The sequence below is a fragment of the Agromyces sp. NPDC004153 genome, from assembly GCF_053603635.1.
In genome coordinates, this window is sequence record NZ_JBSGFY010000001.1 from 2,134,710 (window position 1) to 2,189,557 (window position 54,848).

At 72.7% G+C, this 54,848-nt stretch carries 56 protein-coding genes and 1 pseudogene (2 of these 57 cut by a window edge); 29 read left to right on the top strand and 28 right to left on the bottom strand.

Annotated features, from left to right (window positions below):
- Nucleotides 1–709: the 5' portion of a phosphoribosylamine--glycine ligase gene (purD, locus tag ACWEOH_RS10045; RefSeq protein ID WP_452030524.1), read on the bottom strand. 605 nt of this gene lie to the left of the window's left edge; only the first 709 of its 1,314 coding nucleotides appear in the window; the start codon lies at nt 707–709; its stop codon lies off the left edge, out of view.
- Nucleotides 710–822: 113 nt separating this feature from the next.
- On the opposite strand from purD, the gene ACWEOH_RS10050 reads away from it, so the two are divergent.
- The 3 genes from ACWEOH_RS10050 to ACWEOH_RS10060 all read left to right on the top strand — a co-directional run bounded on the left by ACWEOH_RS10050 (nt 823) and on the right by ACWEOH_RS10060 (nt 2,986).
- Entirely contained in the window at nt 823–1,227 is a 405-nt protein-coding gene (locus tag ACWEOH_RS10050) for a sterol carrier family protein (RefSeq protein WP_452030526.1), read from the top strand.
- A 99-nt stretch (nt 1,228–1,326) separates the two neighbouring features.
- Nucleotides 1,327–2,574: a DUF222 domain-containing protein gene (locus tag ACWEOH_RS10055; RefSeq protein WP_452030528.1), complete on the top strand. Its 1,248-nt coding sequence runs from the start codon at nt 1,327–1,329 to the stop codon at nt 2,572–2,574.
- A gap of 46 nt (nt 2,575–2,620) precedes the next feature.
- Nucleotides 2,621–2,986: a potassium transporter Trk gene (locus tag ACWEOH_RS10060; RefSeq protein ID WP_452030530.1), complete on the top strand. Its 366-nt coding sequence runs from the start codon at nt 2,621–2,623 to the stop codon at nt 2,984–2,986.
- Nucleotides 2,987–2,995: 9 nt separating this feature from the next.
- On the opposite strand, the gene purF is transcribed toward ACWEOH_RS10060, so the two are convergent.
- Nucleotides 2,996–4,453 (bottom strand): amidophosphoribosyltransferase, encoded by a 1,458-nt coding sequence (gene purF / locus ACWEOH_RS10065; RefSeq protein ID WP_452030532.1) that lies wholly within the window; start codon nt 4,451–4,453, stop codon nt 2,996–2,998.
- Nucleotides 4,454–4,833: 380 nt separating this feature from the next.
- Between purF and ACWEOH_RS10070 the strand changes: the two genes are divergently transcribed.
- A complete protein-coding gene (locus ACWEOH_RS10070) occupies nt 4,834–5,784 on the top strand; it encodes a trypsin-like serine peptidase (RefSeq protein ID WP_452030534.1) in 951 nt (316 codons plus the stop codon).
- A 99-nt stretch (nt 5,785–5,883) separates the two neighbouring features.
- Here ACWEOH_RS10070 and ACWEOH_RS10075 read toward each other — a convergent pair whose 3' ends face one another.
- On the bottom strand, nt 5,884–6,426 hold the full coding sequence (locus ACWEOH_RS10075; protein WP_452030535.1) for a carboxymuconolactone decarboxylase family protein: 543 nt from the start codon (nt 6,424–6,426) through the stop codon (nt 5,884–5,886).
- 46 nt (nt 6,427–6,472) lie between these two features.
- Here ACWEOH_RS10075 and pdxR point away from each other — a divergent pair, with 46 nt between their 5' ends.
- A complete protein-coding gene (gene pdxR / locus ACWEOH_RS10080) occupies nt 6,473–7,888 on the top strand; it encodes a MocR-like pyridoxine biosynthesis transcription factor PdxR (RefSeq protein ID WP_452030537.1) in 1,416 nt (471 codons plus the stop codon).
- Between the two features lie 3 nt (nt 7,889–7,891).
- Here the strand turns inward: pdxR and ACWEOH_RS10085 are convergent, their stop codons facing one another.
- Together ACWEOH_RS10085 and ACWEOH_RS10090 are read right to left on the bottom strand one after the other, a co-directional pair.
- Nucleotides 7,892–8,623 carry a glutamine amidotransferase gene (locus tag ACWEOH_RS10085; RefSeq protein ID WP_452030539.1) on the bottom strand — a complete coding sequence of 244 codons (732 nt, stop codon included), beginning with the start codon at nt 8,621–8,623 and terminating at the stop codon, nt 7,892–7,894.
- Between the two features lie 75 nt (nt 8,624–8,698).
- Nucleotides 8,699–9,133, bottom strand: a complete 435-nt coding sequence (locus ACWEOH_RS10090) for a PaaI family thioesterase (RefSeq protein ID WP_452030541.1) — start codon at nt 9,131–9,133, stop codon at nt 8,699–8,701.
- Nucleotides 9,134–9,182: 49 nt separating this feature from the next.
- Between ACWEOH_RS10090 and ACWEOH_RS10095 the strand changes: the two genes are divergently transcribed.
- Nucleotides 9,183–10,481, top strand: a complete 1,299-nt coding sequence (locus tag ACWEOH_RS10095) for an acyltransferase family protein (RefSeq protein WP_452030543.1) — start codon at nt 9,183–9,185, stop codon at nt 10,479–10,481.
- 1 nt (nt 10,482) lies between these two features.
- Here the strand turns inward: ACWEOH_RS10095 and ACWEOH_RS10100 are convergent, their stop codons facing one another.
- Nucleotides 10,483–11,094 (bottom strand): zinc-binding alcohol dehydrogenase, encoded by a 612-nt coding sequence (locus ACWEOH_RS10100; RefSeq protein WP_148733343.1) that lies wholly within the window; start codon nt 11,092–11,094, stop codon nt 10,483–10,485.
- 48 nt (nt 11,095–11,142) lie between these two features.
- Here ACWEOH_RS10100 and purM point away from each other — a divergent pair, with 48 nt between their 5' ends.
- Both purM and ACWEOH_RS10110 read left to right on the top strand, forming a co-directional pair.
- The gene (gene purM / locus ACWEOH_RS10105) at nt 11,143–12,252 is read left to right on the top strand and encodes a phosphoribosylformylglycinamidine cyclo-ligase (protein WP_452030545.1); all 1,110 of its coding nucleotides are present in this window, start codon (nt 11,143–11,145) and stop codon (nt 12,250–12,252) included.
- A 3-nt stretch (nt 12,253–12,255) separates the two neighbouring features.
- The gene (locus ACWEOH_RS10110) at nt 12,256–13,014 is read left to right on the top strand and encodes an LLM class flavin-dependent oxidoreductase (protein WP_452030547.1); all 759 of its coding nucleotides are present in this window, start codon (nt 12,256–12,258) and stop codon (nt 13,012–13,014) included.
- A gap of 114 nt (nt 13,015–13,128) precedes the next feature.
- Here the strand turns inward: ACWEOH_RS10110 and ACWEOH_RS10115 are convergent, their stop codons facing one another.
- Entirely contained in the window at nt 13,129–13,329 is a 201-nt protein-coding gene (locus ACWEOH_RS10115) for a DUF3073 domain-containing protein (protein WP_148733346.1), read from the bottom strand.
- A 196-nt stretch (nt 13,330–13,525) separates the two neighbouring features.
- Between ACWEOH_RS10115 and ACWEOH_RS10120 the strand changes: the two genes are divergently transcribed.
- Nucleotides 13,526–14,692 (top strand): NAD(P)-binding domain-containing protein, encoded by a 1,167-nt coding sequence (locus tag ACWEOH_RS10120; protein ID WP_452030549.1) that lies wholly within the window; start codon nt 13,526–13,528, stop codon nt 14,690–14,692.
- Here ACWEOH_RS10120 and ACWEOH_RS10125 read toward each other — a convergent pair.
- From ACWEOH_RS10125 to ACWEOH_RS10155, 7 genes are all read right to left on the bottom strand, one after another.
- The gene (locus ACWEOH_RS10125; protein WP_452030551.1) at nt 14,689–15,114 is read right to left on the bottom strand and encodes a DUF1801 domain-containing protein; all 426 of its coding nucleotides are present in this window, start codon (nt 15,112–15,114) and stop codon (nt 14,689–14,691) included. The two genes, ACWEOH_RS10120 and ACWEOH_RS10125, sit on opposite strands and share 4 nt — an antisense overlap.
- Before the next feature lie 9 nt (nt 15,115–15,123).
- The gene (locus tag ACWEOH_RS10130) at nt 15,124–17,178 is read right to left on the bottom strand and encodes an APC family permease (protein WP_452031906.1); all 2,055 of its coding nucleotides are present in this window, start codon (nt 17,176–17,178) and stop codon (nt 15,124–15,126) included.
- A 171-nt stretch (nt 17,179–17,349) separates the two neighbouring features.
- The gene (gene crcB / locus ACWEOH_RS10135) at nt 17,350–17,730 is read right to left on the bottom strand and encodes a fluoride efflux transporter CrcB (RefSeq protein ID WP_452030553.1); all 381 of its coding nucleotides are present in this window, start codon (nt 17,728–17,730) and stop codon (nt 17,350–17,352) included.
- Nucleotides 17,727–18,146, bottom strand: a complete 420-nt coding sequence (locus tag ACWEOH_RS10140) for a fluoride efflux transporter FluC (protein WP_452030555.1) — start codon at nt 18,144–18,146, stop codon at nt 17,727–17,729. The genes crcB and ACWEOH_RS10140 overlap by 4 nt, the downstream gene beginning before the upstream one ends.
- A 9-nt stretch (nt 18,147–18,155) precedes the next feature.
- Nucleotides 18,156–18,668, bottom strand: coding sequence for a GNAT family N-acetyltransferase (locus ACWEOH_RS10145; RefSeq protein ID WP_452030557.1), 513 nt, complete (start codon nt 18,666–18,668; stop codon nt 18,156–18,158).
- Nucleotides 18,669–18,722: 54 nt separating this feature from the next.
- The gene (locus tag ACWEOH_RS10150; protein WP_148733351.1) at nt 18,723–19,349 is read right to left on the bottom strand and encodes a PadR family transcriptional regulator; all 627 of its coding nucleotides are present in this window, start codon (nt 19,347–19,349) and stop codon (nt 18,723–18,725) included.
- Nucleotides 19,346–20,218, bottom strand: coding sequence for a DUF4097 family beta strand repeat-containing protein (locus ACWEOH_RS10155; protein WP_452030559.1), 873 nt, complete (start codon nt 20,216–20,218; stop codon nt 19,346–19,348). The genes ACWEOH_RS10150 and ACWEOH_RS10155 overlap by 4 nt, the downstream gene beginning before the upstream one ends.
- 132 nt (nt 20,219–20,350) lie before the next feature.
- Between ACWEOH_RS10155 and ACWEOH_RS10160 the strand changes: the two genes are divergently transcribed.
- The gene (locus ACWEOH_RS10160) at nt 20,351–21,130 is read left to right on the top strand and encodes a MerR family transcriptional regulator (protein WP_452030561.1); all 780 of its coding nucleotides are present in this window, start codon (nt 20,351–20,353) and stop codon (nt 21,128–21,130) included.
- A gap of 121 nt (nt 21,131–21,251) precedes the next feature.
- On the opposite strand, the gene yczE is transcribed toward ACWEOH_RS10160, so the two are convergent.
- A complete protein-coding gene (gene yczE / locus ACWEOH_RS10165; RefSeq protein ID WP_452030563.1) occupies nt 21,252–21,947 on the bottom strand; it encodes a membrane protein YczE in 696 nt (231 codons plus the stop codon).
- A 61-nt stretch (nt 21,948–22,008) separates the two neighbouring features.
- Here yczE and yczR point away from each other — a divergent pair, with 61 nt between their 5' ends.
- Complete coding sequence (gene yczR / locus ACWEOH_RS10170; RefSeq protein WP_452030564.1) at nt 22,009–23,454, top strand: MocR-like transcription factor YczR; 1,446 nt, start codon at nt 22,009–22,011, stop codon at nt 23,452–23,454.
- A gap of 391 nt (nt 23,455–23,845) precedes the next feature.
- On the opposite strand, the gene ACWEOH_RS10175 is transcribed toward yczR, so the two are convergent.
- On the bottom strand, nt 23,846–25,117 hold the full coding sequence (locus ACWEOH_RS10175; protein WP_452030566.1) for a hypothetical protein: 1,272 nt from the start codon (nt 25,115–25,117) through the stop codon (nt 23,846–23,848).
- A gap of 116 nt (nt 25,118–25,233) precedes the next feature.
- Between ACWEOH_RS10175 and ACWEOH_RS10180 the strand changes: the two genes are divergently transcribed.
- Nucleotides 25,234–28,422 (top strand): efflux RND transporter permease subunit, encoded by a 3,189-nt coding sequence (locus tag ACWEOH_RS10180; RefSeq protein ID WP_452030568.1) that lies wholly within the window; start codon nt 25,234–25,236, stop codon nt 28,420–28,422.
- A gap of 2 nt (nt 28,423–28,424) precedes the next feature.
- On the opposite strand, the gene ACWEOH_RS10185 is transcribed toward ACWEOH_RS10180, so the two are convergent.
- Entirely contained in the window at nt 28,425–29,738 is a 1,314-nt protein-coding gene (locus ACWEOH_RS10185; RefSeq protein WP_452030570.1) for an RNA polymerase sigma factor, read from the bottom strand.
- The gene (locus tag ACWEOH_RS10190; protein ID WP_452030572.1) at nt 29,739–30,170 is read right to left on the bottom strand and encodes a YciI family protein; all 432 of its coding nucleotides are present in this window, start codon (nt 30,168–30,170) and stop codon (nt 29,739–29,741) included. It lies immediately after the preceding gene.
- Between the two features lie 232 nt (nt 30,171–30,402).
- On the opposite strand from ACWEOH_RS10190, the gene ACWEOH_RS10195 reads away from it, so the two are divergent.
- Entirely contained in the window at nt 30,403–31,647 is a 1,245-nt protein-coding gene (locus ACWEOH_RS10195; RefSeq protein ID WP_452030573.1) for a hypothetical protein, read from the top strand.
- Between the two features lie 10 nt (nt 31,648–31,657).
- Nucleotides 31,658–32,089: a hypothetical protein gene (locus tag ACWEOH_RS10200; protein ID WP_452030575.1), complete on the top strand. Its 432-nt coding sequence runs from the start codon at nt 31,658–31,660 to the stop codon at nt 32,087–32,089.
- A gap of 22 nt (nt 32,090–32,111) precedes the next feature.
- Here ACWEOH_RS10200 and ACWEOH_RS10205 read toward each other — a convergent pair whose 3' ends face one another.
- Together ACWEOH_RS10205 and fdhD are read right to left on the bottom strand one after the other, a co-directional pair.
- The gene (locus ACWEOH_RS10205) at nt 32,112–34,406 is read right to left on the bottom strand and encodes an FdhF/YdeP family oxidoreductase (protein WP_452030577.1); all 2,295 of its coding nucleotides are present in this window, start codon (nt 34,404–34,406) and stop codon (nt 32,112–32,114) included.
- Complete coding sequence (gene fdhD / locus ACWEOH_RS10210) at nt 34,403–35,254, bottom strand: formate dehydrogenase accessory sulfurtransferase FdhD (protein WP_452030579.1); 852 nt, start codon at nt 35,252–35,254, stop codon at nt 34,403–34,405. The genes ACWEOH_RS10205 and fdhD overlap by 4 nt, the downstream gene beginning before the upstream one ends.
- 93 nt (nt 35,255–35,347) lie before the next feature.
- Here fdhD and ACWEOH_RS10215 point away from each other — a divergent pair, with 93 nt between their 5' ends.
- The 3 genes from ACWEOH_RS10215 to ACWEOH_RS10225 are packed head-to-tail and all read left to right on the top strand — an operon-like array spanning nt 35,348 to nt 37,364.
- On the top strand, nt 35,348–35,950 hold the full coding sequence (locus ACWEOH_RS10215) for an NTP transferase domain-containing protein (protein WP_452030581.1): 603 nt from the start codon (nt 35,348–35,350) through the stop codon (nt 35,948–35,950).
- The gene (locus tag ACWEOH_RS10220; RefSeq protein WP_452030583.1) at nt 35,947–36,216 is read left to right on the top strand and encodes a DUF6457 domain-containing protein; all 270 of its coding nucleotides are present in this window, start codon (nt 35,947–35,949) and stop codon (nt 36,214–36,216) included. Before ACWEOH_RS10215 ends, ACWEOH_RS10220 begins: the two co-directional genes overlap by 4 nt.
- Complete coding sequence (locus tag ACWEOH_RS10225) at nt 36,213–37,364, top strand: molybdopterin molybdotransferase MoeA (protein WP_452030585.1); 1,152 nt, start codon at nt 36,213–36,215, stop codon at nt 37,362–37,364. Before ACWEOH_RS10220 ends, ACWEOH_RS10225 begins: the two co-directional genes overlap by 4 nt.
- 33 nt (nt 37,365–37,397) lie before the next feature.
- Here the strand turns inward: ACWEOH_RS10225 and ACWEOH_RS10230 are convergent, their stop codons facing one another.
- Nucleotides 37,398–39,476 carry a heavy metal translocating P-type ATPase gene (locus tag ACWEOH_RS10230; RefSeq protein ID WP_452030587.1) on the bottom strand — a complete coding sequence of 693 codons (2,079 nt, stop codon included), beginning with the start codon at nt 39,474–39,476 and terminating at the stop codon, nt 37,398–37,400.
- Between ACWEOH_RS10230 and ACWEOH_RS10235 the strand changes: the two genes are divergently transcribed.
- The 6 genes from ACWEOH_RS10235 (at nt 39,453) to ACWEOH_RS10260 (ending at nt 44,354) form a co-directional block, all read left to right on the top strand.
- The gene (locus ACWEOH_RS10235; protein ID WP_452030589.1) at nt 39,453–39,950 is read left to right on the top strand and encodes a hypothetical protein; all 498 of its coding nucleotides are present in this window, start codon (nt 39,453–39,455) and stop codon (nt 39,948–39,950) included. The two genes, ACWEOH_RS10230 and ACWEOH_RS10235, sit on opposite strands and share 24 nt — an antisense overlap.
- Before the next feature lie 7 nt (nt 39,951–39,957).
- Nucleotides 39,958–40,944, top strand: a complete 987-nt coding sequence (locus ACWEOH_RS10240; protein ID WP_452030591.1) for an NAD-dependent epimerase/dehydratase family protein — start codon at nt 39,958–39,960, stop codon at nt 40,942–40,944.
- Nucleotides 40,945–41,062: 118 nt separating this feature from the next.
- On the top strand, nt 41,063–41,332 hold the full coding sequence (locus tag ACWEOH_RS10245) for an SHOCT domain-containing protein (RefSeq protein WP_452030592.1): 270 nt from the start codon (nt 41,063–41,065) through the stop codon (nt 41,330–41,332).
- Between the two features lie 100 nt (nt 41,333–41,432).
- Nucleotides 41,433–42,398, top strand: a complete 966-nt coding sequence (locus tag ACWEOH_RS10250; RefSeq protein ID WP_452030594.1) for an arginase family protein — start codon at nt 41,433–41,435, stop codon at nt 42,396–42,398.
- A gap of 56 nt (nt 42,399–42,454) precedes the next feature.
- Nucleotides 42,455–42,940 (top strand): SixA phosphatase family protein, encoded by a 486-nt coding sequence (locus ACWEOH_RS10255; RefSeq protein ID WP_452030596.1) that lies wholly within the window; start codon nt 42,455–42,457, stop codon nt 42,938–42,940.
- Nucleotides 42,941–43,052: 112 nt separating this feature from the next.
- Nucleotides 43,053–44,354: a DUF222 domain-containing protein gene (locus tag ACWEOH_RS10260; RefSeq protein WP_452030598.1), complete on the top strand. Its 1,302-nt coding sequence runs from the start codon at nt 43,053–43,055 to the stop codon at nt 44,352–44,354.
- Nucleotides 44,355–44,630: 276 nt separating this feature from the next.
- Here ACWEOH_RS10260 and ACWEOH_RS10265 read toward each other — a convergent pair.
- The 4 genes and pseudogenes from ACWEOH_RS10265 to ACWEOH_RS10280 form a co-directional block, all read right to left on the bottom strand.
- A pseudogene (locus tag ACWEOH_RS10265) lies at nt 44,631–45,264 on the bottom strand (ATP-binding cassette domain-containing protein); the annotation flags it as partial.
- Nucleotides 45,261–46,025: a molybdate ABC transporter permease subunit gene (modB, locus tag ACWEOH_RS10270; RefSeq protein WP_452030600.1), complete on the bottom strand. Its 765-nt coding sequence runs from the start codon at nt 46,023–46,025 to the stop codon at nt 45,261–45,263. The gene modB and the pseudogene ACWEOH_RS10265, both read right to left, overlap by 4 nt.
- Before the next feature lie 134 nt (nt 46,026–46,159).
- Complete coding sequence (modA, locus tag ACWEOH_RS10275) at nt 46,160–47,011, bottom strand: molybdate ABC transporter substrate-binding protein (RefSeq protein WP_452030602.1); 852 nt, start codon at nt 47,009–47,011, stop codon at nt 46,160–46,162.
- Complete coding sequence (locus ACWEOH_RS10280; RefSeq protein WP_452030603.1) at nt 47,008–47,424, bottom strand: TOBE domain-containing protein; 417 nt, start codon at nt 47,422–47,424, stop codon at nt 47,008–47,010. The genes modA and ACWEOH_RS10280 overlap by 4 nt, the downstream gene beginning before the upstream one ends.
- Nucleotides 47,425–47,525: 101 nt before the next feature.
- Between ACWEOH_RS10280 and ACWEOH_RS10285 the strand changes: the two genes are divergently transcribed.
- Genes ACWEOH_RS10285 through ACWEOH_RS10300 form a run of 4 tightly spaced genes read left to right on the top strand, consistent with a single transcriptional unit; the run spans nt 47,526 to nt 51,320 of the window.
- Nucleotides 47,526–48,620 carry a ThiF family adenylyltransferase gene (locus tag ACWEOH_RS10285; protein ID WP_452030605.1) on the top strand — a complete coding sequence of 365 codons (1,095 nt, stop codon included), beginning with the start codon at nt 47,526–47,528 and terminating at the stop codon, nt 48,618–48,620.
- A 15-nt stretch (nt 48,621–48,635) separates the two neighbouring features.
- Entirely contained in the window at nt 48,636–49,832 is a 1,197-nt protein-coding gene (locus ACWEOH_RS10290) for a molybdopterin molybdotransferase MoeA (RefSeq protein WP_452030607.1), read from the top strand.
- A complete protein-coding gene (gene moaCB / locus ACWEOH_RS10295; RefSeq protein ID WP_452030608.1) occupies nt 49,829–50,863 on the top strand; it encodes a bifunctional molybdenum cofactor biosynthesis protein MoaC/MoaB in 1,035 nt (344 codons plus the stop codon). Before ACWEOH_RS10290 ends, moaCB begins: the two co-directional genes overlap by 4 nt.
- A complete protein-coding gene (locus ACWEOH_RS10300; RefSeq protein WP_452030610.1) occupies nt 50,856–51,320 on the top strand; it encodes a molybdenum cofactor biosynthesis protein MoaE in 465 nt (154 codons plus the stop codon). The genes moaCB and ACWEOH_RS10300 overlap by 8 nt, the downstream gene beginning before the upstream one ends.
- Nucleotides 51,321–51,353: 33 nt before the next feature.
- Here ACWEOH_RS10300 and ACWEOH_RS10305 read toward each other — a convergent pair whose 3' ends face one another.
- The 3 genes from ACWEOH_RS10305 to moaA form a co-directional block, all read right to left on the bottom strand.
- On the bottom strand, nt 51,354–51,962 hold the full coding sequence (locus ACWEOH_RS10305) for a dihydrofolate reductase family protein (protein ID WP_452030612.1): 609 nt from the start codon (nt 51,960–51,962) through the stop codon (nt 51,354–51,356).
- Between the two features lie 65 nt (nt 51,963–52,027).
- Nucleotides 52,028–52,279, bottom strand: coding sequence for a MoaD/ThiS family protein (locus tag ACWEOH_RS10310; RefSeq protein ID WP_452030614.1), 252 nt, complete (start codon nt 52,277–52,279; stop codon nt 52,028–52,030).
- 1 nt (nt 52,280) lies between these two features.
- On the bottom strand, nt 52,281–53,348 hold the full coding sequence (gene moaA, locus ACWEOH_RS10315; RefSeq protein WP_452030615.1) for a GTP 3',8-cyclase MoaA: 1,068 nt from the start codon (nt 53,346–53,348) through the stop codon (nt 52,281–52,283).
- 129 nt (nt 53,349–53,477) lie between these two features.
- Here moaA and ACWEOH_RS10320 point away from each other — a divergent pair, with 129 nt between their 5' ends.
- Nucleotides 53,478–54,068 carry a sulfite oxidase-like oxidoreductase gene (locus ACWEOH_RS10320; protein ID WP_452030617.1) on the top strand — a complete coding sequence of 197 codons (591 nt, stop codon included), beginning with the start codon at nt 53,478–53,480 and terminating at the stop codon, nt 54,066–54,068.
- On the top strand, nt 54,065–54,848 hold the 5' portion of the coding sequence (locus ACWEOH_RS10325) for an FAD-binding oxidoreductase (protein WP_452030619.1). The gene runs 11 nt beyond the window's last position; only the first 784 of its 795 coding nucleotides appear in the window; its start codon is at nt 54,065–54,067; the stop codon falls past the right edge of the window. The genes ACWEOH_RS10320 and ACWEOH_RS10325 overlap by 4 nt, the downstream gene beginning before the upstream one ends.

Here is a 54,848-nt window from a genome sequence, read left to right on the forward strand (position 1 = left end):
ACGGCAGCGGCGAGTACGCGCCCATGCCGCCGGTGTTCGGGCCGGCGTCGGCGTCCTGCAGGCGCTTGTAGTCCTGCGCCGGCGAGAGCGGCAGCACGTTGGTGCCGTCGGAGAGGAGGAAGAGCGAGACCTCCTGGCCGTCGAGGAACTCCTCGACGAGCACGGGGCCCTGCTGCAGGTAGTGCGTGGCGTGCGCGAGCGCAGCATCGCGGTCGTGGGTCACGAGGACGCCCTTGCCGGCGGCGAGGCCGTCGGCCTTCACGACGTAGGGGTCGCCGAACTCGTCGAGCGTCGCCTCGACCTCGGCGAGCGTCTCGGCCAGCGTCGCACGACCGGTCGGCACGCCCGCGGCCTCCATGATGCGCTTCGCGAACGTCTTCGAGCCTTCGAGCGCCGCGGCCGCCTTGCCCGGGCCGAACACCGCGATGCCGCGGGTGCGCAGCGCGTCCGCGACGCCGGCGACGAGGGGTGCCTCGGGCCCGATCACGACGAGCTCGATGTCGTTGTCGATCGCGTAGTCGGCGACGATCACCGGGTCGGTCGGGTCGAGGGCGATCGTGGTCACGGTGCCGCGGGCCGCAGAGGTCGCGGATGCCGCGATTCCGGCGTTCCCGGGCGCTGCGATGATCTCATGGCCGGCCTCCTCGTCGAGGAGCGCGAGGATGATGGCGTGCTCGCGCGCGCCCGAGCCGAGGACGAGGATTCTCACCGGATCAGGCTACCGGATCGGGGTGTGCGCACCTGGGGGCGGGACCCCATGCGACGAGGCCGTCGTGGGGCCTGTGCGGGCCGTGCGTCGCAGGCGTGCGGGAGGATGGAGGCATGGCACGGGCACGCATCGACGACGAACTCGGACGCGCGGCGTTCGCCACCGTGCGGGCGATCGCGGCGGGGCACGCGGCATCCGGCGATGGACTGCGGCTCGCGGCATCCGTCGACCGCACGACCCTCGCGCTCGCCGTGCGCTACTCGCTGCAGCTGCTCGCCGAGCAGGCCCCGGGCGGCACCGTCGAGGTGCGGGTGCCGCCGTATGCCGCGGTGCAGTGCGTCGAGGGGCCGAGGCACACGCGCGGCACGCCCCCGAACGTCATCGAGACGGATGCCGAGACCTGGATCGCGCTCGCCGGCGGCGACCTGACGTGGGACGACGCGCGTGCCGCCGGCCGCGTGCACGCGTCGGGACAGCGGGCGGATCTCGCGGGGTACCTTCCGGTGATCGCGGGCTGACCCGTCCTCCACAGGTCGCGTCACTGGCTGGTTCTCCACAAGGAAAAGCGCCGGTCAGCGCGGTATTCCGATGTCGGAGGGTCGTGGTCGGATGGATCCATGGAGCCCACCGCACGACTCGAAGCGGCGCTCGAGCACATCACTCGGCTCGAGCGTGCGATCCGCGCCGCGCAGGCCGAGCAGCTGCACTGGGTGCACGAGCTGCGCGTCGCGATGGGCGAGGTCGAGCAGCACCCGGCGCGCACCGACCGCGAGAACCGGGAGTGGGCCGATCGCGCGTGCTCGTCCGAGCTCGCCACGGCCCTCCGTGTGCACGAGCGCACGGCCGTGCGCCAGATGCACGACGCCGTCGCCCTCGCGACACGACTGACGTCGGCGGCATCCGCGCTCGCCGAGGGCGACGTGTCGCTGCAGCAGGTGCGCGACCTCGTCGACTCGGTGGCCCTCATACCGCCGGAGCGCGTCGAGGAGTTCGAGCACGAGGCGCTCGAGAGGGCGCGCCGTATGACGCCGGTCGCGTTCCGCAAGGCGCTCCGCCGGCTCGAGCACCGGTACTCGACCACGGCCGCCGTCGAGCGCCGGCGACGTGCCCTCGATGACCGGCGGCTCGTCATCGAGGCCGCGCCCGACGGCATGGCCTGGGTGAACCTGTTCTGCGCCGCTGAGGAGGCGGTGGCGATCCGGGCGCGCGTCGCTGCGTGCGTCGCGACGCGCGCTGCAGACGACCGGCGCACGAAGCCGCAGCGAGAGGCCGACGCGGCCGTCGCCCTGCTCCTCGGTCGGGTCGATGCGAGCGCCGCGCCGCAGGTCGGCGACCTCGGCGCGGTCCGCGCGACGGTGCACCTCACGATCCCGGCGCTGTCGCTGCTCGGCCACGGTGAGCTGCCGGCGTCGCTCGACGGGCACGGTCCCATCGACGTCGAGACCGCTCGTCTCATCGCCTCGCACGTGCCCTCGATCCGACCCATCCTCACCGACCCCGTCACGGGGGTAGTGCTCCGGTTCGGCCGCACGCGTCGACGCGTCCCGGCAGAGCTCGCGGAATGGCTGCGACTGCGCGACGGCGGCTGCCGGTTCCCGGGCTGCGAGAAGCGGGCGATCGCCTGCGACCTCGACCACACCACCGCGTTCGAGCACCGCGGCTGCACCGATCACGACAACCTCGCTCACCTCTGCCGACATCACCACCGGCTCAAGCACCACACCGGTTGGCGCATGTGGCAGGGCGCCGACGGAGTGGTGCGCTGGCGGAGTCCCGCCGGCCGCTGGTTCGAGCTGCCGCCCGACGTGCGCGCCGTCCCAGACGGGCCGGGTTCCGAGAGTGGGTCGACCGCGCGAGCGGGGTGATCGCAGGCGGGCACCAGCACCCAGCAGCTGATGGGACAATGGAGCGGTGAGCAACACCGATGACTTCCCCCGCCCCGATGGCGACAGCGGCGAGCCGCTCGAGACCGACGTGACGGACGACGTCGTCACCGTGCGTCGCGCGCCCCGCTACGGCCGGTTCATCACGCTCGGCGCGCTCGTGGGCGCGGTCGTCGCGCTGATCCTCACGTTCGCGTTCTCGGGTGAGCCGGCCCAGCCCGAGCTCGAGCCCGGCTTCGACAAGGGCCAGGTCTTCGGGTTCCTGCTGCTGCTCTGCGGCGTGATCGGCGCCACGCTCGGCGCTGTTGTCGCGCTCCTCATCGACCGCGCCTCGGCCAAGCGCGCACGGGCAGTCGAGGTCGTCCACGAGTCGACGCACCGCGTCGACGAGTAGTGGCGCTGCTCAACTGAGCTGCGTCTTCTCCACCCACTCGAGGTACTCCTCGGTGACGGTGCCGGTGACGTAGTCCCCGGTGAAGCACGACAGGTCGAGCCGGTCGATCGACGTGCCCTGCGTGATCGCCGCCTGCAGGTCCTCGACCTCCTGGTAGATCATGTGGTCGGCGCCGAGCTCCCGCGCGATCTCGGGGATCTTGCGCCCGTGGGCGATGAGCTCCTGCCGGCTCGGCATGTTGATGCCGTAGACGTGGGGGAACCGCACCGGGGGAGCGGCCGACGTGAACGTGACCTTGTTGGCGCCGGCGGCGCGGGCCATCTCGACGATCTGCTGCGACGTGGTGCCGCGCACGATCGAGTCGTCGACGATGAGCACGTTCTTGCCCTTGAACTCGGTGCCCATGGCGTTGAGCTTCTGGCGCACCGAGCGCTTGCGCTGCGCCTGCCCGGGCATGATGAACGTGCGGCCGACGTAGCGGTTCTTGTAGAAGCCCTCGCGGTACTCGATGCCGAGCTTCTGCGCCACCTGCATGGCCGCGGGGCGAGACGAATCGGGGATGGGCATGACGACGTCGACGTCGCCCTTGTCCATGTGCGTGGCGATGGTGTCGGCGAGCCGGTCGCCCATACGCAGGCGCGCTTCGTACACCGAGATGCCGTTCATCACGGAGTCGGGACGGGCGAGGTACACGTACTCGAACGAGCACGGCACGAGCCGCGGATCGCGGGCGCACTGTCGCGAGATCATCTGCCCGTCGAGCGTGATGAAGATCGCCTCGCCGGGCTCCACGTCGCGAACGACCTCGTAGTCGCCGTTCTCGAGCACGAGCGACTCGGACGCCACGATCCACTCGGTCTCGCCGGCATCCGACACCCGCTTGCCGAGGATGAGCGGACGGATGCCGAACGGGTCGCGGAAGGCGAGCAGCCCGTGGCCGGCGATCAGCGCGATGACCGCGTAGGAGCCCTCGACGCGCTCGTGCACCTGCGACACGGCCTGGAACACCTGGTCGGGGTCGAGCTCGAGGCCCGTGATCTGCCCCTGCAGCTCGGTGGCGAGCACGTTGAGCAGCATCTCGGTGTCGCTCGTGGAGTTCACGTGCCGACGGTCGATGGAGAACAGGTCGTTCGAGAGCTCGCGCGTGTTCGTGAGGTTGCCGTTGTGCACGAGGATGATGCCGTACGGCGCGTTCACGTAGAACGGCTGGGCCTCCTCCTCGCGCTCGGCGGCGCCCTTGGTGGTGTAGCGCACGTGGCCGAGGCCGATGTTGCCGAGCAGCGAGCGCATGTCGCGGGTGCGGAACGCCTCGCGCACCTGCCCGCGCGCCTTCGTCATGTGGAAGACGGGGCCGTCGGCGGTCGCGATGCCGGTGGAGTCCTGGCCGCGGTGCTGCAGGAGGAGGAGGCTGTCGTAGATCTGCTGGTTGACGGGCTCGGTGGAGACGATGCCGACGATGCCGCACATGCGAGCGATGGCTCCTCGGGGGTGGAGGTGAAGCGTCCGAGCTGGACATTCCATCCTCCCACACCCGCGCGTGTGAGCCGGCTGAGCGGATGCCGCTGCTCACCTGAGCACGGGCGAGCGAATCGGATGCCGCGGCTCACCTGAGCGCGAGCTGGAGCCCTGCGCTCGCGGCGGCCGATCAACCTAGCCCGTCCGCGGCATCCGTGGGTCGGATTCTTCGGTTCCGCGCCGATCTTCGTGGATCTCCACGAACTCGCTCTGCACCTCTCCCCCCGAACGAGGCACGTGTGACACGCTCTCGGGCATTCCGTTCACCGCGGCCCCGGTGCACCGGAACATGGGGGATCGGGCCGCTCCGCATCAGAGAGGATGCATCGTTCATGAGACTCACCTCACTCCGCGCCGGCATCGCCGGCGCCGCGCTCGTCGCCTGCGGCCTGCTCGCGACGCCGACCGCGGCGCTCGCCGCGCCGCCCACCTCGTCGCCGGGCGTCGACCACGTCACCGTGCCGTCGAGCGAGGCGGCGGTGGCCGCCGAGTACTGGACGCCCGACCGCATGCGGTCCGCGACGCCGGCCGACGTGCTCGTGGCCGACAGGGTCGCGTCGACGCCGGCTGCGGACGTCGCGAAGGGCGCGCCGGTCACGTACGGCAAGCCCGTTGCCGGCGAAAGCGTGGAGCTGCAGGCGACGGCCGAGGCGCCCGTGTCGAACATCGGCAAGGTGTTCTTCACGTTGAGCGGACGCAACTACGTGTGCTCCGCGAACTCCGTGAGCGCGACCAATGGCAGCGTCGTCTCGACCGCGGGCCACTGCGTCCACAGCGGCAAGGGCAAGTACGCCAGCAAGTGGATCTTCGTGCCCGCCTACGAGAACGGCGCGGCGCCGTACGGCCAGTGGGCGGCCACCTCGTTCTCGGCGCCGACCCAGTGGACGAAGGGCGGCGACCTCACCTACGACACGGCCTTCGTGAAGGTCGGCACGCTGAACGGGCGCACGCTCGCCCAGACCGTCGGCGCCTCGCCGGTCGCGTTCAACCAGGCGCGCGGTCTCGCATACGACGCGTTCGGCTACCCCGCCGCCGCGCCGTTCGACGGGCAGACGTTGCAGTCGTGCTCCGGCACCGCGAGCGCCGACCCCTACGGCCAGACGCAGTCGCAGGGCATCCCCTGCGACATGACCGGCGGCTCGTCGGGCGGCCCCTGGTTCCTGTCGTCGGGCGCGCAGAACTCGCTCAACAGCTTCGGGTACAACAACATCCCGAACGTGATGTTCGGGCCGTACTACGGCTCGGTCGCGCAGTCCGCGTACGCCGCGGCAGCGGCTTCGTAGTCGCCGACCCGACCCGACCCGGCGCCCCCGTGACTCCTTCCGGCACGGGGGCGTCGTCGTGTGCAGCGGATGCCGCAGCTCACGTGAGCGCGAGCGGGGTCACTTCCGGAGCCGCGGTCGCCATCCGCGCGTCGACACCGCGAGCTCGTTCCACGCGTTCACCGACACGATCAGCGCCAGGATGGCCGCGAGCTCGTCGGGCGACCAGTGCTCGGCGGCCGCGGCCCAGACCGCTTCGGGCACGTGGGTCTCCGAGAGGCGCGTCACCGAGTCGACGAGCCCGAGCGCGGCGCGCTCGCGTGCGGTGAAGAAGTTCGACTCCGGCCAGACCGCGATGGCGTGGACGCGCTGCTCGGGCTCGCCGGCCGCGCGGGCGTCCCGGGAGTGCAGGTCGACGCAGTAGGAGCATCCGTTCAGCTGTGATGCGCGCAGTCGCACGAGCTCGCGGATGCCGGCGCCGAGCCCCGCGCGATCGGCCTCCGCCTCGGCGGCGTCGTCGAGCGCGCTCACGGCGCGGGCGAACGCGGGTGCGACCCCGTCGAAGTCGAGGCGGCGGACCGGGACGACGTAGGCGTCGGGCGCAGCGTCGGCGGTGGGCGTGGGGGTGGTGGCGGGCGTGGTGGCGGCATCGGTGATGGTCATGTCTCGACGCTACGGATCGGCCCTGCTGCTGGTACCGTCCAATCCCATGGCGATCGATTGGGCCGATTCCGGATTGGACCTGCACCTCGTCGTCGACCGCACCCGCAAGGTCGCGTCGCTCGAAGACGGCCTCCGTGACGCGATCGCCTCCGGACGGCTCGCGCCGGGGACGCGCCTGCCCCCGAGCCGCACGCTCGCCACCGACCTCGGCATCGCACGCAACAGCGTCGCCGAGGTCTACGGACGGCTCGTCGGCGAGGGACGTCTGGAGGCGCGCGTCGGCGCCGGCACCTGGGTCGCCGACCGACCGACGTCGAGGCCGGCGGCGACGATCGCTCCCGTCCACCGGTCGACGAGGTTCGACCTCGACCTGCGCGGTGGACTCCCCGACGGATCCGCCTTCCCGCGCACCGCATGGGCCGCGGCGACTCACCGCGCGCTGTCGGCGGCGTCGACGGCGGCGCTCGGCTACGCCCCGACGGAGGGCGTGGAGCCGCTCCGCACCGCCCTGGCGGGGTACCTCGCGCGCACGCGCGGGGTCGACGCCGCGCCCGACGCCGTGGTCGTCACCCACGGATTCGGAGAGCTCATCGGCCTCGTCGCGCGCGCCGTCGCGGGTCGAGGCGGCACGCGGATCGCGATCGAGGGATACGGGCACGCGTCCCACCGCGACGTGCTCGTCGCGGCCGGTCTCGAGCTCGTGCCCGTGCCCGTCGACGTCGACGGCCTCGTGATCGAAGGACTCGGCGCGGCATCCGTGGACGCCGTGCTGCTGACGCCGGCACACCAGTTCCCGACCGGGGTGCCGCTCTCGGCCTCACGGCGTGCCGACCTCGTGCGCTGGGCGGAGCGCAGCGGCGGGCTCGTGATCGAGGACGACTACGACGGCGAGTACCGATTCGACCGGCGGGCCATCGGCGCCCTCCAGGCCCTCGCCCCCGAGCACGTCGTCTACGGCGGCACCGCGAGCAAGTCCCTCTCGCCCGCCCTCGGCATCGGCTGGGGCGTCATCCCGCCGACGTGGCTCGACGACGTGCTCGCGGAACGGCGATGGTCGGGCACTGCGACCGACGCGATCACGCAGCTGACACTCGCGGCGTTCCTCGAGGCCGGCGAGTACGACCGCACCGTGCGCACGCTCCGGCTGTCGTACCGCGCGCGGCGCGAGCGGTTCGAGGAGGTCGTGGCGGCCGGGGTACCCGATGCACGCGTGCGCGGACTCGCCGCCGGCCTGCACTGCCTGCTCGAGCTCCCCGCCGGGATCGCGGAGGCGGACGTCTCCGCCGCGGCGGCGGCCCGCGGCCTGCGGGTCGACGGACTCGCGGCATACGCCGCGGATCCGACGCTGGCCGGAGGTCGGCCGCCGAGCATGGTGGTCGGGTTCGGCGCCCCGCCCCCGCACCGGTTCGAGGAGGCGCTGGCCGAGGTGGTGCGGGCGATCGAGGTGGCGCGCGTCGGCTGAGCCCTACCGCGCGTACCGCTCGACGAAGTTGCGCAGCATCCGCCGCGGATGCTCGACCGGCGCCCGGCTCGACGCGGCGATGGTCGCATCGACCTCGTCGTCGGCGAAGTAGCCGTAGCCGCCATAGGCGTGGATTCGCAGGATGATGCCCTCGAGGTCGAGCTCGGGGTGGAACTGCGTCGCGTACACGTTGCGGCCGACCCGGAACATCTGCACCGGGCACGTCGGCGACGAGGCGAGCAGCGCCGCCGTCGACGGCAGCTGCCGGATCGCCTCCTTGTGCCCGACGAAGGCGTTGAACAGGCGGGGCATGCCGGCCAGGATCGGGTCGGATGCCCCGGCATCCGTCAGCGTCACCGGGACGACGCCGATCGGCTCGGAGTACCTGCGATCGAGCGAGCCGCCCTGGTGCAGGCCGAGCGGGCCGACGCCGTAGCAGGCGCCGAGGAACGGGAAGTCCCGGGCCACGACCTCGTCGAGCAGGGCGGCGAACTCCGCCTCGACGCGGTGCTGCGCCGCCGACTTCCGTTCGGGCGGGTCGGACGCGTTGAACGGCCCACCGCCGACGAAGATGCCCGACAGCGCATCGAGGTCGAGGTGCGGCATCGGCTCCGCCTCGAGCCGCACCCGGATGAGGTCGCGCTCGTCGAGCCCGGAGTAGCGCAGGAACAGCGCGTACTCCGCGTCGGCGGGCAGGTCCTCCGCGCGCGTGGCGAGGAGGACGAATGGCTTCACGGGGACCACGATATTCTCGCGGCCCCGCCGCTGTCAGTACTCGGCTGTCAGTACTCGGCCGTCAGTACTCCGCTGTCAGTACTCCGACGGCCGCGGGAGCACCGCCATGGTGCAGCGCGAGACGCAGACGAGGCGTCCCCGCTCGTCGGTGATGCGGATGTCCCACACCTGCGTCGTCCGCCCGCGGGAGATCTGCCGCGCCTCCCCGAGGACCCACCCCTCGGCGACCGGACGCACGTGGTTCGCGTTGATCTCCATGCCCACGCAGTAGTACGAGTCGGGGTCGACCGTGAACGTCGAGCCCCAGCTGGCAAGGGTCTCGGCGAAGGCGACGGATGCCCCGCCGTGCAGCACCCCGCCCGGCTGGCGCGTCCGCCCGTCGACGGGCATCCTGCCCTTCAGCGCGTCCTCGGTCAGCTCCGTCAGCTCGATGCCGAGGGTGTCGAGGAGGGTGCCCTCGCGACGGGAGGTCGCCCAGTCGAGTGAGGGTTCGCCGAACCAGATGCTCATGCGGTCGAGTCTTGCAGACCAGCGCCTGCCAGGCTGCATGATGGTCTCCATGCCTGACCCGAAGGGTGCCGTCGGCGTCGACGGCAATGCCCGCGCCGCGCTCCTCGCCCGGCGCGACCTCGTCGTCGACCTCGCACGCGTGGCGTGCATCCTCCTCGTCGTCGTCATCCACCTGCTGATGATCGGCGTCGGCCTCGACGAGTCGGGCGCGATCGTGGTCTCCCGGCCGCTCGAGGCGCAGCCGTGGTTCGACGCCGCGACGTGGGTCGGGCAGGTCATGCCGCTGTTCTTCGCGCTCGGCGGGTTCACCGCGCTCACGTCGTGGCGCAGCATGCAGCGACGCGGCGGCTCGGCCGCCGACTTCGTGCGGGCCCGCACCATGCGGCTCGCCACGCCGGCGCTCGTGCTGTTCGCGTTCTTCGCCGTCGTGCTCGGCGCGGCGACCCTGGCCGGTGTCGACCCGGCCCTGCTCGAGACGGTCGCCGCGGGCGTCGGGACGCCGCTCTGGTTCCTCGCGGCGTTCCTGCTCGTACAGTGCCTCGTGCCGCTCCTGGCGGGGCTGCACGCCCGTGCTCCGAAGCGCACGCTCGCGCTCCTCGCGCTCACGGCGTTCGCCGTCGACGGCGCGCGCGTCGCGACCGGCATCGACGAGATCGGGCTGCTCAACCTCGTCTTCGCCTGGGGCTTCGTGCAGCAGCTGGGCTTCTGGTACGCCGACGGGTGGTTCCGCCGGAACACCGTCCCGCGCCTGGTCGCCCTCGCCGCGCTCGCGTACCTGCTCATCTGGGCCGGCGTCTCGGCCGGCTGGTACTCGCCCGACATGCTCACGAACCTGAACCCGCCGACCGTGCCGCTGATGCTGCTCGGCGTCGCGCAGGTCTCGCTCCTCACGGTGATGCATGCGCCGCTCGCGCGACTCATGGAGACGAGGGCCGCGCAGGCGGTCGTCTTCGCCGTCGGCGGCCGCGCCATGACGGTCTACCTCTGGCACCTCCCGGTGATCGTCGCGCTCGCTGGGCTGTCGCTCCTCGTCCCGGGCGCGGCGCCCGAGCCGGGCAGCGCGGCGTGGTGGGCCAGTCGTCCTGTCGTCCTCGTCGCCGTGCTGGCGGTCGTGTGGGCGGTCTCGCTCCCACTGGGCCGGTTCGAGCGGGTCTCGACGGCGATCCCCGACGGCTTCCGCCGTCCGGCGACCTGGGCGATCGCGGCCGCGGTCGTGCTCGCGTTCATCCCGCCGTTCACGGTGATGCAGTGGTTCCTCGACCTGCAGCTCGCCCTGGTCGGCACCGTGCTGCTCGCGGCATCCGTGGTGCTGGTGCGCCCGCGCCGCCGAGCCCCGTCGCCGACCTGAGCTACGCGAGCTCGGCGATGATCGGGTGGATCGCGTCGTCGAACGCCGAGGCATCCGATCGCAGCGTGTCGGTGACCGCGACGGTCATCGCACCGATCCACCACACGCCCTGCGTGGCGAGTGGCACGACCTCGACGTTGAGCTCGAACGAGTGCGCCCGGCGGCCCACCTCGCGCTCGTGCTCGGCGATGGTGCCGGCGTACGCGCGGTAGGAGTCGCCGCGCCGGGACGCCGACGCCGTGCGGTAGTTCTGGTGCGCCCAGTCGGCCCAGGCCCGCGCGGCCTCGGCGTGGGGCACGATCGCGGCGGCGAGGATCTCGGCGTCCGAGACCGGCAGCGCCACCTCGGTGCCGTAGGCGTCCACGAGCTCGAGCGGCACGGGCGACGGATGCACCTCGGGCTCGACCGTCATGGCCCACCACGCACGCCACTGGCGCTCGAGCAGGTCGTGGTCGTCCATCTCGAGTCTCGCTCCGACGGGGCCGACATCACGCAGTCGCGGAAGCTCGACGGGCGAGGCGATGCCGAGCACCTCGCGCAGGTAGAGGGCGAGCAGGACCGAGCGAGATGCGTTCTCGCGAATCACCCACGATGGCGTGCCCCCCGCGCTCATGGGGGCATTGTACGCCGGGCACCTCCGGCCGGCGGGTAGCCTTGACGGGTGACCGACGCGAATTCCTCCTATGCCGCCGCCGGTGTCGACACCCGGGCCGGCGACCTGGCCGTCGAACTCATGAAGGAGGCCGTCGCCGCGACCCACGGACCCGGCGTCCTCGGCGGGGTCGGCGGCTTCGCCGGCCTCTACGACCTCTCGTTCGCGAAGGACTACGCGCGGCCGCTGCTCGCGACCTCGACCGACGGCGTCGGCACGAAGATCGCGATCGCGCAGGCCCTCGACCGGCACGACACGATCGGCCAGGACCTCGTCGGCATGGTCGTCGACGACATCGTCGTGGTGGGTGCGAAGCCCCTCTTCATGACCGACTACATCGCCTGCGGCAAGGTCGTGCCCGAGCGGATCGCCGCGATCGTCACGGGCATCGCGCGCGCCTGCGCCGAGACTGGCACCGCGCTCGTCGGCGGCGAGACGGCCGAACATCCCGGCCTCATGGGCGTCGACGACTACGACGTGGCCGGCGCCGCGGTCGGCGTCGTCGAGGCCGACCGCCTGCTCGGTGCCGAGCGCGTGCGCGACGGCGACGTCGTCATCGCGATCGCCTCGAGCGGCCTGCACTCCAACGGCTTCTCGCTCGTGCGGCACATCCTCGCGAACGCCGGCCTGACCTACACGGATGCCGCGCCAGAACTGGGCACCACGTGGGGCGAGGCGCTGCTCGAGCCGACGCGGCTCTACACGGGCCCGCTCGTGCGCCTCCTCGAGGACGAGCGGCTCGGGGCATCCGTGCACTCGCTCTCGCACGTGACCGGCGGCGGCATCGCGGCGAACCTCGCGCGCGTGCTGCCGCGCGGCTCGTGGGTCGAGCTCGACCGGTCGACGTGGTCGCCCGCCCCGGTCTTCCGTGTGCTGAACGACCTCGCGGGCACCACGCTCGAGTCGACCGAGGGCACCTGGAACCTCGGCATCGGCTTCTTCGCGGTCGTGGCAGCGGATGCCGCGTCCGACGTCGTGGCCGCCCTCGATGCGCTCGGGCTGCCCGCGTGGCCGGCCGGCACCGTCACCATCGGCGACCGCGACCTCGACGGGTTCGAGCAGGGCGCCAAGGGCGTCGACGGCGGCGCCGTGCGACTCGTGGGCACCTACGCGGACTGACCGATGCGTGCGGCGGTCTCGATCGGCATCACCGGGCGCACGGATGCCGCGACGGTCCGCACGCTCGCGGCCCTGATCGAGCGGCTGGGGTTCCACGCCCTGTGGATCAACGACATCCCCGGCGGCGACTCGCTCGCCGGACTCCGCGTCGCGGCGGACGCGACCACGACGCTCGGCCTCGCGACCGGCGTGATCCCGCTCGATCGTCGCCCGGTCGACACGCTCGACCTCGGCGGACTTCCGGCCGACCGCACGGTGCTCGGCATCGGGTCGGGCGGGGCGCGGCATCCGCTCGCCCTCGTACGCGACGGCATCGCCGCGCTGCGGCAGGCGACGGATGCAGCGGTCGTCGTCGGCGCGCTCGGACCCCGCATGCGTCGGCTCGCCGCCGAGGAGGCCGACGGCGTGCTGCTCAATTGGCTCACGCCCGACGTAGCGGCGGAGGCGACCGCCGAGCTGCGGCGCGACGCGGGCGATCGGACGGCGCGCAGCATCCTGTACGTGCGCACCGTCGCCGAGGAGGCGGCGCGGCCAGCGCTCGAGTCGGAGGCCCGGCGCTACGAGACGGTGCCGTCGTACGCCGCGAACTTCGAGCGGGCCGGGATCCGCGCGATCGACGCGACGGTCGACGACGCGGCTCGCCTCGGCGCGTTCGACGTCGTCGACGAGGTCGTGCTGCGCGCGATCACGGCCACCGGGTCGGTCGCCGAACTCGAGCGGTTCGCCGAGACGACGGCGCGCTGGCGCGACAACGTGACGTGACGGGTCGACACGACCCGAGGGTGCACGAACAGCCCGCGGAAGACGCCTCAGGAGACGAGTCGCCGACTCAGCGGCGGGAGGTGATCCGCGGGGATGCTGCGACGTCGCTCGCGCTCAGGCGCGTTGCTCGTCGCCCGTGACGTAGGTGTCGTCGTCGTCGGCGTACTCCGACCATTTCGACATCTCGTCATCGTGCTCGTCATGGTGCGAGTTGGTGAGCTCGCGCTCAAGCGCCGAATAGTCGGTGTTCGGGCTGAAGTACTTCAGCTCCCGAGCGACCTTGGTGTGCTTGGCTTTCTGACGGCCGCGCCCCATGCGTGACCCCCTTACGACGTCTGGCCGGGTGGGATGGTCGTCACCCGGCGCTCTCTGATAGATGAAATTCGTCCGACTGCCAGTTTAGCACCGCGGATCGGGCTCGGTCGGCGGTGGTGCACAACGTCGTGACCGCCCGTCAGGACGGGGGATCGACGTGCACGAGCACACAGGATCACGTGCTGAGATGGTCTCCGTGATGTCGGACCCTGAACGCGTGAAGGTCGTGGTGATCGGCGCCGGGCAGGCCGGCCTCTCCGTCGCCTACTACCTGCGTCGGTTCCAGCTCGTCGCCGACGAGGACTTCGTCATGCTCGACCGTGCGCCGGGGCCCGGCGGGGCGTGGCAGCACCGCTGGTCCTCGCTGCGACTCGGCACCGCGCACCGCGTCAACGACCTGCCCGGCCTGGCCGAGCTCGGCCTGAGCTTCGACACGGCCGATCGCACGCTGCCCGCGAAGGAGGTCGTCGCCGACTACTACGGTCGGTTCGAGCAGCACTTCGACCTGCGCGTGCGGCGTCCGATGAACGTCCGCTCGGTCGTCAACGACGGCGCCGACCTGCTCGTGAGCTACGAGGATCTCTCTCCCCAGCCGATCGAGGAGCTGAAGGCGCGCGGCTTCTTCGGGCGCCGCCGACGCACGTACGAGGAGCCCGAGACGCCGCGCCATGGGATCGCCACGCAGTTCCTCGTGAACGCGACCGGCACCTGGGGCGCGCCGTTCGTGCCGTACTACCCCGGCATGTCCGACTTCGCCGGGCGGCACGTGCACACGTCCGACTACGTCGACGCCGAGGACTTCCGCGACCAGCACGTGGTCGTGGTGGGAGGCGGCACGTCGGCCATCGGCTTCATGCTCGAGCTCGAGGAGGTCGCGGCTGGGCTCACCTGGGTCTCACGACGGCCGATCGACTGGCTCGACCGCCAGGAGCTCGACCTCGAGGGGGCGTCCGCCGCGGTCGCCCGGCAGGACGAGGCCGCGCGATCGGGCCGCGCCCTGCCCTCGGTCGTGAGTGGCACGGGCGTGCCGAAGAGCCGCCGCATCGCCGCGGGCATCGACCGCGGGCTCCTCGTCGCCCGCCCGATGTTCCACCGCATCGAGCCCGACCGCGTCGTCTGGGACGGTGACGCGGGCGGCATGGCGCGCGCCGACGCGATCATCTGGGCGACGGGCTTCCGCCCCGAGCTGCGCCACCTCGCGGCGCTGCGACTGCGCGAGAAGGCCGGCGGCGTCACGGTCGGACAGGGCGCGTCGTGGAACGACCCGCGCATCTTCCTCGCGGGCTACGGGCCGCAGGCGTCGACGATCGGCGCGAACCGCGCGGGCCGCATGATCGCGCGCCAGATCATGGCGATGCTCTAGTCGCCCTCGCGGGCACGCCGGCCGAACGTGCCCGCCGTCAGCGTCTCGTACGACGAGCGCACGACCCGCTCGAGCACGTCGAGGTCGACCTGCTCGAGGTCCTTGATGTAGAGGCATCCGACGCCCGTGGTGTGCGGGCCGAGCTGCCCGAGCTCGTCGGCGTGCGCGGCGATGCCGTCGTTGAGGTAGATCGTGGTCGAGGGCTTGCGCGGTGCGAATCCGGCGCCGGGCGCGTCGCCCTGGCGGCCGCTGTCGTAGTGGTAGTGGTAGGTGCCGAACCCGATGATGCCCGAGTAGGCGATCCGCGCGGGCTGTCGGGTGGCGCGCGACATGAGCTCGACGAGCGTCTCGGCGTCGCGCCGCCGCACCGGGTTCTGGACGGACTCGATGAGCGCTCGGACCTCGGGGTCGACGTCGGCCATGCGCGGAGTCTACCGGCGCCCAGCCCCGGTCGGCTTCTCGTTCGCGGGCGCGCGGCGGGGGACCGGGCGCACGGGCTCGCCGCGGCGGTCCTGGCCGGGCAGCGGGCGCGAGCGGCGTCCGTAGATCAGGTCCGACGAGTCGAGCAGCCACGGCACCAGTGCGACCGTCACGCCGTGCACGAGCATGAGCTTCTGGCGGATGCGGCGGGCCTTGTGGTTGTGCAGCAGGTTCTCCCACCAGTGGCCCACGATGTACTGCGGCATGTAGACCGTGATCACCTCGGAGCCGTGCTCGGCGCGGTGCTGCTTGATGTACTGGATGAGCGGGTAGCTCAGGTCGCGGTACGGCGACGACAGGATGCGCAGCTTCACGTGGATGTTCTGCTTCACCCAGTCCTTCTTGAGCTGCTTGGTCTGCGCCTCGTCGAGCGACACGTGCACGGCCTCGAGCGTGTCGTGGCGGGCCGCGATGGCGTAGTCGAGCGCCTTCAGCGTGGGCTTCTGCATGCGGCCGACGAGCACGATCGCGTGGTCGCCCTCGGCGCCGAAGGTCGTGGTCGGGTCGGGCTCGATCTCCTTCTCGACGTCGCGGTAGTAGCGGTGCACGCCCAGCATGAGGAAGAACAGGATCGGCATCATCACGAACACGATCCACGCGCCGTGGGTGAACTTCGTGACCGTGACGACGATGAGCACGACCGCGGTCATGGCCGCGCCGATCGCGTTGATCACGAGCGCGCGCATGATCGCGCCCCGTGAGAGCGGCGGGGCACTGTCGGCCTGCGCGGCCGGGCGCTTCGGCGTGCCCTTCGCCGGATGGCGCCGCCGCGACAGCTCGCGCAGCCAATGGCGCACCATGCCCGTCTGCCCGATCGTGAACGACACGAACACGCCGATGATGTAGAGCTGGATGAGCACCGTGAGGTTCGCCTGGAAGATCACGAGGATCGCGATCGCCACGAGCGCGAGGATGATCACGCCGTTCGAGTAGATCAGGCGGTCGCCGCGCGTCGAGAGCGACTTCGGCGCGTAGCCGTCGCGCGCCAGCACCGACCCGAGCAGCGGGAACCCGTTGAACGCGGTGTTCGCCGCGAGCAGCAGCACGAGCGCGGTCGCGGCCTGGATCACGTAGAACGGGAACGAGTCGCCGCCGAAGGTCGCCGCGGCGACCTGCGCCATGAGGCTCGGCTGCGGCTCGGTGGCGCACTCCGCCCAGCCGATGAGGTGGCATGGATCCTCGGCGTAGTGCACGTTCGAGATGAGGGCCATCGCCGTGAGGCCCGAGAAGAGGATGATCGCGATGCCGCCCATCGCGACGAGGGTCGCCTGCGCGTTGCGGATCTTGGGGAGGCGGAATGCGGGCACGCCGTTCGAGATCGCCTCGACGCCGGTGAGTGCGGAGCATCCGCTCGCGAAGGAGCGCAGCAGCAGCAGGATGACCGCTGCCTGCGTGAGCGACTCGGCCTGCACGCCGTAGGCGGCCGACTCGGCCACGGGCGGGTCGCCGAGCGCGGTGCGCGTGAGGCCCACGACGATCATGATGAAGACGCTGCCGATGAACAGGTAGGTCGGGATCGCGAACGCCTTCGACGACTCGCTGACCCCGCGCAGGTTCACGGCCGCGAGGATGATGACGAACACGATCGCGAGCTCGACGCGGAACGGATTCAGTTCGGGGATCGCCGAGATGATGTTGTCGACGCCCGAGGCGACCGACACGACGACCGTCATGACGTAGTCGACGAGCAGGGCGGATGCCACGACGAGGCCGGCCTTCTCGCCGAGGTTTCGGTGCGCGACCTCGTAGTCGCCACCGCCCGACGGATAGGCGCGGATGAGCTGGCGGTAGCTCGCCACGACCGTGACGAGCAGCACGACGACCGCGAGCGCGACCCACGGCGTGAACGACAGGAACGCGAGCCCGCCGACGAGCAGGATCATCACGAGCTCCTGCGGCGCGTACGCCACGGAGGAGAGCGGGTCGCTCGCGAAGATCGGGAGCGCGAAGCGCTTCGGGAGCAGTTGGCCCTCGAGATGCTCGGTGGGGAGCGGTTCGCCGATGATCCAGTGCTTCGCCGACTTCAACTCGGCGGGTGCCGACTTGGATTCGTCCGACCTGGGTTCAGCCGACCTGGGTTCAGCGGGGGAGTCCGCCTCGTTCATCACGGCGGTCGACACTACACCCGCGGCGGCGCAAGTCAAGTCGGCGTTTCAGCGGGTGCGCGGTTCAACGATTCAGCGCGTGATCAGGTACATGGCCGCCGCCGCCGCGAGCCCCAGGGCGAGGGTCACGGCGACGTTGAGGATCGCCGCGCGCCAGCGGCCGCCGTCGAGCAGCTCGACGGTCTCGACGGTCCAGGTGCTGAAGGTCGTGAGGCCGCCGCAGAAGCCCGTCACGAGGATGAGCCGGAGGTCGCCGTCGAGCGCCGCGCGCTCGGCGAGGCCGATGAGCGCGCCCGCGACGCCCGAGCCGACGACGTTGACGATGAGGATGCCGCCGGGCAGGTGCCCGGGGCGAACCGGAAGGGCGCGCGACAGCGCGTACCGCAGCAGGGCGCCGCCCGCGCCCGCGAGGAGCACGGCGACCACGACGACCGGGGTCAGGCCGCCCGTCACAGGGTCTCTCCGGCATCCGTGATCTCGGTGGGCATCGGCCGGTGCGCGATGAGCGAGCCGATGCGCAGGCCCGCCGCCGCGAGGCCGAGCCCGCCGACGACGGACACGAGGAGGTAGAGCGCCGCCAGCCAGGCCTCGCCCGCACCCGTGAGCACGATGAGCGAGGCCATGACGGCCGAGAGGGTCGTGAACGATCCGATGACGCCCGACCCGAGGCCCGCCTTGAACCAGGTGGGCGTGGTCGGCCGCGTCCAGAGGCCGCCGACGAGCCAGCCCAGCACGAACGCGCCCACGAGGTTCACGATGAGCGTCTCGACGGGGAAGTCGCCGTCGCCGTGGGGGAACGCCAGGTCGCATGCGAGCCGAAGGCCGGTGCCGATGAGGCCGCCGACGGCGACCGCGAGGTAGGCGAGCACCCCTGAAGGCTACGCCCGCACGGGGGCCAGCTCGACGACCCAGTCGTTCAGCCGATGCACGTGGCCGGGCGTGAGCTCGACATCGGCCTCGCGCACGAGCGTGAAGCCCGCCTTGCGGCACACGGCGTTGGACGCGGGATTGTCGACCCGCGGATAGGCGTGCACCGGCAACGTGTCGCCGTAGGCGCGCGCCCACTCGAGCATGGCGATGACCGCCGCGGGCGCGATGCCCTGTCCGCGGTACTCCGCCTCGACCGACCAGCCCGCCTCGAGCACCCGCTCGCCGTCCTCCTCGCGGTCCCAGTATCCGACGATGCCGACGCCCTCGGGGTGGTCGGGCGTGGCGATGCGGAACTGGTGGGCCGTGCCCTCGCGCTGCAGCCGGAGGTACCGCTCGTGCCGCGCGAGCACCTGCTCGTCGTTCTCGGGGCCGCCGAGCTGGTCCATGAGCTCGTGGGTGTTGGCCCGGCGCAGCAGGTCGAGGTCGTCGGGCGACCAGGGGTGGAGCGTGACATCCGTCATGCCACCATCACAGCACCGGCCCCCGACACGGCGCGAGGCCGTGCGGGGGCGGCGTCAGCGCTCGACGAGCGACGCGAGCACGTCGGCGCGCACCTGCGCGAGCCGGGCCTTCAGCAGCCCCACCGAGTCGGCAGTAACGGCGCCGCGGTGGGCGTGCGTGCGCAGGTCGGTGCGCAGCTGCTGCCGGAACTCGTTGAGCACCAGGTCGGCCTCGTGCACGGCGCGGCTCGTGTCGGTGCCGTAGCCCGGCACGTTCGACGCGGCGCTCGCCGAGGTGCTCGTCGCGGCGCGCTTCGCCTCGCGGGCGGCGCTCGCGAGCTCGGCGCGCAGCGAGCGCATGGCGTCGTTCACCTCGGCGCGCACGCCGTCGGCGAGGCGTCGCACCGAGTCGGTGAGGTCGTCCTCGATGGCGTCGAGGTCGTTGCGGCGGGAGTCGACCTCGGCGCGCCCGGCGGCCGTGATCTCGTAGACGGTCTTGCGGCCGTCGGCGGTCTTCGTGACGAGCCCCTCCTCTTCGAGCTTCGCGAGGCGCGGGTAGATCGTGCCGGCGCTGGGGCTGTAGGTGCCGCCGAACCGGTCGGAGAGCGCCTGGATGAGCTCGTAGCCGTGACGGGGCTGCTCCTCGAGCAGCGCGAGCAGGTAGAGGCGCAGGTTGCCGTGGGCGAAGACCGGCGGGGTCATGCCGGGGCCTCGCCGTCGCCCGCGCCCGTGCCGGCCGCGGCGCTCGCCGCACCCGCCGTCGCCGGCGCCTCGCGACGCATGATCGAGATGCTGCCCGACACGCTGTTCGCGCCGAGGTCGAGCCACTTGCCGGCGAGCTCGCCGACGGTGCGCTCGAAGCCCTTGCCGAGCATGCCCTTCACCGTCATGTCGTCGAGGAGCACCGTGCCGCCGACGGTGTTGATGCGGTAGCGTGCGCCCGAGCCGGGCTCGAAGCGCACCGTGAGGTCGCCCGACACGGTGTTGCTGTCGATGCGGCTCGGCGTGCTGAACGCGTCGACGATCATGTTGCCCGCGACCGTGTCGGCGTTGAACGAGACGATGTCGCCGGTCGCGACCACGTCGCCCGACACGGTGTGCGCGGTGATGCGGCCCGTGTGGTTGCCGGCCGAGAGCTCGCCCGACACGCTCGAGAGCTCGATGTCGCCCTCGTGGCTGTCGACGACCACGTCGCCGGAGACGGTGCTGAACCGGGCGTCGCCCGCGAAGCCCGACACGAGCGCGTCGCCCGAGACCACGCCGAGCTTCAGCGCGACGCTGCGCGGGGCGAGGATCGACACCTCGGCCTTGGCGCTGCCCACGAAGCCCTTGAACGCCTCGAGGAAGTTGTCCCACCGCAGCTGCGGGTGGTCGATCTCGAGGGAGTCGCCGTCGATCGAGACCATGAGGTCCTTGCCGGTGACGCCCGAGACCTCGATGCGCGCGCCGGGCTCGTCGTGGGCGATCACGTCGACCTTGCCGCCGATCAGGCTCACCTTGAGCTTACGGACGAGTTCGAGGTCGATGACCCGGGAGTCGCCGGGTGAGATGACCCACTTCTCGATGGCCATGGTGTGTCTCCTTCTTTCGCGATATATCGCGTTTGTGATGAGATCACGATATATCGCGTTTGGCGCGAATGCAAGCGATCGGATGCCGCAGCGCTTGACATTGACGCGGCGTCAACCTTTACCGTGGTCGACATGGACACGGAAACGAGGGTCGCCGACTGGTCGATCCAGGAGATCGCGAAGGTCGCCGGGACGACGAGCCGCACGCTGCGGCACTACGACGACATCGGGTTGCTGCCGCCGACGCGCATCGGCGGCAACGGCTACCGCTACTACGACGACGACGCGCTCGTGCGGCTGCAGCGCATCATGCTGCTGCGCGACCTCGGGCTCGGGCTTCCCGCGATCGCGGAGGTGCTCGATCGCGAGGCCGACGCCGAGCGCGCCCTGCGACGCCACCTCGAGTGGCTGCGCGAGGAACAGGACCGGCTGGCGCGGCAGATCGCGTCGGTCGAACGCACCATCGGAGCACTGGAGGGAGGTGAACGACTCATGGCAGAGCAGATGTTCGACGGCTTCGACCACACGCAGTACCGGGACGAGGTCGAGGAGCGCTGGGGCAAGGACGCGTACGCGAAGGGCGACGCGTGGTGGCGCTCGATGAGCGCCGACGAGAAGGCCGCATGGCAGCAGCGCGCAGCGCAGCTCGGCAGCGATTGGATCGCGGCGCACGAGCGGGGCGTCGACCCCGCCGGCGACGAGGCGCAGGCCCTGGCCCAGCGCCAGTTCGACTGGCTCCGCGGCATCCCCGGCACGCCCGGCGGCGGCGCGGAGGGCCCCTCGAAGGAGTACTTCCTCGGCCTCGCCGAGATGTACGTCGCAGACCCGCGCTTCGGCGCGAACTACGGCGGCCAGGCGGGCGCCGAGTTCGTGCGCGACGCGATGACCGCGTACGCCGAGCGCAACCTGTAGCGCCCCCGGTCGTCGAGGAGCGCCGCGCGGAGCGCGACGCGTATCGAGACGCAGCATGTCGGTCTCGATACGCGTCGGCCTGCGGCCGGCGCTACTCGACCACCGGGTGGTGCGGCCGGCGTTACTCGACCACCGGAACGGCACCGGTTCGTGCAGGGCGCCGTGCCCGTCCTCGCCGCGCCGGAACGCGATCCGCCGGCATCCGGCCCGAGCCCCGGATCGCGAAGAGCGGGATCGTGTACCCGCACAGCGGGCCGATGAGCAGCGCGAAGGCGAGCGTGCCGATGCCGACGTTGCCGCCGAGCAGCCAGCCTGCGGCGAGCACGATGACCTCGATGCCCGTGCGCACGATCCAGATCTTCCAGCCGGTCACTCGGTGCAGGCCCGTCATGAGGCCGTCGCGCGGGCCGGGACCGAAGTGCGCCCCGATGTAGAGGCCGGTCGCGATGGCGAGCACCACGATGCCCGCGGGCAGCAGCAGCGCGCGCACCCACAGGTCGAGCCCCGGCGGGATGAGCCACAGGCCGAGGTCGGCGAACGGGCCGACGAGGAGCGCGTTCATGACCGTGCCGAAGCCGGGCTTCTGGCGGATCGGGATCCAGAGCAGCAGCACGACGCCGCTCGTGATGATCGTGATGAGGCCGAAGTTGAGGCCGGTCTGCTTCGCGATGCCCTGCGTCAGCACGTCCCACGGGGCGACGCCGAGCTCGCCGCGCACGATGAGCGCGATGCCGATGCCGTAGAGGAACAGCCCGACGAAGAGCTGCACGAATCGGCGGACGAGCACGGGCGCGGGATCGGTCGGTCGGCGAAGCATGTCCCAATCCAATTCCATGATTGGCCTTCTCGTATAGAGCCAATTCGGGTAAAGTGGCCTTATGGCCGACCTCGCGCTGACCGCGCGTTCCCTCGAGCTCCTCCTCGGCGACTGGCGTGGACCCGGCAGCGCCTACGAGGCGCTCGCCGAGCGCATCCGCCTGCTCATCGTCGACGGGCGCATCGCCGTCGACACCCGCCTGCCCGCCGAACGCGACCTCGCCGAGCGACTCGGGCTCAGCCGCACGACGGTGACCGCCGCCTATCGGCACCTGCGCGAGCAGGGCAACCTGCACAGCGTGCGCGGATCCGGCAGTGTCGCTCGCCTGACGGGTGCGCCCGCCATCCTGCCCGCGCCACCCGAGGCCGAGTACATCGACTTCTCCAAGGCCGCGCCGCCCGCGCTGCCGTGGCTGCCCGAGATCGCCCGGCAGGCCGTCGAAGACCTCCCCGCGCACCTCTTCGACGCCGGCTTCGATCCGATCGGCACCCCGGCGCTGCGGCAGGCGATCGCCGACCGCTACACCGCCCGCGGGCTGGCGACGACCCCCGACCAGATCATGGTGACGATCGGCGCGCAGCACGCGATCGCGCTGCTGTCCCGGGCGCTCATCGGCCGCGGCGACCGCGCGGTCACCGAGGTGCCGATCTACCCGCACGCCTACGAGGCGCTCCGGGCAGCGGGCGCCCGGCTCGTTCCCGTGCCCGTCTCGCCGCACGACCTGGGCGACGACATCGACGACCGTGAGGAGACCGCGGGCCTCGTGCAGGCCATCCGGCACTCCAACCCGGTCATGGCCTACGTCATCCCCGACTTCCAGAACCCGACGGGCCGCACCATGAGCCGGGTGTCGCGGGCGCGCGTGCTCGACGCGGCTGCACGCCAGGGCACGGTCGTCGTCGCCGACGAGACCACCGCCGAGCTCTCGATCGACCGGCCGGGACACTTCCCGCCCATGGCAGCAGATGGGCCGGCCGTGCTCATCGGCTCGGTCGGCAAGACCGTCTGGGGCGGGCTGCGCGTCGGCTGGATCCGCGCCGAGCGCCCGCTCATCCGCCGCCTGCTCGCGGTGCGCTCGCCCGGCGACCTCGGCACGCCGATCCTCGAGCAGCTCATCGTCACGCGGCTCATGCCGCGCATGGACGAGATCCTCGGGATGCGGCGCGAGCAGCTGCGCGCCGGCCGCGACCGCCTCGAGGAGCTCGTCGCCCTCCACCTGCCCGAGTGGGAGGTGCCGCACGTCGACGGCGGCATCGTCACGTGGATCGGCCTGGGCGCCCCGGTGAGCTCGCAGCTCGCGCTCGCCGCCCGCCGCGAGGGCCTCATCGTCGCGGCCGGGCCGCGGTTCGGCATCGACGGCGCGTTCGAGCGCTTCCTGCGCCTGCCCGTCTGCTACTCCCCCGAGACGACGGATGCCGCGGTGCAGGCGCTCGCCCGCGCCTGGCGCTCGCTCGGGCACGTGCCGGTCGGCGAACCCGAGCCCGAGCTGCTCGCGTCGGTCGTCTGACGACCGAGCCTCGGGCCATCGAGGGCCTGAGATGGTGCGGAGCGGCGGGCGGGTGTCTCCGCCGCCCCGCACCTGGCCGCGTTTCAGATCGCGGCCGGGGCCGCGCGCGTCGGGTCGCTGCGCGGCCTGGGAGGGGTGGGGTCCGGCGCTGGGGGCGGTGCACCGGACTCCACCCGGTCAACGTCGCATCGGGGACCTCCCGCTGCGGAGCTCGGGGGCGCCGTGCTCGACGGCGGCGTGGCGGAGGACGCGGGGGCGGCGCATCACGTGATGCGCATCGGCGGTCGATCGCGGCATGACCCGGTCCTCCTGACTGGCTGGTGGGGATTCGCTCCCGCGCAGGGAGCATGGCCGTCTGCGCCTGCATCAGGGCAGGCGGAGCGGACCCCGATCAGTCAGGGGTGGTGTCGGTGCCGAACACCGGCGACGACGGCAGTTCGTCGTCGACCGAGTTCAGCACCAGCGACGCGAGTGCGTCGAGGCCGAACGCGGCGAGCATCGCGTCCGAGGCTCCGGATGCCCCGGCCGAGCCGGCACCTGCGCCGGATCCACCGGTGCCCGCGCCGCCGCCCGCCGCGGGCGAACCCGACGCGGCCGGGCCGCTCGGCGTGCCGCCGGCGGGCAGGATCGCGCCCACAGCGTCGTCGGGAACGTTCGCGTCGGCGGGGACGCCGGGGTCGCCGACCGACCAGGCGATCGGCCCGCTGACGTCCTCGTCGGCTTTCGCTCCGAAGGCCGACGTCGCGGCCGCCGTCGGCGTCTCGGTCTTCGTCGGCGTCACGTCCGTCGTCGGCGTCACGACCGTCGTCGGCGTCACGTCCGTCTCGACGAGGCCGGGTGGCACGTCGCCCGTCGTCACGGGGTGGACCGGGAGGGCGTCGACCGCAGGCGCCGCGGGCGCCGCGGGCACGTGCGCGACCGTGGGAGGGTCGGTGGGCTTCGGGGCGCGTCCGGGCGGTTCGACCGGCTGCGGCGCCGTCGTGTCCTGGGGAGTCGCCGCGCTCGTCGGGGCGGGAGCGCCGTTCGAGGCGGGCGGGGTGCGGCCGGCGGGCTTGCCCGTCGATGCCGGCTGGGCATCGGGTGGGGGCGCCGTCGCGGCCGTGGGCACCGACGCGCTCGGCGATGGCGGCGCGGCGTGATCGGCCGGCGTGTCGGCGAGACCGGGCGGGGCGGTGGTGTCGGGTCGGGCCGGCGGAGTCGCCTTCCCCGCGGCCGGGGTGTCGACTGGTGCGGAGACGGCCCGCCCCTCCGAACTCCGCGACGTCGAGGACGTGTCGGCGGCGGGGGCGGCATGCTCCCCCGGTGCCTCGGGCGCGGGCGCGGGCGGTTCGGGCGCGGGCGAAGGCGGTCCGGGCGCGGGCGACGGCGGTTCGACCGCGAGCGTAGGCGGTTCGGGCGCGGGCGCGGGTGGTTCGGGCGCGGGCGCTTCGACCTCGGGCGCGGGCGCTTCGACCTCGGGCGCGGGCGCTTCGACCTCGGGCGCGGGCGTGGCCGCGGTCGCGGCATCCGTCGCCGCATCGGGCGGAGTCTCCTCGGCGGACGCCGCATGCGCGGAGGAGAACAGGCTGAACGCGAGCCAGATCGCGGCGGCGATGACCCCCAGCAGGGCGAGGCGGAGCCACGGCATCGGCCGCGCGGCATCCGCTGTGGTCATCGTGCTCACCCCCCGTTGCACTTCGACGGTACTCCCGGACGGCGAGTGCGGTCCAGCGTCGGACGGGCGGGATTCCCAGCATCCCGTGACATTCGCGCGATCATGCCCCTGCGAGAATCAGGGGCATGCACCTGCTTGCCGCGCTCAGCATGAAGAACCGCGCGCTCATCGCCCTCGTGACCGTGGTCGTCGCCATCTTCGGCGGCATCGCGCTGACGAACCTCAAGCAGGAGCTCGCCCCGTCGATCGAGTTCCCCCAGCTGTCGATCGTGACGGCGTACCCGGGCGCGTCGCCCGATGTCGTCAACACGGATGTCTCGACGCCGATCGAGACCGCGATCCAGGGCATCACGGGGCTCGAGTCCACCTCGACCACGAGCTCGACGGGCCTCTCCCGCGTCACCGCGAGCTTCACGTACGGCACCGACCTCGCGTTCGCCGAGCAGAAGCTGCTCTCGGCCGTGAACCGCATCGCGAACCAGCTGCCCGAGGACGTCGACCCGCGGGTCCTCGCGCTGAGCCTCGACGACTTCCCGGTCATCGTCGTGGCCGTGACCGGCGCCGACGACGTCAGCGCGCTCTCCGACGAGATCACGCGCACCACGCTCGGCGAGCTCAACGACCTCGACGGCGTGCGCGAGGCGACGCTCATCGGGGACGTCGGGCAGCGCGTCACGATCACGCCCGACCCCGCCGCGCTCGCTGCGCGCGGGCTGACCCAGCAGGCGATTCGCGACGCGCTGACGCAGAACGGCCTCCTCGTGCCCGCCGGCACCATCACCGAGGACGACTCGACGTTCGCCGTGCAGACCGGCCAGGTGCTCGCCGACGTCGACGACATCGCCGCGCTGCCGCTGCTCGGCACCCCGGCCGTCCCGGGGCCGGCGACGACCATCGACGACGTGGCATCCGTGGAGCTCACCGACAACCCGGTCACGAGCATCTCGCGCGTCAACGGCGAACCCGCGCTCTCGATCTCGGTCACCAAGCTGCCGGCGGCCAACACGGTCGACGTGTCGAACGAGGTGCGCGCGATCCTGCCCGACCTCGAATCGTCGCTCGACACGACGAACCCCGGTGCCACGTTCACCGTCGTGTTCGACCAGGCGCCGTACATCCAGCAGTCGATCGAGTCGCTCGCGACCGAGGGCATGCTCGGCCTGCTCTTCGCGGTGCTCGTGATCCTCGTGTTCCTGCTGTCGATCCGCGCGACGCTCGTGACCGCGATCTCGATCCCGACGTCGGTGCTCATCACGTTCATCGGGCTGCATGCCGCCGACTACACGCTGAACATCCTCACGCTCGGCGCGCTCACGATCGCCATCGGCCGCGTGGTCGACGACTCGATCGTCGTGATCGAGAACATCAAGCGCCACCTCGTCGAGGGCGTCGACAAGGCCACGACGATCGTGCACGCCGTGCGCGAGGTCGCCGGCGCGATCACGGCGTCGACGATCACGACGGTCGCGGTGTTCCTGCCGATCGCCCTCGTCGAGGGCGTCACAGGCGAGCTGTTCCGACCGTTCTCGCTGACGATCACGATCGCGCTCCTCGCGTCGCTGCTCGTGTCGCTCACGATCGTCCCGGTGCTCGCCTACTGGTTCCTGAAGCCCGCGAAGCTCCACAAGCACGACGACGTGGGGGAGGCCGCGGCGGCGGCATTCGTCGACGAGTCGGGCCCCGCGGCATCCGTCGACGAGCTCGAGCACCCGTCGCGCCTGCAGCGCGGCTACCTGCCGATCATCGAGTGGACGCTGCGGCACGGCGTCGTCACGCTCGTGATCGCCGGCCTCGTGCTCGTCGGCACGCTCGCGCTCACGCCGTTCATGAAGACCAACTTCCTCGGGTCGTCGGGTCAGAACACGTTCCAGGTCACGCAGGAGCTGCCCGTCGGCACGAGCCTGGAGGCGATGGACGAGGCCTCGAAGCCCGTCGAGCGCACGCTGCTCGACGTCGAGGGCGTCGAGACGGTGCAGACCTCGATCGGCTCGGGCGGGCGGGGCCTCGCCGCCGTGCTCGGCGGCGGGAGCGGCGCCACCATCACGTACTCCGTCACGACCGACGAGAACGCCGACCAGGAGGCGCTGCAGGCCGAGGTGCGCGCCGAGCTCGACGACCTCGGCGACGGCATCGGCGAGATCACCCTCGCGGCATCGAGCGGCTTCGGCGCCTCGAGCGACATCGAGGTCGACGTCACGGCGTCGAACGCCGAGGACCTGGCGGCCGCGACCGACGCGGTGCAGTCCGAGGTCGAGGACCTGGATTCGGTGTCGCAGGTGAGCTCCAACCTCTCGGAGTCGCGCGAGTACATCGCGGTCGAGGTCGATCGAGCGGATGCCGCGGCCGCCGGCTACTCGGAGGTCGCCCTCGGCGGCTTCGTGTCGGCCGCGATGCAGCCGCAGTCGGCCGGTTCGATCGTGATCGACGAGAAGACGCTCACGATCTACCTCGCGAGCGAGGACCCGCCCACCACGGTCGAGGAGCTGTCGGCCCTCCCGGTGCCGACCCGGGCCGGCGTCGTGCAGCTCGACACGCTCGCCACGGTCGAGGAGGTCGACGGCCCGTCGTCGGTCACGACGGTGCAGGGCCTGCGCAGCGCGACGGTGTCCGCGACCCCGAACAGCGACGACCTCGGCACCGCGAGCGCCGAGGTGTCGGCGGCCGTCGACCGCGCCGACCTGCCCGCGGGCGCCAGCGCCTCCATCGGCGGCGTCACGGCCGACCAGCAGGAGTCGTTCTCGCAGCTCGGCCTCGCCCTGCTCGCGGCGATCCTCATCGTCTACATCGTGATGGTGGCGACGTTCCGCTCGCTCCTGCAGCCGTTGCTGCTGCTCGTCTCGGTGCCGTTCGCGGCCACGGGCGCGATCGCCCTGCAGGTCATCACGGGCATCCCGCTCGGCGTCGCGTCGCTCGTCGGCGTGCTCATGCTCATCGGCATCGTGGTGACGAACGCGATCGTGCTCGTCGACCTCGTGAACCAGTACCGCGACCGCGGCCGCACCGTGCGCGACGCGCTGCTGCACGGCGCGTCCCGCCGACTCCGGCCGATCCTGATGACCGCGCTCGCGACGATCTTCGCGCTGCTGCCCATGGCGATCGGGCTCACCGGCCACAGCGGCTTCATCTCGCAGCCCCTCGCGCTCGTCGTGATCGGCGGCCTGGTGTCGTCGACCGCGCTCACGCTCATCGTGCTGCCGGTGCTCTACGACCTCGTCGAGGGCGGGCGCGAGCGGCGCCGGGCGCGGAAGGCGGCGAAGGCGGAGACGGCTGCGGCGGCGGCGGAGCCCGAGCCGATCGCGCCGGTGGCGGAGTAGCGCTACTCGACCACCCGGCCGAGCCCCGCCGCCTTCGCGAGCAGCGCGGAGCGCTCGCGCTCGTTGCCCGTGAGCCGCGCGGCGCTCTCGAGCTCGCCGCGGGCCTCCTCGTTGCGGCCGAGCCGGGCGAGCAGCTCGCCGCGCACGGCGGGCAGCCCGGCGTAGCCGGCGAGCCTCCCCGAGCGCTCGAGGTCGTCGACGATGCGCAGCGCGCTCGCCGGACCCGTGGACATCGCCACGGCGACCGCACGGTTGAGCTCCACCACGGGCGACGGTGCGATGCGTCCGAGCGCCTCGTAGAGCACCACGATGCGGGCCCAGTCGGTGTCCTCGGCGGTCGGCGCCACCGCGTGGCACTCGGCGATGGCGGCCTGCAGCCCGTACGACGCTCGGCCGCGCCCGATACGGTCGGCGCGCGCGAGCGCGGCGCGTCCACGCTCGATCTGGGCGCGGTCCCAGCGGCTGCGGTCCTGCTCGTCGAGGGGGATCGGCGTGCCGTCCCGCGCCACGCGCGTGGCGAACCGCGCCGCGTGGAACTCCATGAGCGCCACCAGCGACTGCGCCTCGGGCTCCCGCGGCATGAGGCCCGCGACCATGCGGGCGAGGCGGAGGGCCTCGGCCGAGACATCCGGTCGCACCCACTCGTCGCCGGCCGCGGGCAGGTAGCCCTCGTTGAAGATCAGGTAGAGCACGCTGAGCACCGACCCGAGGCGCTCCGCGTACTCCTGCGGCTCGGGCACCTCGAACGGCACGTTGGCGGCGGCGAGGGTCTTCTTCGCCCGCACGATGCGCTGCTGGATCGTCGCGACCGGCACGAGGAACGCCCGGGCGATCTCCTCGGAGCTGAGGCCGCCGACGATGCGCAGCGTGAGCGCGATCTGCGCCTCCCGCGAGAGCACGGGGTGGCACGCGACGAACACGAGGCGCAGCACGTCGTCGTCGATCGTGTCGGGGTCCCAGAAGGTGCCGGATGCCGTGCGCTCCTCCTCCTCGAGGTCGCGGGCCATCGCGGCGTACCGCTCGTCGAGCCGCTCGCGACGCCGCCAGCCGTCGATCGCGCGGCGCTTCGCGACCGCCGTGAGCCAGGCGCCGCCGTTGCGCGGCACGCCCTCGACCGGCCACTGCCGGAGCGCCTCGAGCATCGCCTCCTGGGCCAGGTCCTCGGCCTGGCCGACGTCGCCGACGAAGCGCGTCAGCGTCGCGATGATGCGCGCGGACTCGATGCGCCACACCGCGGCGAGGGCGCGCCGGGCGCGGTCGGCGTCGGCGTCATCCGCCGGGACGACCGCGCCCGTGGCATCCGTCACCTCGGACATTCAGCTCTGCGATCCGAGTCGGCCCTCGGCGTCGGCACGCCACTGGGCCTCCTTCTGGATCCACTCGTTGTCCTGCGGGAAGTCCTCGAGCTCGTTCACGCGCCGCACCTCGAGCTTCGTCCCGGGCCCGAGCGGGCATCGCCTGGCCCACTCGATGGCCTCCTCCTTGCTGGAGACGCCGATGATCCAGAACCCGTTGAACAGCTCCTTCGCCTCGGCGTACGGGCCGTCGGTGACGACCGGCGGCGTCGAGTCGAAGTCGACGACGAACCCCTCCTCGACCGGGGCGAGGCCCTCGCCGGCGAGCAGCACGCCGGCCTTGATGAGCGACTCGTTGTAGCGACCCATCGCCGCGATGATCTCCTCGAAGTCGAGGTCCTTCGAGGCCTCGATGGCCTCCTCGGAGTCCCGCATGATCAGCATGTACTTCATCGTGATTCGCTCCTTCGTCGACGGGCCGTGCGCCCGCCTCACTTGCACGTCGAACGGGCTCGTGGCCGGATCGACATCGTCGCGGACGTTCCTCGGGCCATGTTTCCATGTGCGTCCGAAACCGCACGAGCGCGCGAGGCGTACGCTGAGGATCGGTCGTTTCTCGCAGGGGGCTCCGTGAAGGCCGTCGGCCCGGCTCGGCCGTACGCTCCGGCACGAGCAAGGAGGCTCCATGTCCGCGTCGTCCGAAACCGTTCGCCCGGGAATCCGGCCGTTCACGGGAGAGGTGCACGTGATCGGCGCCGGCCCGGTGGGCCTCATGCTGACCGCGCTGCTCCAGCCGATCGAGGGGATGAAGCTGCACCTCTACGAGAAGCGCAGCGAGTACACCCGGAAGCGGATGGTGGAGCTCGCCCCGTACCTCGTGGCGGACTCGATCGAGGCCTACGAGACGGATGCGATCGACGGCGACAGCATCGGCGCGCTGTTCGACCCGGCGGAGCTCGTCGACGGACTCGCCTTCCGCCGGACGATCCCGCCCGACCTCGACGGGCTGCTCCACGAGTGGTCGCTCGGGTTCTGCGCGCTCAACGAGATCGAGCAGTCGCTCAGCGACCTGATCGACGCACGCACGGCCCATCCGGTGCAGCGCACGGCGGGTCTCGTCACCGCGGAGGACGCCATCGCCAGGCTCGAGCCGGGCGGCATCCTGATCGACTGCACCGGCAGCGGCTCGCTCCTGCGCGATCACCTGACGACCGGCGCCGAGGACGTCGAGGCGCACGCGAACACCCTCAAGGTGCGGCTCGAGTACGCGCTCGTCATCACCTTCCTCTACGGGCAGCCGTACGACTGCAACGAGTCCTGCAAGTACTACAAGAACGTCGACAACCTCCAGTACAAGTTCATCCCGATGGTGCGCCGCACGCACTACGACGGCAGCGTCACCCACGTGACCGGCATCGTGACCATCACGCCCGAGGAGTTCGCGGAGATGCCGCCGCGTTGCGACGGCGCGTGGCTGCGCGAGAACTTCCCCGTCGTGGCCGAGTCGATGGACCGCTTCATCGACAAGATCCGCGAGGAGACCCACGGCGACCTGATCGGGGACCTCGAGATCATCCGCATCCCGCTCAACGTCTACCGCGCCCGGAACGCGACGAACCGGCGATGGCTCCGCTCGGGTCGCACCGACCATCCCTTCGCCCACGCCCCGGTGTTCCTCGCCGGCGACTCCGCCATCGGGTCGCCGTACTTCCAGTCGATCTCGCTCGGGTTCGAATGCGCGATGCGACTTGCCGAGCTCATCGCCCGGCCGGGCCTGCCGCTCGACGACCTGCTCGACGAGTACGAGCTGTTCATGTACAAGCAGTGGTTGCGCGTCTACATGCGCAGCAAGATGATCAAGCACAACAAGGACCTGTTCGAGTCGATCGACGAACCGCTCCGGCTCCTCGAGAAGCTGCACATCTACTGAAGGGGATCCGATGGAACGCACGCGCACCGACGTCGACGCATTCCTCACCGGGACCCAGGGTCCGCGCGGCGACGACCTGCGCGAGCTCGACCGCTTCATCACGGAGGAGCTCTCGGGCCTCGAGCGGGTCCTCTGGGAGGGCGCGATGTGGGGCGGCACCGAGCAGCGCATCGTCGGCTACGGCGCCATCAGCCAGCCGCGGCCGCGCGGGGCATCCGTGGAGTGGTTCCTCGTCGGCCTCGCCCTGCAGCAACGGCACCTCAGCATCTACGTGAATGCCGCCGAGGACGGCGAGTACCTCGTGCGGCGTCGCGCGGCCGCGCTCGGCCGGGTGAAGGTCGGGTCGGCGGCGCTGACGTTCGGTGCGCTCGCCGACCTCGACGTCGACGCGTTCCGGGCGCTCCTGGCCCGTGCGCGCGAGCTCGTGCCCGACGTGCGCTGACGGCCTCGGCGAACGGGACAGGTCAGCCGGATGCCGCGTGCCGGGGCTCGAGGCGCACGATGACGGCCTTCGACACGGGGGTGTTGCTCTCCTCCGCCGCGCTCTCGAGCGGCACGAGCACGTTGGCCTCGGGGTAGTACGCCGCCGCGCAGCCCCGCGCCGTCGGATAGGCGACGAGCCGCTGGTTCGCGAGCACCCGGTCGGGCTGGCCGGGCCATTCACTCACCACGTCGACGCGCTGCCCGTCGGTCAGGCCGAGCTCGGCGAGGTCGTCGGGGTGCACGAACACCACGTCGCGGCCCTTGCGGATGCCGCGGTAGCGGTCGTTCAGGCTGTAGATCGTGGTGTTGAACTGATCGTGCGACCGCAGGGTCTGCAGGATGAGCCGGCCTGCGGGACGCTCCAGGTGCTCGAGCTCGTTGACGGTGATGATCGCCCGTCCCGCCGGGGTGTCGAACCGGCGCTCGTCACGGGGACCGTTCGGCAGCACGAAGCCGTCCCTGCGGCGGATGTCCTCGTTGAACGACTCGAAGCCGGGCACAACGCGCGAGATGCGATCGCGGATCAGGTCGTAGTCGTCCTCGAACGCGCGCCACGGGATGTCGTACCGGTCCCCGAGCGTCGCCGCCGCCAAACGGGCGACGATCGCGACCTCCGAGAGGAGCCCGGAGGCGACGGGCGGCAGTGGGCCGTGGCTCGCGTGCACGGCGCACACGCTGTCCTCGACCGAGACGAACTGCGGATGCCCCTGCTGGAGGTCGACCTCGGTGCGGCCGAGCGCGGGCAGGATCAGCGCCTCCTCGCCCGTGACGACGTGCGAGCGGTTGAGCTTCGTCGACACCTGCACCGTAAGCTTCGCGCCGCGCATGGCCGCCTCCGCGGCGGCCGTGTCGGAGATGGCCCCGACGAAGTTGCCGCCCATGGCGACGAACACCTCGAGCTCGCCGTCGCGCAGCCCGTGCACGGTGCGCAGGGCGTCGGCCCCGTGCCGGCGCGGCACCGGGAAGCCGAACTCGGCTTCGAGCGCCGCGAGGAAGCGCTCCGGCATCCGCTCGCTGATGCCCATCGTGCGGTCGCCCTGCACGTTGCTGTGTCCGCGGATGGGCGAGGCGCCCGCACCCGGCCGGCCGATGTTGCCGCGCAGGAGCAGGAGGTTCACGATCTCCTTGATCGTCGCGACGGCCTTGCGCTGCTGGGTGAGGCCCATGGCCCAGGTGATGATGACGCGGTCGGCCGCGAGGTACTCGGCCGCGAGGTCGTCGAGCTCCTGCGGAGCGAGTCCGGTAGCCGCGAGCACGGCCGCCTCGTCGAGGTCGGCCAGGTGGGTGCGGAAGGCGTCAAGGCCGATCGTGTGCCGGTCGAGGAAGTCGTGGTCGAGCACCGTGCCGGGCGCGGCATCCTCGGCCTGCAGCACGCGCTTCGACACCGCCTGCAGCAGCGCCATGTCGCCGCCCGAGCGGATCTGCAGGAACCGGTCGGCGATGGCCGTGCCGCGACCGAGGAGCCCGCGCACCTTCTGCGGGTTCTTGTAGCGGATGAGCCCGGCCTCGGGGAGCACGTTGACCGACACCACGCGGCCGCCGTTGCGCTTCGTCTCCTCGAGCGCGGTGAGCATGCGGGGATGGTTCGTGCCGGGGTTCTGTCCCATGACGATCACGAGGTCGGCCTTCGCGAAGTCGTCGTACGCCACCGTCGACTTGCCGACGCCGAGGGTCGCGTTGAGCGCCGTGCCGGTGGACTCGTGGCACATGTTCGAGCAGTCGGGCAGGTTGTTGGTGCCGAACGCGCGCACGAGGAGCTGGTAGAGGAAGGCCGCCTCGTTCGACGTGCGCCCGCTCGTGTAGAACGCCGCGCGGTCGGGCGAGTCGAGGGCGTTCAGGCGGTCGGCGACAAGCCGGAACGCGTCGTCCCACGAGATGGGCTCGTAGTGATCGGACGCCGCGCGCTTGACGACCGGTTCGGTGAGCCGGCCCTGCTGGCCGAGCCAGTACTCGTCGCGGCCGGCGAGCGAGGTGAGGGAGTGCTCCGCCCAGAACGACCGGGGCACCGTGATCGGCGTGGCCTCCCAGGTGGTGGCCTTCATGCCGTTCTCGCAGAACTCGAGCCGGTTGCGGTGGCCGGGATCGGGCCACGCGCAGCTCATGCAGTCGAAGCCGTCCTTCTGGTTGATGGCGAGGGCGAGCCGAGCGGTGCGCGCGACCCCCATCTTCGCGAGCGCCGGCTCGATCGAGTGCCGGATCCCGTGGACGCCGACGGCCCACTGCTGGTGCGGGTGGACCTCGAGGTCGGGGTAGGGGTCGGAGGTCGGTTCGGTCACGGCAGCGCGGCTCCAGGCTCGGGAACGGGTTCGAGGAGACGCTCCTCGCCGGCGTAGATCACCATCGACGCCCCGCGCACGAAGCCGACGAGCGTGAGGCCGGCGTCCCGGGCTTGCTCCACGGCCAGCGACGACGGCGCCGACACGGCGGCGAGCACCGGGATGCCGGCCATCGAGGCTTTCTGGGTGAGCTCGAAGCTCGCCCGACCCGACACCTGCAGGACGGTGCCGCGCAGCGGGAGGAGTCCCTCGCGGGCGGCCCAGCCGATGACCTTGTCGACGGCGTTGTGACGGCCGACGTCCTCGCGCAGCACGAGCAGCTCGCCCGTGCGGCCGTCGAAGAGGGCGGCGGCATGCAGGCCCCCGGTCTTCTCGAAGACCTCCTGGCCCGTGCGGAGTCGGCCGGGGAAGGCGATGAGCAGCGTCGGGTCGACGCGGAGGTCGTCGTCGATCGGGTGCGCCGTGCTCGTGCGCACCGCCTCGATGCTCGCCTTGCCGCACACCCCGCAGGAGCTGGTCGTGTAGATGCTGCGCTGGATGGAGGGGTCGGGCGCGGGCACGCCCCGAGCGAGCGTGATGTCGAGCACGTTGTACGTGTTCTCGCCGTCGGCTCCGGCGCAGTGGATGGCGCCCGTCACCTGATGGCCGTGCGCGATGACGCCCTCGGAGACGAGGAAGCCGACCGCGAGGTCGACGTCGTGCCCCGGCGTGCGCATGGTCACGGTGAGCGGCGTGCCGCCGACGCGGACCTCGAGCGGCTCCTCGACGGCGAGCAGGTCCTCGCGTCGGGAGACCCGGTCGCCGACCGTGACCCGTACGACCCGCGTCCTCGCGGTGATCCTGCCCATGCCTCCTGAATACCACGGCCGGCTGAATACCACGGCCGGCGCAGCAGCACCTGCGAGCGACCGCGATGACGGGGGGCGGCCTACCATGGTCCCGTGCTCATCCTCGATGCGGTGATCCTCATGGGCGGTCGCGCCGAACGCCTCGGCGGCGCCGCGAAGGGCGACCTCCGCGTCGACGGGCGCACGCTGCTGGAGCGGGTCGTGGACGCCGCCGACGTGGTGCGCGATCGGGTGGTGGTCGGCGAGATCGGCGCATCGGTGCTGCCGATCGACGTGCGCGTGGTGCGCGAGGAGCCGCCGTTCGGTGGTCCGGCTGCGGCGGTCGCGGCAGGCGTCCGCGCGCTCGGCGGTGACGCGGATGCGGTGCTGCTGCTCGCCGGCGACCAGCCGTTCGTGGCGGCGGCGATCCCGCCGCTGCTCGAGGCACTCGATCGCGGTGCTGCCGACGCCGACGGCGCTCGGGCGGTCGATGCCGACGGTCGCGCGCAGCACCTCACCTGCGTCGTGCGGCGCGCGGCCCTCGAGGCGGCCGTCGCCGCGGCATCCGATGGTCGATCGCTCGACGGCGTCTCGATGCGCCGACTGCTCGAGCCGCTGCGGCTCGTCGACGTCGCGGTGCCGCCCGAGGCGACGATGGACGTGGACACCTGGGCCGACGCCGACGCGGTCGGCGCGACGGGAGGAGAGGGACGATGACGATCTCCGACGAGGAGTTCGACCGCGTGCTGGCGCAGTGGGCCGACCGGGTCCGCGCGGAGCTCGGTATCACCGACGCGCCGCTCGACATCCAGCAGGTGCTTGGCGTCGCCGGCGTCGCCGCGCACTCCGTCATGCGTCCGGCGGCGCCCATCACGACGTACCTGGCCGGCTATGCGGCGGGCGTCGCCGCCGCCGGCGGTGCGGATGCCGCGACCGCCGCCCGCGACGTGCTCGATCGCGTGCGCAAGCTCGCGTCCCCGTGAGTCGCGGACTCGCCTGGCAGGTCGCGCGCGAGCGCGCGGCCGCGGCCGCCCCGGTGTCGGCGAGCGAGCACGTGCCACTGCACCGCGCCGTCGGACGCGTGCTGGCCGAGGACGTGCGGACGCCCATCCCGCTGCCGCACTACGCGTCGTCGGCCATGGACGGCTGGGCGGTGCGGGGCGGGTCGCCGTGGCGGCTCGTCGAGGGACCCGGGATCGAGGCGGGCGAGGCGGTCGTGATCGTCACGGGAGGGCTCGTCCCAGACGGCGCCGACGCCGTGCTCCGCTCCGAGGCGGGGCGCCTGGTCGACGGCCGGCTCGAGCCCGTCGGCGAGACCGGACACCGGGACGTCGCGGAGCGTCGGCACATCCGGCCGGCGGGCACCGAGGCGTCCGCGGGGGAACTGGTGCTCGAGGCCGGCACCACGCTGACGCCGCCGCGGGTCGCGCTCGCCGCGGCGACGGGCGCCGATCGGCTCACCGTGCGGCGTCGCCCGCGGGTCGCGCTCGTGCTCACCGGCGACGAGGTCGTCGAGACGGGCGTGCCCGAGCCGGGTCGGGTGCGCGACAGCTTCCGGCTCGCGCTGCCCGCCATCCTCGACGAGCTGGGCGCCGAAGCGATCGCGGTGCACCGGGTGGGCGACGATCCGGCGGCTACCGCCGACGCGATCACGGCCGACCGGGTCGACCTCATCGTGACGACGGGCGGCACGGGCGGCTCGCACGCCGACCAGGTGCGCGTGGCCGTCGAGCGGCTCGGCGCCGAGGGGCTCGTGCCGTCGGTGGCGATGCGCCCGGGTGGGCCGACGTTCCTCGCGCGACTGCCCGACCGGCTCGTGCTCGGCCTCCCGGGCAACCCGCTCGCCGCGGTGCTGGGGCTGCTCGCGATCGGCGGTCCGCTGCTCGGCGAGTGGACCGGCCGGACGGCCGCGACGACGACGGTCACGGCCGCCGAGGCCCTCGCGGGGACGCGCGGTGCGACTCGGCTGGTGCCCGTCGCGGTGCGCGACGGGGGCGCGACGCCCACTGCGCACCTCGGGTCGGGCATGCTGCGCGGGCTCGCCGTCGCGGACGCCGTGCTCGTCGTGCCCGAGGAGGGCGTCGAGCGCGGGGCGTCCGCCGCGGCGCTGCCGCTCCCGTGGCCGACGTGAGCGGAACGCGGGCAGTGCGCAGCAGGCCCCGGCCTAGGCGCTGACGTCCACCCGCTGGGGCTCCGCCGCGCCGGTCGGGCGCCCGGCCCGCGCCAGCACGGCCCGCGTCGACGCCTCGGGCCGCAGGTCGAGTCGGCGCAGCAGCTGCGCGTTGAGCGCGACGATCACGGTCGAGAGGCTCATCAGGATCGCGCCGACCGACATCGGCAGCACGAACCCGATCGGGGCGAGCACGCCCGCCGCGAGCGGCACCGAGATGAGGTTGTACCCGGCGGCCCACCAGAGGTTCTGCGCCATCTTGCGGTAGCTGGCGCGCGACAGCTCGATCACGGAGATCACCGAGCGCGGGTCGGACGAGGCGAGGATGACCCCGGCAGACGCGATCGCGACATCCGTGCCGGCGCCGATCGCGATGCCGACGTCGGCCTGCGCGAGCGCGGGCGCGTCGTTCACGCCGTCGCCGACCATCGCGACGCTGAGGCCCTCGCGCTGCAGCTCCTGCACCTTCGCGGCCTTGTCCTCGGGGCGCACGCCCGCGTACACGCGGTCGATGCCGAGGCCGGCGGCGACCGTGCGGGCGACGGGCTCGGCGTCGCCCGTGATCATCACGACCTGCACGCCGAGCGCGTGCAGCGCGTCGACCGCCTCCCTCGACTCGGGTCGCACCTCGTCGGCCAGCGCGATGGCACCGGCGACGTGGCCGTCGACGAGCACGTGCAGCACGGTCTCGCCGCGCTCGCTCCACCCGGCGGATGCCGCGAGCGGCTCGGCGCCCTCACGGGCGAGCAGTCCGGGGCCGCCGACCTGTACGGAGCGGCCGTCGACCGTGGCGTGCACGCCGATCGCGGCCGACGCCGTGAAGCCCGACGCCTGCGGGACGGCGAGGCCCCGTCGCGCGGCATCCGCGACGATCGCCTTCGCGAGCGGGTGCTCGGAGTCGCCTTCGTCCGCGGCGGCCAGTGCCATGAGCTCGTCGGGGTTCCAGCCCGGGGCCGCCGCGGCATCCGTCACGGCCGGCTCGCCCTTCGTGAGGGTGCCGGTCTTGTCGAACAGCACGGCCTGCACGGTGCGCATGGTCTCGAGCGCGAGGCGGTCGGTCACGAGCACGCCGCCACGGGCCGCGCGCTCGGTCGCGATCGACACCACGAGCGGGATGGCCAGGCCGAGCGCGTGGGGGCACGCGATCACGAGCACCGTGATGGTGCGCACGACGGCGTCGTCGGGGCTGCCGAGGAGGGTCCAGACGGTCGCCGTGATGACGGCGACGGCGAGGGCGAACCAGAACAGCCAGCCGGCGGCGCGGTCGGCGAGGCGCTGCGCGCGGGAGCTCGACGCCTGCGCCTGCGCGACGAGGCGCTGGATGCCCGCGAGCGCGGTGTCGTCGCCGACGGCGGAGACCCGCACGCGGATCGCGGTGTCGGTCGCGACGGTGCCCGCGACCACGTGGTCGCCGGGGCCGCGGCTCACCGTCGTGGACTCGCCGGTGATCATCGACTCGTCCATCGCGGCCGTGCCGTCGATGACGTCGCCGTCGGCCGGGACGCGTCCGCCGGGCCGCACGATCACGATGTCGCCGACGCGCAGGTCTGCGGGTGCGACGATCTCGACGGTCGGAGCGGTCCCCGAGCCCGTCGAAGGGTCCGTGGCATCCGTCACGCGCTCGGCCTCGTCGGGCAGCAGTGCGGCCAGCGCGTCGAGCGCCGACGAGGTCGCGGCGATCGAGCGCATCTCGATCCAGTGGCCGAGCAGCATGATGACGATCAGCAGCGCGAGCTCCCACCAGAAGTCGAGCCGGTGGTCGAGCAGGCCCAGGCTCGCGCCGAGCGACGCGAAGTACGCGACCGTGATCGCGAGGCCGATGAGGAGCATCATCCCGGGCTTGCGCGCCTTCAGCTCCGACCAGGCGCCCGTGAGGAACGGCCGCCCGCCCCAGAAGAACATGACGGTGCCGAGCGCGGGGGAGATCCACGGGATCAGGGCGTTGTCGGGCAGGGGATAGCCGATGATGTCGGCGAACATCGGGCTGAACAGGATCGTCGGCACCGCGAGCACGAGGTTGATCCAGAACAGGCGGCGGAACTGGCCGACGTGGTCGCCGTGGCCGGCGTGCATGTCGTGGCCGGCGTGGCCCATGTCGTGGCCGGCGTGCGCGTCGTGGCCCATGTCGTGGCCGGCGTGCGCGTCGTGGCCCATGTCGTGGCCGGCGTGGTTCATGTCGTGACCGGCGTGCGCATCATGGTCGGCGTGCATGTCGTGACCGGCGTGCGCGTCGTGCTCCGCGTGCATCTCGTGGCTCGCGTGCGCGTCGTGTTCCGGGTGCAGGCCATGCTGCTCGTGCCCGCGGTGGCCCTGCGTCTCGTCCCGCGTCATGTCCATCGATCTTCCTCCACATCGTTCCGCTTCGCAGCATACCCCCTAGGGGTATTCTCCACAACGACGACCGGTGCGATTCCATTCCCGATCCGCTCGATCGGCGGCGCCATCCGGATGCCGCGTCATCCGACATGCCGGATCGGGGCCGTGGCCGTCCAGCCCGGTTCGCGATCGGAGAACATGGGCGACTGTGGCATCCGTCGCGTGCTGTGATGTGCGGATGGACCTGCTCATCCTCGGTGGCACGCAATGGCTCGGACGCACGATCGCGCAGGAGGCGCTCGCCCGCGGCGATCGCGTGAGGTGCCTCGCGCGCGGCGAGGCCGGAGCGGTGGCCGACGGCGCCGAGCTCATCGTGGCCGACCGTTCGAAGCCGGGCGCGTACGACGCGGTGTCGGATCGGGACTGGGATGCGGTGATCGACGTGACGCGCCAGCCCGGATTCGCACGGCGAGCCGCCGCCGACCTCGGGCCTCGGGCCGCGCACTGGACCTTCATCTCGTCGGGCAACGTGTACGCCGCGCAGGACGAGCCGGGCGCCGACGAGTCCGCCGCGCTCATGGCGCCGCTCGCGTCCGACGAATCGACGCCCGACACGTACGGCGAGGCGAAGTCGGCGATCGAGCAGGCGTACCGCGAGGCGCTCGGCGACCGGCTGCTCGTCGTGCGTCCCGGGCTCATCGCGGGTCCGGGCGATGCCTCGGGTCGCAGCGGGTACTGGGTCGCCCGAGCCGCTCGCGACGACGAGCCGATGCTCGTTCCCGACATCCTCGACGCGTCGGTGCAGGCCATCCACGTCGACGACCTCGTGCGCTTCACGCTCGACGCCGTCGCGACCGGGCGCACCGGCGTGTTCAACGCCGTGGGCGACCGTATGTTGTTCGAGGACTGGCTCGAGGCGAGCCGTGCGGTCGGCGGCCACCGTGGCGAGGTCGTCGCGGTGTCGCCCGAGTGGCTCGCCGAACAGGGCGTGGCCGAGTGGTCGGGACCCGACTCGCTGCCGCTCTGGATCATCGACCCCGAGTGGAACGCCTTCCTCGACCGCTCGAACGCCGCCGCGAAGGCGGCCGGGCTGCGCCTGCGTCCGCTCGAGCAGCTCCTCGCCGAGACGCTCGAGTGGGAGCGCAACCAGGGGCTCGACCGCGAGCGCGGCGCCGGGCTGTCGAAGGCGAAGGAGCGGGAGCTGCTCGCGGCTCTGCGGGGATAGCGGGCGGGCTCGTTCCTCCCGGCGAGCGGGACCAACGGCCCGATTCGCGCTTCGTCCCGGGCGTAGCATGAGGCCACGACGGGACATCCCCCGTCAGCGCCGTCGGAGGTGGTGCGGCATGTTCTGGGGTCACGGCTACGGAATGGGCTGGGGCTGGCTGATCGCCCTGTTCCTGCTGCTCGCACTCGCGGCGCTCGTCATCCTGGTGGTGCGCTCGTTCACGTCCGCTCCACCGGGATCGCCGCCCCACCAAGGGCCGCCGGTGCCGCCGCGCAGCCCCGCCCGGGCGATCGCCGAGGAGCGCCTCGCGCGCGGCGAGATCAGCCGCGACGAGTATCGCGAGATCGTGCGCGCGCTCGACGAGGGGCCGCCGCGGCCGCTGCCCTGAGCGCCGCGGGCGGCGCGCGGTCGCCGGGCGTCCGGGATCGCAGACATCGCGGTCGGCGGATGCCTCGGCTCGCGGCATCCGCCGTTGCTAGCGTCGTGGCATGGCGACGCTCTCGTACGACCCGCTCTGGCCCCGCGCGGGCGACTGGCCCGCGCTCGCGGACTTCGGACCGGGGGCATCCGTCGACCTGGCACTGCTCGGCGTGCCGGCGTGGCGCACGTCGCTCTCGCCGACGAACGCGCACGCGACGCCGGCGGCGATCCGCGAGGCGCTGCGGCGATACAGTCCGGCGCTGATGCCCGACCGGTCGGCCGGGTCGGCGCCGTTCCACGATCCGGATGCCGCGGACGCGAGCCGTGGGCGCGACCTCTTCGAGCTGCGATTCGCCGACGCCGGCGACATCGTCGACCCCGACGGCCCCGAGGGTGAGGCGCGCACCATCGCCGCGACCGCTGCGGCGCTCGAGCGCGCCGCGGCGCTGGTCGCCCTCGGCGGCGACAACTCGGTGACGGTCGCCACGGCGCTCGGCGCCTGGGGCGACGACCTCACGACCGCCGGACTCGTGACGATCGACGCGCACTACGACCTGCGCGACGGCGTCTCGAACGGCTCGCCCGTGCGGCGCCTGATCGAGGCGGGGCTCGACCCGCGGCGGATCGTGCAGATCGGCATCGCCGACTTCGCCAACTCGGTCGCCTACGCGACGCGTGCGGCCGACCTCGGCATCACCGTGATCCATCGCGACGAGCTGCACGGGCGGCGACCGGCCGAGGTCATGGCCGAGGCACTGTCGATCGCTGGAGCCGCCGGAGGTCCGGTGCACCTCGACGTCGACGTGGACGCGTGCGACCGGTCGGTCGCGCCCGGGTGCCCGGCGTCGGTGCCGGGCGGGCTCGCCGCGTGGGAGCTGCGGGCGCTCGTGCGTGCCGCGGCCGTCGACCCGCGGGTGCGGTCGGCCGACCTCGTCGAGATCGATGCGACGGCGGATGCCGCGGACGGCCGCACCGTGCGACTGGCTGCGCTGTGCGTGCTGGAGTTCGCGGCGGGCCTGGCGGCGCGCGGGTAGGGCGCGGTCGGCGCCGGGCCTCGCGGCCCCGTGCGCGCGGTGGCAGACTCGGGCCCATGAAGACCCTTGCGCTCGTGCGCCACGCGAAGTCGAGCTGGGATCACCCCGGCGTGTCCGACCACGACCGGCCGCTGAACTCGCGCGGCCAGCGCGATGCCCCCGCGATGGGGCGCCGGCTCGCGGAGCGCGGGTTCCGGCCCGAGCGGATCCTCTCGAGCACCGCCCTGCGGGCGCGCATGACGGCGCAGCTCATGGCGGATGCGCTCGGCGTCGATGCCGACCGGATCATGCTCGACGAGCGTCTCTACGCGGCATCCGCCGACGAGGTGCTGCGGGTCATCGGGGAGCTCGACGGCGACGTGTCGACCGTGATGGTGGTGGGCCACAATCCCGAGACGGCGTCGCTCGCGCACGAGTTCTCGTCGGACATCCACGAGATGCCGACGTGCGCCGTGGCGGAGTTCACGTTCGAGGTCGACGCCTGGTACGAGCTCGAGGACGTCGAGCCGTCGTCGGTGCGGGTGGAGACGCCGCGGGACTAGGCGACTTGTCCTCACAGGCAGGGCGCGGGCGCGGTTATCCACAGGCGAAGTACCTGATCAGGGCATATTTCGATGAGATCAGGATGTCGGTGGGTGGTGATGGAATCGATGCATGACGACATCCGGGGCGACCACCGCCGAGGCCGCGCTGCGCTCCGACCTCGACCGCATCGCCGCCCTGGAGCGCGAGATCCGTGCGGCGCAGGCGGAGCAGTTGCGGCTGATCGACCGGGCGCATGGGTACGCGCATGCCGCCGCTGACGTGCATGACGGGTCGCCGCAGGTCGAGGGTGAGTTCGCCACCCGGTCATTCATCGCCGAGCTCGGCACCCTGCTGCGCATCCCCGAGGCCACGGCGTCCGGGTTGGTCGCCGACGCTTGCATCGCCCGACGCCATCACGACACGATCGCGGCGCTCGGTTCGGGCGCGATCAGCCTGGCCCACGTCCGGTCCCTGTTCGACGCCGTGGTCGGGTTGCGCGCCGAGGATGCCGCCAGACTCGAGGCGGCCGCGCTGGAGCGGGCGCCACGCGAGACCGCGTCGGCGTTCCGTCGTCGCGTCCGGCGGCTCCGCGACCGGCTGCATTCCGAACCGCTCACCGCCCGGCACGACCACGCGCGCGACCAGCGGCGGGTCTGCCTCGAATCCGCCGAGGACGGCATGGCCTGGCTCAGCCTGTACCTCGAGGCCGAACGCGGCGTCGCGATCATGGCCCGACTCGACGCCCTCGCAGACGCGCGATCCGCCGACTCCTCGGCAACCCGCGCACAGTCCAAGCTCGACGCGGCGGCCGACCTGCTGCTCGGCCGTCCGCTCGACGCGGATGCCGCTGCACCTGCGTCGCCGCTCGGCGTCGTGACCCCGCGGGTGTACGTGACCGTGCCCGTGCTCACCCTGCTCGGACACTCCGACGAGCCCGCCGAACTCGACGGGCACGGACCGATCGACGCCGAGACCGCCCGTCGCCTCGCGGCGCACGCGCCGTCGTTCCGGCGCATCCTCACCCACCCCCACTCCGGCGCCTCCCTCTCTTACGACCGCACCGTCTACCGAGTGCCCGCCGACCTCGCCGGGTACCTCCGGGTCCGCGACGGCACCTGCCGGTTACCGGGCTGCTCCCGCCGCGCGGTCGGCTGCGATATCGACCACACCCGGGACTGGGCGACGGGCGGCGACACTCGGCACGACAACCTCGCCCACCTCTGCCGCAAGCACCACCGCCTCAAGCACAACACGAGGTGGCGGATGTCGCAGATGCCGAGCGGCGACATCCGCTGGACATCACCGGCCGGCCACGAATACCTCACCAGCCCCGAACAGCCGTTCACGCGGCTCCCCCAAGAGCCCCCATGGGCGACCGCTGGAACCACGGAAGGTCTCGAATCCGACGCACCGACCTCCGATGCCGCATGATCACGGCGGCGCGGGACGTCTGCGCTTCGCCGTGTGCGGCCGAACGCAGCCTCGACCCTCACTCACCCGATGCCGAGAGCATCCGTTCCACGTAGGGCGTCGCGGGCGCCGCGCGCAGCTCCGCCAGCGTGCCCCGCTGCGTCACTCGGCCCGCCTCGAGCACGAGCACGGAGTCCGCGAGTGCCGCGGCATCCGCCGGGCTGTGCGTGACGAGCACGGTTGCCCCGCCGAATTCCCGCACGTGCGTGGCGAGTTCGACCCGCATGTCGGCGCGCACCTCCACGTCGAGCGCCGACATCGGCTCGTCGAGCAGCAGCACCTCGGGGTCGGCCGCGAGCGCGCGGGCGAGCGCCACGCGCTGCGCCTGACCGCCCGAGAGTTGGGCGGGGAGCCGGTCGGCGAGCGACATGAGTCCGTAGCGTTCGAGCCATGGTTCGGCCGCGGCGCGAGCGGCGGCGCGCGACCCGCGCATCCGGGCGGCGAACGCCACGTTGTCGCGCACGGTCAGGTGCGGGAAGAGCACGTAGTCCTGGAAGAGCACCCCGATGCGTCGGCGCTCCGGCGGGAGCCGGTCGACCGGGCGGGAGCCGATCGCGACGCGTCCCGACTCGAGCGGCACGAGCCCCGCGATCGCCGCGAGCACGCTCGACTTGCCGGCGCCGTTCGGTCCGATCACGGCGAGCGGATGCCCCGGCGCCACGTCGAGCGAGGCGGCGATCCGCGTCTCCCCGCGGGCGACTACGACGTCGGCATGCAACGCCGGACGCGCGACGGTCGACGCGGCCGAGGGCCGACCGGCGCGGTCGGCGCGGTCGCTGCGGTCGGCGCGGTCGTCGCGGTTGGCGCGGTTGCTGCGGTCGCTGCGGTCGCTGCGGTCGCTACTGCCGCCGCCGCTCGTGGCATCCGTCATGCGCGCACCTCCGGCATCCAGCGGTCCCGCAGCCCGAGCAGCACGATCACCGACACGGCGAGCAGGAGCAGGGCGAGCGCGATCGCCTCGTCGGGATCCGACTGCATCGCGAGGTAGCTCGCGATCGGCAGCGTTCGGGTGACGCCGGGCAGGGAGCCCGCGAACGTGATGGTCGCACCGAACTCGCCGAGCGCGCGCGTGAAGCACAGCACCGCGCCCGCGGCGACGCCCGGCGCCACGAGCGGCAGCGTCACGTGCCGGAACACCTGCCAGCGCGACGCGCCGAGGGTCGCGGCGGCGAGCTCCGTGCGCCGATCGGCCGACCGCAGCGCACCCTCGACCGCGAAGGTGAGGAACGGCAGCGACACGAACACCTGCGCGATCACCACGGCACCCGTCGTGAAGGGCACGGTCACGCCGAACCACTCCTCGAGCAGCTGCCCGATCGGGCCGCGACGCCCCAGCAGCATGAGCAGGGCGATGCCGCCGACCACGGGCGGCAGCACCAGCGGCACGGTGACCGCCGCGCGCAGCGCCCTCCGCGGGAGCGTCGGCCAGTCCGCGGCGCGAGCGAGCAGGGCCGCGAGCGGCACGCCGAGCACGAGGCAGCACGCCGTCGCGACCGTCGCCGTCGTGAACGACAGCACGAGTGCCTGCAGGACCGACTCGCGCGCGAGCAGCTCGGGCAGGTCCGACCACGGAGCCCGCACGACCAGGGCGGCGAGCGGGAGCACGAGCACCGCGAGCGCGATCCCCGCCACGACGGCGACGGGCCACGCCAGTCGTCCGGCGACGCCCGGCCCGCGCCGCCCGGCGCCGCCCGGCCGACGCCGCGCGCTGCGTCCGGTCCGGGGTCCTCGCCGGATCCCGGATCGGGCCGACACGGGTGATGCCACTACGGCTTCCCGAAGCCCGCCTCGGCGAGCACCGCGCGGCCCGGATCGCCGGTCACGAACGCGACGAACTCGGCCGCCGTGTCGGCATCGCCGGCCTCGGTGAGCGCCGCGATCGGGTACCGGTTCACGACGGATGCCGCGCCGGGCACCTCGATGCCCTCGACCTCGTCGCCCGCCGCGATGACGTCGGTGCGATAGACGAGCGCCGCGTCGACCTCGCCGAGCGAGACCTTGGTGAGCACGGCCTTCACGTCGGACTCGAGCGTGTCGGGCGCCGCCACCACGCCCTCCTGCTCGAGCAGCTTCACGGATGCCGCGCCGCACGGCACCGATGCATCGCACATGGCGATCCGGAGGCCGGCGTCGGCGAGGTCGTCGAGGCCGGTGACGCCCGCGGGGTTCCCAGCGGGCACGACGAGCTCGAGCGTGTTCGCGGCGAAGACCACGGGATCCTCCGCGAGCCCGGCATCGACGACGGTCTGCATCGGCGGCTCGGCGGCCGCTGCGAAGACGTCGACCGGCGCGCCCTCGACGACCTGCTGTGCGAGGGCGGCGCTGCCGCCGTAGCTCAGCGTGACCTCCACCGACGGATGCTCCGCCTCGAACCGCTCGGCGAGCTCGTCGAACGCCTCGGTGAGCGATGCCGCCGCGAACACCGTCAGCGTCGTGGGCTCGGCGTCGGCTGGCGCGTCGGATGGAGCGGACGAGGCGGTACCCCCGTTCGCGCCGGTGGACGCGCACCCGGCGAGCACGAGCGCCGCGAGCGCCGCGAGCGCGGCGAGGGCGGCGAGGGCGGCGGCGGCACGCGGCATCCGCCCGCTGCGCTCTTCCCCGATGCGTCGCCCGTTCACGCCTCACTCCCCGGCGGCAGCTCGATCGTGACGTTCGTCGCCTTCACGCTCGCGGCGGCGAGCATACCCGGCTCGAGCCCGAGGTCGTCGGCGGCCTCGCGACTCATGAGCGACACGACCCGGAACGGACCCGCCTGCAGGTCGACCTGCGCCATGACGCCGTCGCGCTGCACGCGCGTGACGAGGCCGACGAACCGGTTGCGGGCCGAGGCGCGCGCCACCGGGAACGCCTCGGCCAGCGCCGCGCCCGACCCGACCTCGGCCATGAGCGCCACGAGGTCGGTGCCGTCGACCACCTGCATGCCGTTCGCCCCGCGCCGGAGCGTGAGACGCCCGTGCTCCCCCCAACGGCGCACGGTGTCGTCGCTCACTCCGAGCAGGGCGGCGGCCTCGCTGATGCGGTACTCGGGCATCATTCGATCCTCAGGTGCGTGGTCATAGCGCGATCCTATCCGTACCTGCGGATCCACGCGACAGCGGTCGGACGGGCCGCCCCGCCTGCGAGAATCGGAGCATGCCCGCGATCGATCCCGACTCGCCCCGTTACGCCCGCCAGCGCGTGCTGCCCGGCTGGGGCGCCGACGCGCAACGCCGGCTCGCCGACGCCCGTGTCGTGGTGCTCGGCGCCGGCGGCCTCGGCAGCTTCGTCGTGCCCGCGCTCGTCGCGGCCGGCGTCGGCACGGTCGTCGTGGTCGACGACGACGAGGTCGACGTCACGAACCTGCACCGCCAGCTCCTGCACGCGCCCGGCGACGTCGGGCGGCTCAAGGTCGAGTCCGCAGCGGATGCCGCGTTCGACCTGTCGCCCGACACCGCTCTCGTCCCGGCGGCGATCCGATTCGACGAGACCGTGGCCGACGAGCTGCTCGCCGGTGCCGACCTCGTCGTCGAGGGCACCGACGACATCCTGACCCGCTACGCGGCCGACGACGCCGCGGCGCGCGCCGGCATCCCGCTCGTGTGGGGCTCGGCCGCGAAGTTCTCGGGCCAGGTCGGTGTCTCGTGGGACGCGCGCGGCGTCTCCTACCGCGACCTCTTCCCCGAGCCGCCCGCCGACGCCGGGCTCAACTGCGAGATCGACGGCATCCTGCCGACGGTCTGCACCGTGACCGGCGGCATGATGGCCGGCGAGGCGCTGAAGCTCCTCACGGGGATCGGTGAACCGCTGCTCGGACGCGTCCTCGTGTACGACGGGCTCAGCGGGCGGTCGCGCGAGATCGCGTATCGCCGGGCGGATGCCGCGGCGGGCCCGGTCGAGCCGGAACCCGCGAAGCCGGCACCGCCCGCAGCGCCGGGCAACGTCGCACCTGCGGCCCTCGCCGACGAGCTCGCGTCCGACGCGCCGCCGCTGCTCCTCGACGTGCGCGAGCCGTGGGAGGCGCAGATCGCGACCATCGAGGGCGCCACGCTCATCCCGCTGCCCGAGCTCGCCGACCGGGCGGGGGAGCTGGATCGCGCGGCATCCGTCGTCGTGTACTGCCACCTCGGCGTGCGCTCGGAGTACGCCGCGCGCCTCCTGGCCGGATCGGGGTTCGCGAACGTGCGCAACCTGGTCGGGGGCATCGACGCCTGGTCGCGCACCGTCGACCCCGCGGTCGCGAGGTACTGAGATGGCCAGCTGCTGATGGCCGACCGCATCTCCGTCGACGAGCACGCCGCGTTCGTGCGGTCGCTGCTCGCCGGACTCGGCGCACGGCCGACCGAGCGGGTCGCGCTCGCCGACGCCCTGGGCCGCATCACGGCCTCGCCGGTGGAGTCGCCGATCGCGCTGCCGCCCTTCCGCAACTCGCAGATGGACGGCTTCGCGGTGCGCGCCGACGACGTGGCGGATGCCCCGGTGTCGCTGCCGATCGCCGGCGAGGTCGCCGCCACCGCCGGCGAGCCCGCACCGCTCGAGCCCGGCACGGCCGTGCGGATCATGACGGGTGCGCAGGTCCCGGCCGGGGCCGACGCGATCGTGCCCGTCGAGGACACCGAGCCCGACGGCGATGGCGGCGTCCGCATCGGGAGCGCTCGGCGCGTCGGGGAGTACGTGCGCGAAGCCGGCTCCGACCTCGCCGCCGGGGCCGACGTGCTGCCGCCCGGCCTGAAGCTCGCGTCGCGCCACCTCGCGGCCGCCGCGGCATCCGGCCTCACCGAGCTGCTCGTGCGCGAGCGCGTGCGCGTCGCCGTGATCAGCACGGGCAGCGAGCTCGTGGCGCCCGGTGCCGAGCTGGAGCCCGGCGAGATCCCCGACGCGAACGGCATCGCGCTCGCCGCGGCCGTACGGTCCGCGGGCGGGGTCGTCGTACACGAGGCGCGCGTTCGCGACGCGGCCGACCGGCTGCGCGCCGAGCTCGACGCGGCCCGCGAGGCCGACGCCGAGCTCATCCTCACGAGCGGCGGCATCTCGCAGGGCGCCTACGAGGTCGTGCGCGAGCTCATCGAGCCGCTCGGCGCGTGGGTCGGCTCCGTCGCGATGCAGCCGGGCGGCCCGCAGGCCACGGGCGCGTACCGCGGCATCCCGTTGATCGGCTTCCCGGGCAATCCCGTGAGCGCGCAGCTCTCGTTCGAGCTGTTCGTCGCGCCGACCCTCCGAGCCATCGCCGGACTCCCCCAGGCCCGCCGCGAGCGCCTCGAGCTCGCCGCGCCGCTCGCATCGGTCGCGGGAAAGCGCCAGTTCCTGCGCGGACGCCGCACCGACGACGGCCGCGCCGAGGTCGTCGGGGGACCCGGATCCCACCTCGTGGCGGCGCTCGCGGCGTCCGACCTGCTCATCGTCGTGCCCGAGGACGTCACGTCGCTCGACGACGGCGCCGTCGTGGATACCGTGGAGCTATGACCTCGCTCACCCACCTCGACGACGACGGCCGCGCGCGCATGGTCGACGTCGGCGGCAAGCCCGTCACCCGCCGCGTCGCGATCGCCGAGGGCCGCCTCGACACCACGGCGGAGGTCGTCGGACTCGTCCGGAGCGACGGCCTGAAGAAGGCCGACGTGCTGCCCACCGCGCGCATCGCGGGCATCTCGGGCGCGAAGCGCACGAGCGAACTGATCCCGCTCGCGCACATCGTGCCGCTCGACGCGGTGTCGATCGACTTCGGGTTCGAGGAGACGGCGGTCACCATCCGCGCGACCGTCTCCACGACCGCGCGCACCGGCATCGAGATGGAGGCGCTCACCGCGGTCGCGATCGCCGGCCTCACGTTGCACGACATGGTGAAGGCCGTCGACCCGGCGGCGCAGCTCGGCGGCATCCGGCTCGTCGAGAAGCGCGGCGGCAAGCGAGGTGTCTGGCGAGCGGATGCCGCGGGCGACACGGATGCCGCGGGCGAGGCGCTCGTCGAGGAGGCGCGCACGGCGCCGGCGCATCCCCGCGCCGCCGGCATCGCCGAGGTGCTCGTCGTCTCGACGCGCGCGGCCGACGGCGCCGCAGCGGACACGACCGGGCCGATCATCGTGGACTGGCTCCGCGAGCGCGGCTTCGACACCGACGCGCCCGTCATCGTGGCGGACGCCGACGTCTCGCAGGCGTTGCGCGGCGCCGTCTCGGGGTCGCCGGCCGTGCTCATCACGACCGGCGGCACCGGGGTGAACCCCGGCGACCGCACGCCCGAGGCGACCCTCGCGATCCTCGACCAGGAGCTGCCCGGCGTCGCCGAGGCGATCCGCTCGGCCGGTCGCGCCGCCACCCCGACCGCGGCGCTCAGCCGCGCGCTCGCGGGCATCGCCGGTCGCACGGTCGTCGTCAACCTGCCCGGCTCGCGCGGCGGCGTCGCCGACGGGCTGCGCGTGCTCGACGAGCTGCTGCCGCACCTGCTCGACCAGGTCGCCGGTGGCGACCACGCACCGCGAGAGGCGTCGGATGACTGACCCTGAGCCCACTCACCCCGCGCCCACTCACCCTGAGCCCGCTGACCCCGAGGTCCTCGCGCTCGTGCTCGACGAGCCCATCGACCGCGCCGCGATCGAGGCGTTCGTGCAGTCGCCGCAGGACGGCGCGCTCGTGACGTTCGAGGGCGTCATCCGCGACCACGACCACGGGGCATCCGTCACCCGGCTCGACTACCAGGCGCATCCCGAGGCGGAGCGGTTCCTGCGCGAGACGTGCGCCGAGGTCGCCCGCGAGACCGGCCTGCGCGTGGCGGCCGCCCACCGCGTCGGGTCGCTCGCCATCGGGGACGTCGCGCTCGTGGCATCCGTCGCCGCGCCGCACCGCGCCGAGGCCTTCGCGGCGTGCGCCCTGCTCGTCGACCGCATCAAGGAGCGCACGCCGATCTGGAAGCGCCAGCACCTCGAGGGCGGCGCGACGGAGTGGGTGAACCTGTAGGACGAACCGGGCGCCCACAAGCGTCTGCGCCGCCTACTCGGCCGGCCCGACGCGCTCGACCGGGAACCGCAGGTGCAGCACGCGCCGGCCCTCGATGACCGTCGTCGCGTCGCCGAGCCGCACTGGCGCCGTGTCGCCGAAGAATCGCTTGCCCGAGCCCATGACGACGGGCACGAGGTCGACGGCGACCTCGTCGACGAGGCCGGCCTCGAGCGCCTGCCCGGCGATCGTGCCGCCCGTGAGCCCGACGTCGTGGTCGGAACCGGCGATCAGCTTCGCGCGCTCGACCGCCGCCGCGATGCCCTCGGTGACGAAGGTGAAGTCCTCCGAGCCCGGGTACGACCAATCGTGGGGCGGCTCGTGCGTGAGCACCACGATCGGCACGCCGATCGGATGCCGTCCGTGCCAGCCGTCGGTGAGGTCGAACAGCTCGCGTCCGACCACGAGCACGCCGAGTCCGTCGACCCAGGATCGCCAGTAGTCGGCGCTCGGCCGCGTGACGTGGAACGGCGGCAGTTCGCCCTCGTTCACGATCTCCACCTCGCCGTTGTCGTACCACTCGAACAGCTCGCCGATGTCGTCGTCCTCGAAGGCGACGAACCCGTCGAGCGACATGGATGCGTTCGCGATGACCTTGCCCATGCGGCGCACGCTACGCCGCTCGGGGTGCGGCCGCGCGGGGTTGCGAGTCGGCGGGAGGCGTGACCTCAGCCGCCCGAGAACGGCGGCAGCACGTCGACGTTCGAGCCGATCGGGGCCGCAGCGTCACGCCGCACGATGCCGTCGACGAGGAACGAGCCGTTCGCGACGATCCGGGCCATCGCGGGCCCGTAGCGTCCGACGAGCAGCTCGCGCAGCTCGCCCACGGTCGACCCCGCCTCGGTCGCGGCGAGGGTCTCCTCCTCGACGCCGGCCGCCTCGGCCGCCGCCGCGAAGTAGCGCACGGTCACGGATGCCACGTCAGCCCCCGATCCCGCCCATGGAGCGCACCGGGCGGTGGAAGTCCGCCGCGTCGATGCCATGTCCGGCCTGCTTGCCCCACATCGCGGCGCGCCAGCGGTCCGCGAGCTCGGCATCGGATGCTCCGTCGCGGAGCATCCCGCGCAGGTCGGTCTCGTCGTCGCCGAACAGGCACGAGCGCACGGTGCCCTCGGCGGTCAGCCGCGTGCGGTCGCAGGCGGCGCAGAACGAGCGGGTCACCGACGCGATGATGCCGACGGTCGCCGGGCCCCCGTCGACCAGCCATTCCTCCGCGGGCGCCGACGGGTCGTCGCGGCCGACGGGCTCGAGTGCGAAGTGCTCGCCGAGCACGTCGAGGAGCTCCTGCGCGTCGACCATGTTCTCGCGGAGCCAGGTCTCGTCGGCGTCGAGCGGCATCTGCTCGATGAAGCGCAGGCGGCATCCGTGCTCGAGGGCCCAGGCGAGCAGGGTCGGCGCGTCGTGCAGGGTCTCGCGCATCGCGACCGCGTTGACCTTCAGCGGTCCGAGCCCGGCGCGATGCGCCGCGGCGATGCCGTCGAGCACGCGCGGCAGTCGATCGCGGCGCGTGAGCCGCGTGAAGTGCTCGCGGTCGAGCGTGTCGAGCGACACGTTGACCCGGCTGAGCCCGGCGTCCTTGAGGCCCTGGGCCTTGCGGTCGAGGCCGATGCCGTTCGTCGTCAGCGCGAGCGGCGTGCCGGGCGCGGCCGCGGCGCTGAGGGCGACGATCTCGACGAGGTCGGGGCGGGTGAGCGGCTCGCCGCCCGTGAAGCGCACCTCGGTCACGCCGAGGTCGCGCACCGCGATGCCCACGAGCCGGGCGATCTCGGTCGACGAGAGCAGCTCGTCGCGGGCGATCACGGGCAGGCCCTCGGCGGGCATGCAGTACGTGCAGCGCAGCGAGCAGGCCGACGTGATCGACACCCGGAGGTCGCGGGCGACGCGACCGAACCGGTCGACGAGCCCCGGGACATCCGGTCGCCCCTCGGTCGACGGCGCAGCCGACGGCGACCGGCGCACCGCCGGCATGCCGAGCGAGAGGGCCGCCATGCCTCCACACTAGGCGCTCGCGTGTTTCGCGCCGATGTCCGCCCGCAGACGGAGCCCGGTCGAGTGCGCCGGATACCGTGACAGCGCCCGCGCTCGTCACTACCCTGAGACGAGTCGGGAGGAGACGCCATGTCGTTCATCACTCGAGGGTTCAGCGGACGCGATCGCGAGCGCGACGATCGCCTCCCACCCGGGCAGACGCTGGTCAGCGACTTCCCGGTGCTCTCGGCCGGGCCGACGCCCGAGGTCGACACCGACGACTGGGAGTTCACGATCCGCACCGAGACCGGCGCGCACTCGTGGAACTGGGACCAGTTCATGGCGCTGAAGATCGAGGACGTCGACACCGACATCCACTGCGTGACGCACTGGTCGAAGCTCGGCACGCGGTGGCGCGGGGTCTCGCTCGACACGCTCTTCGAGGACGTCGAGACCCAGTACGACTACGTGATGGCGCACAGCTACGGCGGCTACACGACGAACGTGCCGCTCGACGAGCTGCTCGACGGCAAGGCGTGGGTCGCGTTCGAGTTCGACGGCGAGCCGCTCGACCCCGAGCACGGCGGACCGGCCAGGCTGCTCGTGCCGCACCTCTACTTCTGGAAGAGCGCGAAGTGGGTGCGCGGACTCGTGATGATGGACCAGGACGAGCCCGGCTTCTGGGAGCAGAACGGGTACCACATCCACGGGGATCCGTGGAAGGAGGAGCGGTACTGGTGAGCGACGCTTCCACCGCGCAGGCCGTCGCGCCGAGCGCGGCGCCGCTGGCCGTCCCGCGCTCGGGCTGGCACGTCGCCACGGTGGCCGCGACGCACCGCGAGACGCCCAACGCGACCCGCATCGAGCTCGACGTGCCCGGCTGGCCGGGCAATGCGGCGGGGCAGCACCTCGACGTGCGCCTCACCGCCCCCGACGGCTACCAGGCGACGCGGTCGTACTCGATCGCCTCATCGGGGTCGTCGACCCGAGTCGTGCTCGCGGTCGACAAGCTGCCCGACGGCGAGGTGTCGCCGTACCTCGTCGACGACGTGCGCGCCGGCGACATGCTCGAGGTGCACGGCCCGCTCGGCGCGTTCTTCGTCTGGGCTCCCGCGGCCGACACGGGCGATCATCGACCGGTGCAGCTCATCGCCGGCGGGTCGGGCATCGTGCCGCTCTACGCGATGGCGCATGCGCACGCGGATGCCTCCGACCCGACGCCGTTCCGCCTGCTGTACTCCGTGCGCACGCCCGACGACGTCTACTTCGACGACGAGTTCGCGACGCTCGTGGATGCCGCGGCCCCGCTGCAGCTCGATCTCGTCTACACCCGCCGCGCGCCCGAGGGCTGGACGGCGGCGCCCGGCCGGATCATGCGCGAGGCCCTGGAGGCCGCGGTGTTCCCCGCGTCGGAGCGCCCGCGGGTCTTCGTCTGCGGCTCGACGGGCTTCGTCGAGCGCGTCGCCGACTGGCTCGTCGAGCTCGGCCACGATCCGCGGTCGGTCCGCACCGAACGATACG

Coding starts and splice junctions, on each gene's coding strand:
- ACWEOH_RS10200 (WP_452030575.1), top strand. CDS start 31,658: ATGGAACGCACGCGCACCGACGTCGACGCATTCCTCACCGGGACCCAG.
- ACWEOH_RS10240 (WP_452030591.1), top strand. CDS start 39,958: ATGGACCTGCTCATCCTCGGTGGCACGCAATGGCTCGGACGCACGATC.
- moaCB (WP_452030608.1), top strand. CDS start 49,829: ATGACCTCGCTCACCCACCTCGACGACGACGGCCGCGCGCGCATGGTC.
- purF (WP_452030532.1), bottom strand. CDS start 4,453: ATGTGCGGCATCGTCGGCATCGTCTCCACCGAGCCCGTCAACCAGCAG.
- ACWEOH_RS10300 (WP_452030610.1), top strand. CDS start 50,856: ATGACTGACCCTGAGCCCACTCACCCCGCGCCCACTCACCCTGAGCCC.
- ACWEOH_RS10280 (WP_452030603.1), bottom strand. CDS start 47,424: ATGCCCGAGTACCGCATCAGCGAGGCCGCCGCCCTGCTCGGAGTGAGC.
- ACWEOH_RS10100 (WP_148733343.1), bottom strand. CDS start 11,094: ATGAGCGCGGGGGGCACGCCATCGTGGGTGATTCGCGAGAACGCATCT.
- ACWEOH_RS10075 (WP_452030535.1), bottom strand. CDS start 6,426: ATGACCATCACCGATGCCGCCACCACGCCCGCCACCACCCCCACGCCC.
- moaA (WP_452030615.1), bottom strand. CDS start 53,348: ATGGCGGCCCTCTCGCTCGGCATGCCGGCGGTGCGCCGGTCGCCGTCG.
- ACWEOH_RS10260 (WP_452030598.1), top strand. CDS start 43,053: ATGACGACATCCGGGGCGACCACCGCCGAGGCCGCGCTGCGCTCCGAC.
- ACWEOH_RS10255 (WP_452030596.1), top strand. CDS start 42,455: ATGAAGACCCTTGCGCTCGTGCGCCACGCGAAGTCGAGCTGGGATCAC.
- ACWEOH_RS10285 (WP_452030605.1), top strand. CDS start 47,526: ATGCCCGCGATCGATCCCGACTCGCCCCGTTACGCCCGCCAGCGCGTG.
- ACWEOH_RS10150 (WP_148733351.1), bottom strand. CDS start 19,349: ATGACCCCGCCGGTCTTCGCCCACGGCAACCTGCGCCTCTACCTGCTC.
- ACWEOH_RS10290 (WP_452030607.1), top strand. CDS start 48,636: ATGGCCGACCGCATCTCCGTCGACGAGCACGCCGCGTTCGTGCGGTCG.
- ACWEOH_RS10115 (WP_148733346.1), bottom strand. CDS start 13,329: ATGGGGCGCGGCCGTCAGAAAGCCAAGCACACCAAGGTCGCTCGGGAG.
- ACWEOH_RS10180 (WP_452030568.1), top strand. CDS start 25,234: ATGCACCTGCTTGCCGCGCTCAGCATGAAGAACCGCGCGCTCATCGCC.
- ACWEOH_RS10110 (WP_452030547.1), top strand. CDS start 12,256: ATGCGTGCGGCGGTCTCGATCGGCATCACCGGGCGCACGGATGCCGCG.
- ACWEOH_RS10190 (WP_452030572.1), bottom strand. CDS start 30,170: ATGAAGTACATGCTGATCATGCGGGACTCCGAGGAGGCCATCGAGGCC.
- ACWEOH_RS10090 (WP_452030541.1), bottom strand. CDS start 9,133: ATGAGCATCTGGTTCGGCGAACCCTCACTCGACTGGGCGACCTCCCGT.
- ACWEOH_RS10230 (WP_452030587.1), bottom strand. CDS start 39,476: ATGCACGCCGGCCACGGCGACCACGTCGGCCAGTTCCGCCGCCTGTTC.
- ACWEOH_RS10245 (WP_452030592.1), top strand. CDS start 41,063: ATGTTCTGGGGTCACGGCTACGGAATGGGCTGGGGCTGGCTGATCGCC.
- ACWEOH_RS10125 (WP_452030551.1), bottom strand. CDS start 15,114: ATGGCCGACGTCGACCCCGAGGTCCGAGCGCTCATCGAGTCCGTCCAG.
- ACWEOH_RS10145 (WP_452030557.1), bottom strand. CDS start 18,668: ATGACGGATGTCACGCTCCACCCCTGGTCGCCCGACGACCTCGACCTG.
- ACWEOH_RS10160 (WP_452030561.1), top strand. CDS start 20,351: ATGGACACGGAAACGAGGGTCGCCGACTGGTCGATCCAGGAGATCGCG.
- ACWEOH_RS10195 (WP_452030573.1), top strand. CDS start 30,403: ATGTCCGCGTCGTCCGAAACCGTTCGCCCGGGAATCCGGCCGTTCACG.
- yczE (WP_452030563.1), bottom strand. CDS start 21,947: ATGCTTCGCCGACCGACCGATCCCGCGCCCGTGCTCGTCCGCCGATTC.
- ACWEOH_RS10250 (WP_452030594.1), top strand. CDS start 41,433: ATGGCGACGCTCTCGTACGACCCGCTCTGGCCCCGCGCGGGCGACTGG.
- yczR (WP_452030564.1), top strand. CDS start 22,009: ATGGCCGACCTCGCGCTGACCGCGCGTTCCCTCGAGCTCCTCCTCGGC.
- ACWEOH_RS10050 (WP_452030526.1), top strand. CDS start 823: ATGGCACGGGCACGCATCGACGACGAACTCGGACGCGCGGCGTTCGCC.
- ACWEOH_RS10070 (WP_452030534.1), top strand. CDS start 4,834: ATGAGACTCACCTCACTCCGCGCCGGCATCGCCGGCGCCGCGCTCGTC.
- ACWEOH_RS10095 (WP_452030543.1), top strand. CDS start 9,183: ATGCCTGACCCGAAGGGTGCCGTCGGCGTCGACGGCAATGCCCGCGCC.
- fdhD (WP_452030579.1), bottom strand. CDS start 35,254: ATGGGCAGGATCACCGCGAGGACGCGGGTCGTACGGGTCACGGTCGGC.
- ACWEOH_RS10220 (WP_452030583.1), top strand. CDS start 35,947: ATGACGATCTCCGACGAGGAGTTCGACCGCGTGCTGGCGCAGTGGGCC.
- ACWEOH_RS10185 (WP_452030570.1), bottom strand. CDS start 29,738: ATGTCCGAGGTGACGGATGCCACGGGCGCGGTCGTCCCGGCGGATGAC.
- pdxR (WP_452030537.1), top strand. CDS start 6,473: ATGGCGATCGATTGGGCCGATTCCGGATTGGACCTGCACCTCGTCGTC.
- ACWEOH_RS10320 (WP_452030617.1), top strand. CDS start 53,478: ATGTCGTTCATCACTCGAGGGTTCAGCGGACGCGATCGCGAGCGCGAC.
- ACWEOH_RS10305 (WP_452030612.1), bottom strand. CDS start 51,962: ATGGGCAAGGTCATCGCGAACGCATCCATGTCGCTCGACGGGTTCGTC.
- ACWEOH_RS10055 (WP_452030528.1), top strand. CDS start 1,327: ATGGAGCCCACCGCACGACTCGAAGCGGCGCTCGAGCACATCACTCGG.
- ACWEOH_RS10155 (WP_452030559.1), bottom strand. CDS start 20,218: ATGGCCATCGAGAAGTGGGTCATCTCACCCGGCGACTCCCGGGTCATC.